At 59.8% G+C, this 54,549-nt stretch carries 49 protein-coding genes, 1 tRNA gene and 1 pseudogene; 34 read left to right on the top strand and 17 right to left on the bottom strand.

Annotation, left to right across the window (positions count from 1 at the left end; translation table 11 throughout):
* Positions 1-270: 270 nt before the first annotated feature.
* Positions 271-462, top strand: coding sequence for a DUF4223 family protein (locus ACO6VD_RS03845; protein ID WP_422417152.1), 192 nt, complete (start codon positions 271-273; stop codon positions 460-462).
* Between the two features lie 96 nt (positions 463-558).
* Here the strand turns inward: ACO6VD_RS03845 and ACO6VD_RS03850 are convergent, their stop codons facing one another.
* From ACO6VD_RS03850 to ACO6VD_RS03890, 9 genes and pseudogenes are all read right to left on the bottom strand, one after another.
* Positions 559-3,000, bottom strand: a complete 2,442-nt coding sequence (locus ACO6VD_RS03850; RefSeq protein ID WP_422417154.1) for a TonB-dependent siderophore receptor — start codon at positions 2,998-3,000, stop codon at positions 559-561.
* Positions 3,001-3,107: 107 nt separating this feature from the next.
* Complete coding sequence (locus ACO6VD_RS03855) at positions 3,108-4,070, bottom strand: FecR family protein (RefSeq protein ID WP_422417156.1); 963 nt, start codon at positions 4,068-4,070, stop codon at positions 3,108-3,110.
* Positions 4,063-4,590, bottom strand: coding sequence for an RNA polymerase sigma factor (locus tag ACO6VD_RS03860; protein ID WP_422417157.1), 528 nt, complete (start codon positions 4,588-4,590; stop codon positions 4,063-4,065). The genes ACO6VD_RS03855 and ACO6VD_RS03860 overlap by 8 nt, the downstream gene beginning before the upstream one ends.
* Before the next feature lie 180 nt (positions 4,591-4,770).
* The gene (locus tag ACO6VD_RS03865) at positions 4,771-7,209 is read right to left on the bottom strand and encodes a TonB-dependent siderophore receptor (protein ID WP_422417158.1); all 2,439 of its coding nucleotides are present in this window, start codon (positions 7,207-7,209) and stop codon (positions 4,771-4,773) included.
* A 100-nt stretch (positions 7,210-7,309) separates the two neighbouring features.
* Positions 7,310-8,149 (bottom strand): FecR family protein, encoded by an 840-nt coding sequence (locus ACO6VD_RS03870; RefSeq protein ID WP_422417159.1) that lies wholly within the window; start codon positions 8,147-8,149, stop codon positions 7,310-7,312.
* Positions 8,146-8,691: an RNA polymerase sigma factor gene (locus ACO6VD_RS03875; RefSeq protein WP_422417161.1), complete on the bottom strand. Its 546-nt coding sequence runs from the start codon at positions 8,689-8,691 to the stop codon at positions 8,146-8,148. The genes ACO6VD_RS03870 and ACO6VD_RS03875 overlap by 4 nt, the downstream gene beginning before the upstream one ends.
* A gap of 76 nt (positions 8,692-8,767) precedes the next feature.
* Positions 8,768-8,965, bottom strand: a pseudogene (locus ACO6VD_RS03880) (helix-turn-helix domain-containing protein); the annotation flags it as partial.
* Positions 8,966-9,107: 142 nt separating this feature from the next.
* Positions 9,108-10,148, bottom strand: a complete 1,041-nt coding sequence (locus tag ACO6VD_RS03885; protein WP_422417163.1) for a hypothetical protein — start codon at positions 10,146-10,148, stop codon at positions 9,108-9,110.
* 304 nt (positions 10,149-10,452) lie between these two features.
* Positions 10,453-10,537: transfer RNA gene (locus tag ACO6VD_RS03890), tRNA-Leu, on the bottom strand.
* Positions 10,538-10,645: 108 nt separating this feature from the next.
* On the opposite strand from ACO6VD_RS03890, the gene queA reads away from it, so the two are divergent.
* The 6 genes from queA (at position 10,646) to ACO6VD_RS03920 (ending at position 16,726) form a co-directional block, all read left to right on the top strand.
* The gene (gene queA / locus ACO6VD_RS03895) at positions 10,646-11,695 is read left to right on the top strand and encodes a tRNA preQ1(34) S-adenosylmethionine ribosyltransferase-isomerase QueA (RefSeq protein ID WP_422417164.1); all 1,050 of its coding nucleotides are present in this window, start codon (positions 10,646-10,648) and stop codon (positions 11,693-11,695) included.
* A 14-nt stretch (positions 11,696-11,709) separates the two neighbouring features.
* On the top strand, positions 11,710-12,825 hold the full coding sequence (tgt, locus tag ACO6VD_RS03900; protein ID WP_422417204.1) for a tRNA guanosine(34) transglycosylase Tgt: 1,116 nt from the start codon (positions 11,710-11,712) through the stop codon (positions 12,823-12,825).
* A 46-nt stretch (positions 12,826-12,871) separates the two neighbouring features.
* Complete coding sequence (gene yajC, locus ACO6VD_RS03905; protein ID WP_010223473.1) at positions 12,872-13,207, top strand: preprotein translocase subunit YajC; 336 nt, start codon at positions 12,872-12,874, stop codon at positions 13,205-13,207.
* A 63-nt stretch (positions 13,208-13,270) separates the two neighbouring features.
* Positions 13,271-15,136: a protein translocase subunit SecD gene (gene secD / locus ACO6VD_RS03910; RefSeq protein WP_422417165.1), complete on the top strand. Its 1,866-nt coding sequence runs from the start codon at positions 13,271-13,273 to the stop codon at positions 15,134-15,136.
* 9 nt (positions 15,137-15,145) lie between these two features.
* Complete coding sequence (secF, locus tag ACO6VD_RS03915; protein ID WP_422417166.1) at positions 15,146-16,057, top strand: protein translocase subunit SecF; 912 nt, start codon at positions 15,146-15,148, stop codon at positions 16,055-16,057.
* A gap of 120 nt (positions 16,058-16,177) precedes the next feature.
* A complete protein-coding gene (locus tag ACO6VD_RS03920; RefSeq protein WP_400170911.1) occupies positions 16,178-16,726 on the top strand; it encodes a glycine zipper 2TM domain-containing protein in 549 nt (182 codons plus the stop codon).
* Positions 16,727-16,782: 56 nt separating this feature from the next.
* Here ACO6VD_RS03920 and suhB read toward each other — a convergent pair whose 3' ends face one another.
* Complete coding sequence (suhB, locus tag ACO6VD_RS03925; protein WP_107023630.1) at positions 16,783-17,601, bottom strand: inositol-phosphate phosphatase; 819 nt, start codon at positions 17,599-17,601, stop codon at positions 16,783-16,785.
* A gap of 145 nt (positions 17,602-17,746) precedes the next feature.
* Between suhB and trmJ the strand changes: the two genes are divergently transcribed.
* The 21 genes from trmJ (at position 17,747) to ACO6VD_RS04030 (ending at position 36,404) form a co-directional block, all read left to right on the top strand.
* The gene (gene trmJ / locus ACO6VD_RS03930; protein ID WP_422417167.1) at positions 17,747-18,520 is read left to right on the top strand and encodes a tRNA (cytosine(32)/uridine(32)-2'-O)-methyltransferase TrmJ; all 774 of its coding nucleotides are present in this window, start codon (positions 17,747-17,749) and stop codon (positions 18,518-18,520) included.
* Positions 18,521-19,303 carry a serine O-acetyltransferase gene (gene cysE / locus ACO6VD_RS03935; protein WP_400170908.1) on the top strand — a complete coding sequence of 261 codons (783 nt, stop codon included), beginning with the start codon at positions 18,521-18,523 and terminating at the stop codon, positions 19,301-19,303. It begins immediately after the preceding gene.
* A 153-nt stretch (positions 19,304-19,456) separates the two neighbouring features.
* Positions 19,457-19,948 carry a Fe-S cluster assembly transcriptional regulator IscR gene (gene iscR, locus ACO6VD_RS03940; RefSeq protein WP_038614519.1) on the top strand — a complete coding sequence of 164 codons (492 nt, stop codon included), beginning with the start codon at positions 19,457-19,459 and terminating at the stop codon, positions 19,946-19,948.
* A gap of 42 nt (positions 19,949-19,990) precedes the next feature.
* A complete protein-coding gene (locus ACO6VD_RS03945; RefSeq protein WP_422417168.1) occupies positions 19,991-21,205 on the top strand; it encodes an IscS subfamily cysteine desulfurase in 1,215 nt (404 codons plus the stop codon).
* Positions 21,206-21,251: 46 nt separating this feature from the next.
* Positions 21,252-21,638, top strand: a complete 387-nt coding sequence (gene iscU, locus ACO6VD_RS03950; protein ID WP_002552476.1) for a Fe-S cluster assembly scaffold IscU — start codon at positions 21,252-21,254, stop codon at positions 21,636-21,638.
* 28 nt (positions 21,639-21,666) lie between these two features.
* Entirely contained in the window at positions 21,667-21,990 is a 324-nt protein-coding gene (gene iscA / locus ACO6VD_RS03955; protein WP_010223463.1) for an iron-sulfur cluster assembly protein IscA, read from the top strand.
* Positions 21,991-21,998: 8 nt separating this feature from the next.
* Entirely contained in the window at positions 21,999-22,520 is a 522-nt protein-coding gene (hscB, locus tag ACO6VD_RS03960) for a co-chaperone HscB (protein ID WP_400170906.1), read from the top strand.
* Positions 22,521-22,562: 42 nt separating this feature from the next.
* A complete protein-coding gene (gene hscA, locus ACO6VD_RS03965) occupies positions 22,563-24,425 on the top strand; it encodes a Fe-S protein assembly chaperone HscA (RefSeq protein ID WP_422417169.1) in 1,863 nt (620 codons plus the stop codon).
* Positions 24,426-24,428: 3 nt separating this feature from the next.
* Complete coding sequence (gene fdx, locus ACO6VD_RS03970; RefSeq protein ID WP_422417170.1) at positions 24,429-24,770, top strand: ISC system 2Fe-2S type ferredoxin; 342 nt, start codon at positions 24,429-24,431, stop codon at positions 24,768-24,770.
* A gap of 12 nt (positions 24,771-24,782) precedes the next feature.
* On the top strand, positions 24,783-24,983 hold the full coding sequence (gene iscX, locus ACO6VD_RS03975) for a Fe-S cluster assembly protein IscX (RefSeq protein ID WP_028942766.1): 201 nt from the start codon (positions 24,783-24,785) through the stop codon (positions 24,981-24,983).
* A 91-nt stretch (positions 24,984-25,074) separates the two neighbouring features.
* A complete protein-coding gene (gene ndk / locus ACO6VD_RS03980) occupies positions 25,075-25,500 on the top strand; it encodes a nucleoside-diphosphate kinase (protein ID WP_128322646.1) in 426 nt (141 codons plus the stop codon).
* A gap of 28 nt (positions 25,501-25,528) precedes the next feature.
* Positions 25,529-26,674 carry a 23S rRNA (adenine(2503)-C(2))-methyltransferase RlmN gene (gene rlmN, locus ACO6VD_RS03985; RefSeq protein ID WP_400170902.1) on the top strand — a complete coding sequence of 382 codons (1,146 nt, stop codon included), beginning with the start codon at positions 25,529-25,531 and terminating at the stop codon, positions 26,672-26,674.
* A 14-nt stretch (positions 26,675-26,688) separates the two neighbouring features.
* Complete coding sequence (gene pilW / locus ACO6VD_RS03990) at positions 26,689-27,447, top strand: type IV pilus biogenesis/stability protein PilW (protein WP_400170901.1); 759 nt, start codon at positions 26,689-26,691, stop codon at positions 27,445-27,447.
* Positions 27,447-28,481 (top strand): RodZ domain-containing protein, encoded by a 1,035-nt coding sequence (locus ACO6VD_RS03995; protein WP_422417171.1) that lies wholly within the window; start codon positions 27,447-27,449, stop codon positions 28,479-28,481. The genes pilW and ACO6VD_RS03995 overlap by 1 nt, the downstream gene beginning before the upstream one ends.
* A 3-nt stretch (positions 28,482-28,484) precedes the next feature.
* Positions 28,485-29,594 carry a flavodoxin-dependent (E)-4-hydroxy-3-methylbut-2-enyl-diphosphate synthase gene (ispG, locus tag ACO6VD_RS04000; protein WP_400170897.1) on the top strand — a complete coding sequence of 370 codons (1,110 nt, stop codon included), beginning with the start codon at positions 28,485-28,487 and terminating at the stop codon, positions 29,592-29,594.
* A gap of 24 nt (positions 29,595-29,618) precedes the next feature.
* Positions 29,619-30,908 (top strand): histidine--tRNA ligase, encoded by a 1,290-nt coding sequence (hisS, locus tag ACO6VD_RS04005; RefSeq protein WP_157194055.1) that lies wholly within the window; start codon positions 29,619-29,621, stop codon positions 30,906-30,908.
* A 39-nt stretch (positions 30,909-30,947) separates the two neighbouring features.
* The gene (locus tag ACO6VD_RS04010; protein ID WP_422417174.1) at positions 30,948-31,589 is read left to right on the top strand and encodes a YfgM family protein; all 642 of its coding nucleotides are present in this window, start codon (positions 30,948-30,950) and stop codon (positions 31,587-31,589) included.
* Positions 31,582-32,733 carry an outer membrane protein assembly factor BamB gene (gene bamB, locus ACO6VD_RS04015; RefSeq protein WP_400170894.1) on the top strand — a complete coding sequence of 384 codons (1,152 nt, stop codon included), beginning with the start codon at positions 31,582-31,584 and terminating at the stop codon, positions 32,731-32,733. Before ACO6VD_RS04010 ends, bamB begins: the two co-directional genes overlap by 8 nt.
* 116 nt (positions 32,734-32,849) lie before the next feature.
* Positions 32,850-34,310 (top strand): ribosome biogenesis GTPase Der, encoded by a 1,461-nt coding sequence (gene der / locus ACO6VD_RS04020; RefSeq protein ID WP_422417176.1) that lies wholly within the window; start codon positions 32,850-32,852, stop codon positions 34,308-34,310.
* A 166-nt stretch (positions 34,311-34,476) separates the two neighbouring features.
* Positions 34,477-35,625 (top strand): pyridoxal phosphate-dependent aminotransferase, encoded by a 1,149-nt coding sequence (locus ACO6VD_RS04025; protein ID WP_422417178.1) that lies wholly within the window; start codon positions 34,477-34,479, stop codon positions 35,623-35,625.
* Entirely contained in the window at positions 35,613-36,404 is a 792-nt protein-coding gene (locus ACO6VD_RS04030) for an amidohydrolase (protein ID WP_422417180.1), read from the top strand. Before ACO6VD_RS04025 ends, ACO6VD_RS04030 begins: the two co-directional genes overlap by 13 nt.
* Before the next feature lie 91 nt (positions 36,405-36,495).
* Here ACO6VD_RS04030 and ACO6VD_RS04035 read toward each other — a convergent pair whose 3' ends face one another.
* Complete coding sequence (locus ACO6VD_RS04035; protein ID WP_422417182.1) at positions 36,496-39,048, bottom strand: PepSY domain-containing protein; 2,553 nt, start codon at positions 39,046-39,048, stop codon at positions 36,496-36,498.
* A gap of 104 nt (positions 39,049-39,152) precedes the next feature.
* A complete protein-coding gene (locus tag ACO6VD_RS04040; protein ID WP_422417184.1) occupies positions 39,153-41,444 on the bottom strand; it encodes a TonB-dependent receptor in 2,292 nt (763 codons plus the stop codon).
* A gap of 218 nt (positions 41,445-41,662) precedes the next feature.
* Here ACO6VD_RS04040 and ACO6VD_RS04045 point away from each other — a divergent pair, with 218 nt between their 5' ends.
* Both ACO6VD_RS04045 and ACO6VD_RS04050 read left to right on the top strand, forming a co-directional pair.
* Positions 41,663-42,343, top strand: a complete 681-nt coding sequence (locus ACO6VD_RS04045; protein WP_422417185.1) for a Fe2+-dependent dioxygenase — start codon at positions 41,663-41,665, stop codon at positions 42,341-42,343.
* Between the two features lie 3 nt (positions 42,344-42,346).
* Entirely contained in the window at positions 42,347-43,105 is a 759-nt protein-coding gene (locus ACO6VD_RS04050; RefSeq protein WP_422417187.1) for a tetratricopeptide repeat protein, read from the top strand.
* 72 nt (positions 43,106-43,177) lie between these two features.
* Here the strand turns inward: ACO6VD_RS04050 and ACO6VD_RS04055 are convergent, their stop codons facing one another.
* A complete protein-coding gene (locus ACO6VD_RS04055) occupies positions 43,178-44,341 on the bottom strand; it encodes a type III PLP-dependent enzyme (RefSeq protein ID WP_197875780.1) in 1,164 nt (387 codons plus the stop codon).
* Positions 44,342-44,997: 656 nt separating this feature from the next.
* Between ACO6VD_RS04055 and ACO6VD_RS04060 the strand changes: the two genes are divergently transcribed.
* From ACO6VD_RS04060 to ACO6VD_RS04070, 3 genes are all read left to right on the top strand, one after another.
* Entirely contained in the window at positions 44,998-45,486 is a 489-nt protein-coding gene (locus ACO6VD_RS04060; RefSeq protein WP_422417189.1) for an RNA polymerase sigma factor, read from the top strand.
* A gap of 17 nt (positions 45,487-45,503) precedes the next feature.
* Positions 45,504-46,478: a FecR family protein gene (locus ACO6VD_RS04065; RefSeq protein WP_422417191.1), complete on the top strand. Its 975-nt coding sequence runs from the start codon at positions 45,504-45,506 to the stop codon at positions 46,476-46,478.
* 109 nt (positions 46,479-46,587) lie between these two features.
* The gene (locus ACO6VD_RS04070; RefSeq protein ID WP_422417193.1) at positions 46,588-49,041 is read left to right on the top strand and encodes a TonB-dependent siderophore receptor; all 2,454 of its coding nucleotides are present in this window, start codon (positions 46,588-46,590) and stop codon (positions 49,039-49,041) included.
* A gap of 86 nt (positions 49,042-49,127) precedes the next feature.
* On the opposite strand, the gene ACO6VD_RS04075 is transcribed toward ACO6VD_RS04070, so the two are convergent.
* Genes ACO6VD_RS04075 through ACO6VD_RS04090 form a run of 4 tightly spaced genes read right to left on the bottom strand, consistent with a single transcriptional unit; the run spans position 49,128 to position 52,565 of the window.
* The gene (locus tag ACO6VD_RS04075) at positions 49,128-50,282 is read right to left on the bottom strand and encodes a betaine/proline/choline family ABC transporter ATP-binding protein (RefSeq protein ID WP_422417195.1); all 1,155 of its coding nucleotides are present in this window, start codon (positions 50,280-50,282) and stop codon (positions 49,128-49,130) included.
* On the bottom strand, positions 50,279-50,932 hold the full coding sequence (locus ACO6VD_RS04080; protein ID WP_422417197.1) for an ABC transporter permease: 654 nt from the start codon (positions 50,930-50,932) through the stop codon (positions 50,279-50,281). Before ACO6VD_RS04080 ends, ACO6VD_RS04075 begins: the two co-directional genes overlap by 4 nt.
* Positions 50,929-51,837, bottom strand: a complete 909-nt coding sequence (locus tag ACO6VD_RS04085) for a glycine betaine ABC transporter substrate-binding protein (RefSeq protein WP_422417199.1) — start codon at positions 51,835-51,837, stop codon at positions 50,929-50,931. The genes ACO6VD_RS04080 and ACO6VD_RS04085 overlap by 4 nt, the downstream gene beginning before the upstream one ends.
* A 14-nt stretch (positions 51,838-51,851) precedes the next feature.
* Complete coding sequence (locus ACO6VD_RS04090) at positions 51,852-52,565, bottom strand: ABC transporter permease (protein WP_422417201.1); 714 nt, start codon at positions 52,563-52,565, stop codon at positions 51,852-51,854.
* Between the two features lie 333 nt (positions 52,566-52,898).
* On the opposite strand from ACO6VD_RS04090, the gene ACO6VD_RS04095 reads away from it, so the two are divergent.
* Entirely contained in the window at positions 52,899-54,482 is a 1,584-nt protein-coding gene (locus ACO6VD_RS04095) for a peptide chain release factor 3 (RefSeq protein WP_422417202.1), read from the top strand.
* Positions 54,483-54,549: the final 67 nt, after the last annotated feature.

Below are 54,549 nucleotides of genomic sequence, written 5' to 3' on the forward strand. Positions count from 1 at the left end.
CATAGCTGAAACGCGCAAGTTGCTCTAGTCGATCAGTCGTCACGACGGACGCACGGTTGAAAAAGCCACGCCACATTACCCATGGGTAGCGCCGGGCGTGTTTGTCGATTGCGCCGTGATTGAGTCCGATTGCGACATTGGCTGTCAGCTTTTTTTGAGCTGAAGATGCGCGGTGAGCGCGTCGAGAAGCTGACTGGAGAGTTCTAGTTGTTTTCCGTATAATCGCGCTTCCGCCATTAAGGCGGTGTTTCATAAATTAAAGGACTTTGTATGAAAAAGCTGTTGAAAGCTTCTGTTGCTGTTGCTGTAGTTACCGGCGTGGCACTGCTCTCGGGTTGCACTGGTCAAGTCTACAACCAGCCAAAAAACTGCTCGTACGACTACCTGTTCCACCCTTCGGTTTCCGTTTCTAAAATTATTGGCGGTTGCGGCCCAATCGATAAACTGCCACAACAGCAGTAATTTTAGCGCTGCACTGATTGGCCCGCTCCAGGGTTAATCCAAAGCCCCCTGTTACTGACGTAGCAGGGGGTTTTTGTTTTCTGCCAGGTGCCGGGCTCAGAAGTCCCAGCGGGTGCTCAGCATGAAATTGCGTGGTTCACCGTAGGCCGCCGAATTATAGAAACCGACGTTGGTGTAGTAGTACTTGTCGAACAGGTTGTTGATGTTCAGTGTGGCCGAGAGGTGTTCACTGAACTGGTAGCGAGTCATCAAATCGACCAGCCAGTAAGATTCCTGAGAGATGTCTTCATAGTGCCCCAGAGGAGCGTTGTAGATTGATTGCCAGCCGACACTTTGCCAGCGTGCTCCGGCGCCGACAGTCAGGTTTTGCAGACGGCCCTGAAGTTTGTAGCTGGTATACAGGCTGAGCTGGTCTTCAGGTTCGAAAGTCGAGATTTTTACGTCGTTGTCATCGCGCACAATCTTGTGGGTATAACCGGCCTGTACCTGCCAGCCCGGGCTGAGTTCTCCGGAAACCTCCAGCTCATAGCCTTTGGTCACCGCCTGGGTGCCTTTGAAGGCATAGTTGGGCGGTGTGGGTTGCAAGTTGTTGTAGTCGTCATCGGGCACGGAGCGGTTGTCTTCATGTACTTCGAAGTAGGCCAGGCTGCTGTTCAGGCGGCCTTCGAAAAAATCTGCCTTCAGGCCCAGCTCATAGTTCTGGCCTTCGTCCGGTTCGAGCAGTTTGCTGTCGCGGTCTTTGTTCCAGCTTTCCTGGGGCATGAATATGTCGGTGTAGCTGGCGTATACCGAGTAGGTGTCATTGAGGTCGTAGACTGCGCCAACGTAAGGCACGAAGCGCCCTGACTCCTTGTAGGACGGGTTCAGACCGGTCAGGTGATAGTTCACAACGCGCCCACCCAGAAAGACTTTCAGGTCATCGCTGACATTCAAGCGTGTGGTCATGTAGGCGCCGGTCTGGCGCACCACGTCATCGCTGCGCTGCGACACCGGGCCCCAGTCAGGCTCGGGGAAGTTGCCGTTCCAATTATAGAAGTCCACCACGTTTGGACCCTGATGGGTCACATTCCAGTAACCCTTGCCTTTCCAGTGCGAGGTGCCGATCGAGCCACCGAGCACCAGCTCATGCTCGCGTCCGAGTAGCGTGAAGGGACCAGTGACATAGAGGTCGGCCGAGTCGCTGGTGGTTTCCCCGGTGTACTTCTGCGCGTTGATGCTGGCGGTGCCATCGGGCTGAGGCTGGTCGAACTGAATTGAGCCGAGCGCGGCATGGTAGCCATTGATCTTGTGGTCCAGTTGCAGCTTGGTGATCCAGCCATCGCCCAGTTCATGTTCAAGGGTGGCGAAAACCGTGCGGGTGTATTGCTCCCAGCCGCTCCAGTCGGTGCCATTGTTGAATGAGCGCGGCACGCTGTTGTGACCGCCGACGGAGTTGATCAGCGGGAAGCTCCCCGACCAGCTGGAGCCTTTGGGATTGTTGTCCTGATAATCGCCACCGACGGTCAGCATCGTGTCGGGGGACAGATCGAACTCGACAATGCCGTAGTACACCGAGCTTTTGCGCGAGTAGTGGTCCATGAACGAGTTCTTGTCCTGGTAGGCGGCCACGGCGCGGCCGCGGACATTACCGGTTTCGGTCAGGGGGCCGCTCAGGTCCAGTTCAGTGCGGTAGTTGTCCCAGGAGCCCATCCCCACGCTGGCGTGGCCTTGAAAATCGGCGGTGGGTTTCTTGCGCACCAGGTTGATCGTAGCGCCCAGGGAGCCGGCGCCGGTCAGCAAGCCGGTGGCCCCTTTGAGCACCTCGATGCGGTCGTAGATGGCCATGTCGCTGAGGGTGTTGCCCGCCGAATAGGCGACGTTGCGTACCGTGGAGGGTATGCCGTCGTACTGGAAGTTATTGATGGAAAAACCACGGGCGTAGTAGTTGGTGCGGTCGCTGTCGAAGGCCGACACGGTGATGCCGGGTGTATGGCGCATCACGTCGTCAACGTTGTTGAGGCCAAAGTCGTCCATGTGCTGGCGGGTGATGACGGTGATCGACTGCGGGGTTTGCCGGGGCGTGAGGACCAGGCGGGTTGCCGTGGCGATAGTGCCGGGCGTGTAGGACCCGGTGCCTTCGGTAACCGTACCCAACTGGTTGCTGATAATGCTGGTGGCGCCCAGTTCCAGTGCCGCTCCCGGGGCGGGACGACGGACCAGCATCACCGCATTCGCACCATTGGGCTCGAAGCCCAGTTGTGTGCCTGCCAGCAGTTGCGCCAATGCTTGCTGGGTACTCATCTGGCCGCTGACGCCAGGCGACTGAACACCTTGGGCCAGTTCTGCCGAATAAGCGATCTGCAGCCCGCTCTGCTCACTCAATTGGTCGAGGGCGTTGGCCAGCGGTTGCGCGGCGATCGCGAAATCGTGGGTGCTCGACACCTGATTTCCGATCGGTGTGCCGACCGGCTCGGCGGCTGTGGCATTGCTACAGGCCAGACAGATGGCCAAGGCCAGGATGCTGTGGGCGTGGGTTGGGTTAAGTGCTGGGAGGTGCATGCGAGCCCCGTACTGAATAGGAATTGTTTGCAAGCGCAAACACCTTGACGGGTTGAAACCGCGAAAGCCGTAAAACTTTTTTCACCGCTGTAATTGGCGCGTACCGCTCAGCGAACTATCAAGGCTCCACCGGGTAAACGGGTGACTTGAGTGGCGGTGACTTTGCTCAGCGCCTGGACCACTGCTTGCGGTTCATCCAGCTGGTAATTACCGCTGACGCGTTGCGCGGCGGCGGTGTCGTTGAACAGCAGGATCGGGGCCGGGTAGTAGCGGCGCAACTCATTGAGCACTTCGGCCAGTGGCGCGTCCTGGAAGGACAGGCGGCCATTGATCCAGGCCATCTGCCGTTCGCCGCCGTCCTGGTGCATGGGTTGCAAGTGGTTGTCCTGCAGCTGTTGCCAGTTACCGGCTTGCAGCAGGTTGTCTTCGCCGGTGTTGTTGGCGAAGCGTACCCGGCCTTCACGTACGGCGACGGTGGTGTGGTTTTCGCGTTTACTGACGCTGAATCGGGTGCCGACCACCGTCACCCTGGCTTCACCCGTGTCGATCACAAGCGGGCGCTCGGCATCATGAAAGGCCTCGATGTAGAGGTCACCACGGAGCAAGCGAATATGCCGGGATTTACCGTCGAATGCGGTGCTGATGGCGCTGTTGCTGCCCAGGACGATATGCGAGCCATCGGCCAGTTCCAGGCGTTCTACCTGGGCCATCGCTGTCAGGTGGTCGGCTTGCAGGCGCATCGGTACCTCGGCCATCCAGCCGATACCGAGCATTAGTAGCAGAGCGGCGGCAGTGGCGAAATATCGGCTCATGCTGCGGCGTCTGGAGCGCGAGGCAGGTACTGCCAGGTCAACATCCAGGCTTTGCAGGGCGAGCGCGAAGGCCTGGTTGTCCCACAACCTTTCCAGTTCCACATAGGCCGCAGCATGCTCCGGGTCGGCTTCACGCCACTGCTCGAAGCGATGGCGGGCGACAGGGTCGCTGCTGATCTGCTCACGACGAGTGAACCAGTAGCTGGCCTGTTCTCTGGCCGATTCGCCAGGACTCAGGTTGTGTGATGCTTCAGTCATGGGCGGTCTGCAAGTCGGTGGCTTTGATGCAGGCAGTGAGCGCACTACGAAGGTCTTTTTCCACCGTGCTCAAAGAAACCTGCAGGCGCTGGGCAATGTCGCCTTGGGTCAGGCCGTGCAGTTTATGCAATATCAGGATTTGTTGCTGGCGTTTGGGCAAGGTCGCCAGTACCCGCTGAAACTGTTGCAACTGCTGTTGGCCTTGGGCGTGGCTGTCCGGGCCCGGTGCTGTGGTCGCAACCTCCACCACCTGGTTTTCGTCAGCGTGCGGATCTTCGAAGCGGCGCTTGCTGCGTTGACTGCGCAAGTGATCGAACGCCAGGTACTGGGCGGTCTGGTAGAGGAATGGGTGCAAGTGTTCAATCGGGCGGCTGTGCAGGGCTTTGGACACCTTCAGGTAGGTTTCCTGGGCCAGGTCTTCGGCGAGACTGGCGCAGCCGACCACGCGCGACAGCATGCGGATCAGCGCACTGCGCTGCCCGATAAACAGCGTGCTGAGCTTCTGTTGGTTGGTCTCCATGGCCACAGCCCCCCGCTACCCCGATCTCGATCAACGCGAATTCGCGCATACTAATAAGAGTGAGTCTCATTTCCAAGGTATTTAATCGCGGTACTGAAATCCGGGTAACAAAAACCCAGCCAGTGCCGGGTTTTTGCATCGTCCAATAGCGAAGGCGTGTGCTGCTTGCCCAGGGAGCGCTTAAAGCGACCAGCGCACCGTCACCATCGCGTTGCGCGGCTCGCCGTACAAGCTGTTGCCGTAGTCGGTATTGGAACTGATGTCCTGGTAGTATGTCTTGTCGAAGACGTTGTTCAGGTTCAGGCGGACGTTGACGTTTTCCGACGCCTGATAGCTGGTCATCAGGTCGACCACGGTGTAGGCCTTTTGCTCGATACGGTAGTCGAACGTGGTCAGGTAATCGTTGGTGCCCTCGTTGTACACGGTGTTCTGCCGGTAAAGACCGCCGCCGATGGTCCAGCGGCTCAGCTCGCCGGGCAGCTGATAGGTAGTGAATGCCTTGAATATGTGACGAGGAATGTTGGTGCTGAACAGGCGCCCGACATTATCTTCGTTGCTGTCCTTGGTGTATTTGGCCGAGGAATAGGTATAGCCAGCCCCGAGCTCCCAACCGGGCGCCAGTGAGCCGTTGATTTCCAGTTCAACACCTTCGCTGCGTACTTCACCCGCAGCTTCATGACAGGTGGTCCCCACCGGGTTGCACTGGTTGGGGTTGAGTTCCTTGGCGCGGTTCTCTTGATCGATGCGGAATATCGCCGCGCTGGCATTCAGGTTGCCGTCAAAATACTCGCCCTTGATACCGATCTCGTAGTTTTTACCTTCGATGGGCTTCAGTGCATTGTTCTGGGTATCTAGTTCCGTTTGTGGGCGGAAGATGTCGGTGTAGCTGACATAGACCGAGTGGTTCTGGTCAAGGTCATAAATGGCCCCGGCATAACGCGTCAGGTGGCGCGTGACTTTGTTGGGCAGGCTGCTGGCCGAGGATTTGCCGTTCCAGCGGGTGTCGACATCGTACTCATACCAGTCCAGACGCCCACCGAGGATTATTTTCAGCTCGTCGGTGATGTTCAGGCGAGTGGTGAGATAAGTCCCTTCCTGTTGGCTGGTGCGGTGCTGGGTCCAGGGTGTGGCGCTCATGTCCGGCTTGGGAATGCCGGTGGGATTGTTCAGGTCGGTATGGGTCTCCAGGTCAATGGGCAAACCCTTGCCCTTGAACCTAAGGTCCCGCTTGCTGGCGCCGACCACCAGTTCATGGGTGCGGCCGAATAGCGAGAAGGGGCCGCTGACATAACCGTCGTAACTGCTTTGCTGATCTTCGTATTTATACCTGCCGATGTACTGGCCGTACTCATCGTAATTGGTGCCCATGCGCTCCGGTATCGAGCCGAGCATGCTCAGGTCCGACCAGCTCTTGCTGGCGGCCAGAAGCATTTTCCAGCTGTTGGCGAAGCGGTATTCCAGACGGGTGAAGGCGGTGATGTTGTCCTGGTCCCAGTATTCCCAATCGCTGCCCAAGTAAGTGGAGCGTTTTAGGTGCAGGTCGCTGCCGTCGGCAGCAACGGGCAAGCCGCCCCAGGCGCTATTGTTGTTGGCGTTCTGGTTGGAGGCGCCAACGGTGAAGGTGGTGTCTTCATTGAGGTCCGCCTCGGTGATGGCGTAGAACACCGAGCGTTCTGAACCGGTGAAGTCCTGGAAGCTGTCCTTGGTCTGATAGGCAGCGACCATCCGACCACGCAGGCTGCCACTGTCGTTGAGGGCATTGGAGGCGTCGAACTCGGTGCGATAGTTGTCCCAACTGCCGGCACTGCCGGTGATGGTCACGCGCGGTGTGACGGTCGGGCGTTTGCGGATCATGTTGACGGCCGCCGCCGGGTTGCCTGAGCCCTGCATCATGCCCGTGGCCCCACGGACTACTTCCACCCGGTCGAAAATCGCCATGTCGGGCGACGAATTCATGTCGCGGCTGAGGTAGTGGGAGAGGTCGTTGGGCAAGCCATCGGTCATCAGGTTTTCGACGGCAAACCCGCGAGAGTAGAAGGTCGCCCGCTGCGGACCGTCTTTGGTGACGGCGATGCCGGGGGTGCTTTTCAGCACATCTTCCAACGACTTCATGTTCTGGTCGTCCATGCGCTGGCGGGTGATGACCGTGACCGATTGCGGTGTTTCGCGGGCTGACAGGGCGAGCTTGCTCGCAGTCTGCATTGGCCCGGTGGTGTAGGAACCCGAGTCTTCGGTGGTAGCACCCAGGCCCCGTCCCTGAATGGTGGTTGCATCCAGGTTGAGTGCGCCATCGCTGGCAGGTGGGGCGATCAAGTAACTGTCGTTGTCGACTTTCTGTACCTGCAGACCGCTGCGTCCGATGAGGATTTCCAGGGCCTGTTGCACCGTCAACTGGTTATGCAGCGCCGGGGCTTGCCGGCCTTCGGCGATGTCGGTGGCGAACAACATACGGCTGCCGGTCTGTAGCGCCAGCGCGTTGAGGGATTTATCCAGCGCTTGCGCAGGGATGTCCAGGCGGTAGGTGTTCGATTGCGCATTGGCAGCTGCCGCCAGTGCCAGGCTCGAAGCCAGTAATGCCAAACCCTGCGTCATTCGTCGCGATAGCCCGTTGTTGCCCATTGTGTTCCCCGTTCGAACAGTGGTTGAAAGCGTTCTCTATGGGCAATGGCGTATGAGGCGGCGTTGACCTTGATGTCGTGTTGAAAATAATTCTCGTCTGTTAACGGGTCCTGCTCAGGACTACGCTGCCATCACTGGCGCGCAGAAGGCTGACCGGCAGGATTCTGGGCAGCATGTCGATCAGTGCTTCGACGCCTTCACTGTCGAATTCACCTGACAGGCGCAACTCGCCCGTGCGTCCATCTGCGACCTGGATGCTTGCCCGGCGATAGTGCTGCAGGTCCCTGACCACTTCGCTCAGCGGCCTGCCGTCAAAGCGCAACTTGCCGTGCTGCCAGGCGGTCAGCGCAGCAGCGTTTGTCGCTTCAACGCTGCCGACCCGTTCAGCAGTTGCGCGCAATTGTTTTCCCGCTTGCAACAGGCGGGGGGCGGTGTGCTTGTTGCTGACCTCAACGCTCCCCTCGATCACACCCACATCCACGCCGCGGGCATCGCTACGCAGGTTGAACACCGTGCCGATGTCCCGCACCCGCACGCCCTGGCTGCGCACGATAAAGGGCTTGTCAGCATGCACAACGGTGAACAGCGCTTCGCCGTCCAGCAGCTCCAGTTGCCGACTGCGCAGGCGCCACTCGATGCGTAGATGACTACCGGAATTGAGGGCTACCCGACTACCGTCCTGCAAACGAACCTCCTGGCGTTGGCCAATGGCGACCTGTATGTCTTCGCTGCGCCACGCCGGGTCCAGGTGCCATAAGCCGCCTGCCAGCGCCAGGGTCAGCAGCCCTGCGCAGCTGGCTTTCTGTTTGTTGCGCCGTTTTTTGCTCAGCGCCTTGGCCTCGGCCAACAACGCCTCTTTGGACGGTACGCGCTCACGCAACGCTTCGGCAAACGGCTGCAACGGGTCGTGTTTTGGATCATGGGATGTCGAAGGGTTCATGGCGAGTCCTGGTACTTGGACTGACAAGCCCGGCGCGCCGGCTCCCAATGTTGAGCGATGGTTTTCATCGCGCGGCTGAAGTGCTGGGTCACCATGTTCACGGAAATATCCAGCGCTTCGGCGATCTCTCGTTGGCGCATGTCATGCACACGATGCAGCAGAAACACCTGCCGTTGACGCGCGGGTAACGCCTGGATGATGTCTAGCAAGGCCGTCAATTGCTGCTCAAAATCCAGCGCCTGGGCTCCATCCCAATCATCGATATGCTGGTAGTCGGGCACATGCCCGTTCAAATGAGCCTGGCGGATACGCTCGGCACGAATGCGGTCGATGGCCCGGTTGAAGGCGGCTTTTCGCAGGAACGCCAAGGGCGTGGCGATGGGTTCACGCGGTGGTTTCTCCAGCATCTGCACGCACACGTCATGCATCAGGTCACGGGCGAAATCTCGACCATTGAAGCGACGTCTGATGTAGTCGACCAGGTCATCGTAATGAAGGGCCAGGGCGCTCATGAGCGGATGGTTTGGGGGAGTGTCGGGCATTGCAGCTACTGGAGTTTATGCGAATGAGTCGCATCATATGCTGCCGGGGGAGGGTTGGCGAGGACGCATTTGGGTATCAGATGCTGCTATTGCGGAAATTACCGGGTGTAATTCCCACTACTTTTTTAAAGGCGCGGGTCCTGTGGCTTTGATCGAAGAAACCGCAAGCGAATGAGGCTTCTGCGAGCCCAGACCCGGTACGCAGTAGTCTTTGCACCTGGGCAATTCTTTTCTGAATTTGATTGCTGTGGGGCGAGACGCCAACGCTTTTTTGAATGCCTTGATCAGTGGCCTGATCTTGAAGGTTCGGACTACTTGGGATTCTGTCAACGAATGACGTCTCAAGGTAAGTAAAGCGGTGGAAATTTTACGGTCTGAACCTCAAGAGAAGGCACCATTCTAGCGGTATCTATAAGTCAGCCGAGTTCAGCGCCAGCTACCCAGCCGCCCAGTTGTTTACTTACCCGTGGTGTGTTGGCAACTAGCGTAATGACGCTAAGCAGATTCATTCTTTTCATTTTTGTAATGGAAAGTTTTTTTAACGGCTGAATTGTTATTATCGCGCGCTCCATGGCGCTCATGAGCCTTGTGCTAGGTTCTCCATTTTGCAATTTGTAGAGATTGGAGAATCGTGGTTTTGGCAGTATCAGTAAGCTTGGAAGTATTACTGGGCTTAGTATTAAAAGCCACGCCACACTAAGCGTGACGCTGACCATCTTATGACTGTGCATTGCGAGGCGAAGGGTGCGCAAAAAACGTACCGGTTTGGGAGCGTTTTTTCTATCTTTTGTCGGGAACTTTCTATGTCGACTGATTGCGCGTCTTTTAAGCGGCTTTACATACCACGATGTCTTCGTGGGCTCAATTAGTTCTAGAATTTTCCAATTAATAAGCCATCGAAATATTTTTAGTCTTCTACTTTTTTTGGCTTCTTTGGGTGCGAGTAGCCAGCTTTCGACCAAAATTGGATGTTGAATTCTGCGTGTACGTATGAAGGCGATATGTGACAGCAGTGCTTTGGCGGTCGATGTGATAAATGCGTGAGATAGGTTATTGATTTTTCGTTGTATTAAATGAACTCGTAACTTGTTGCCTTTGTCCCAGCTTACTGCGAGTCGCTTATCCAGTGCTACCGTTAGCCCCTGATCTCCCATTGCTAGTGCGAGTACTGCAGATAGAGCAAGGGTGGTATACAAAGCCTCCCAGGAAATAATTAGGGCATAATCCGATATAAAATGGATTGCCGGTAAGGCGCCAAGTAGCGAGCAGAATATAGTAAGTGCCTTTACAGCAAAAAATCGATGCAAGACAAATAGTGATCGATAGTGTTTGTTTTTAAAAAATAGTGTCTGTGTCAAGGGTTGCTTAGGAGGGCGAATGCCAGCATTTACAATAGCTGCAAATGCCCAAAAAGCACAACCTGTAGAAAAAATGATGAATTGGATTTCGGCGTTCATGTAAGGCCTTAAAGCTGGAGTTTGGATGCATCGCTGCAATCCCGATCAGCAACTTAATCGGCAAGCATCACCGAATTTTTAGTCTGGCTCTGAAATGATTCATTAAAGGACTATGGTACCAGCCAGCTGAAAGCAGTACAGGGACTGTAGGGGCTGTTTTGCAACCCGTCGCAGGCTACTACCAGTTTGGTGTTGTTCTTAGGGCAGGGCCGGCGGTAGGGGTGCGGTAGGGCGGTCTCTTCACCGGCAAGTCCCAAATCCCAGGCGAAAAAAAACCGACCATAGGGTCGGTTTTCTTCAGATTTGGTGCCCCGAGGGAGACTCGAACTCCCACTCCTTTCGAAAACGGATTTTGAATCCGCCGCGTCTACCAATTCCGCCATCAGGGCTTGTGGCGGCGAAGTATAGAGACGTGCCTACCGTTGGTCAATCAGGTTTCATAGTCAATTTTCGTCTTTTCGGCTAAACTTTGCGGCCCTGTCAAACCGAACACCATCATGCGCGTCGCTGATTTTTCCTTTGAGCTCCCTGATTCCCTGATCGCTCGCCATCCGTTGGCGCAGCGCCACAGCAGCCGGCTATTGACCCTGGACGGGCCGAGCGGGGCGCTGGCTCATCGCCAGTTCACCGATCTGCTCGAGCACTTGCGCCCGGGCGATCTGATGGTGTTCAACAATACCCGGGTGATTCCGGCGCGTCTGTTTGGCCAGAAGGCCAGCGGCGGCAAGCTGGAAATCCTGATCGAGCGGGTGCTGGACAGCCATCGGGTACTGGCCCATGTGCGTTCCAGCAAGTCGCCCAAACCCGGTACGCAGATTCTTGTCGACGGTGGTGGCGAGGCCGAGATGGTCGCCCGTCACGACACCCTGTTCGAGCTGCGCTTTGCCGAAGAGGTGCTGCCGCTGCTCGACCGCGTCGGGCACATGCCTTTGCCTCCTTATATCGACCGTCCGGATGAAGGCGCCGACCGCGAGCGCTATCAGACGGTGTATGCCGAGCGCGCCGGTGCTGTCGCAGCACCGACGGCGGGGCTGCATTTCGATGAAGAGCTGATGGCCAGGATTGCTGCCATGGGCGTGGAAACAGCCTTTGTCACCCTGCACGTCGGCGCGGGTACCTTCCAGCCGGTGCGGGTCGAGCGCATCGAAGACCACCACATGCATAAAGAGTGGCTGGAGGTCGGCCAGGACGTGGTCGACGCCGTCGCCGCCTGTCGTGCCCGTGGCGGGCGGGTGATTGCTGTAGGTACCACCAGCGTGCGTTCGCTGGAAAGCGCCGCCCGCGATGGCGTGCTCAAGGCCTTCAGCGGTGACACCGACATCTTTATCTTCCCGGGCCGGCCGTTCCATGTCGTCGATGCCCTGGTCACCAACTTCCATTTGCCTGAATCCACGCTGCTGATGCTGGTTTCGGCCTTCGCCGGTTACCCCGAGACCATGGCTGCCTACGCGGCGGCGGTCGACAACGGGTACCGCTTCTTCAGTTACGGTGATGCCATGTTCATCACCCGCAATCCGGCGCCGCGCGGCCCCGAGGATCAAGCATGAGTCGCACCTGTCGTATGTCCTTCGAATTGCTGGCCACCGACGGCAAGGCCCGTCGCGGCCGCCTGACGTTCCCCCGTGGCGTGGTCGAAACCCCGGCGTTCATGCCGGTGGGTACCTATGGCACGGTCAAGGGCATGTTGCCGCGGGACATCGAGGCCATCGGTGCGCACATGATCCTCGGCAACACCTTCCACCTGTGGCTGCGCCCGGGTACCGAGGTGATCAAGGCCCACGGCGACCTGCACGACTTCATGAAGTGGCAGGGCCCGATCCTCACCGATTCTGGCGGCTTTCAGGTGTTCAGCCTGGGTGCCATGCGCAAGATCAAGGAAGAGGGCGTGACCTTCGCCTCGCCAGTCGACGGTTCCAAGGTGTTCATGGGGCCGGAAGAGTCGATGCAGGTTCAGCGTGACCTGGGCTCCGACGTGGTGATGATTTTCGACGAATGCACCCCGTACCCGGCCGATGAAGATGTGGCGCGCGTCTCCATGGAGCTGTCGCTGCGCTGGGCTCAGCGCTCGAAGAACGCCCACGGTGACAACACTGCGGCGCTGTTCGGTATCGTCCAGGGTGGCATGCACCAGGACCTGCGCATGCGCTCGCTCGAAGGCCTGGACAAGATCGGCTTCGACGGCCTGGCCATCGGCGGCCTGTCGGTGGGCGAGCCCAAGCACGAAATGATCAAGGTGCTGGATTACCTGCCAGCCCAGATGCCGGCTGACAAACCTCGTTACCTTATGGGGGTAGGCAAGCCGGAAGATCTCGTTGAGGGTGTGCGCCGCGGCGTCGACATGTTCGATTGCGTGATGCCCACGCGCAACGCGCGCAACGGTCATCTGTTTGTCGATACCGGCGTGATCAAAATCCGTAACGCGTTCCATCGCCATGATGATTCGCCTCTGGATCCGACCTGTGACTGCTACACCTGCCAGAACTTCTCCCGTGCATATCTGCATCACCTGGATAAGTGCGGCGAAATGTTGGGCAGTATGTTGAATACGATCCATAACTTGCGCCATTACCAGCGGTTGATGGCTGGTTTACGCGAGGCTATTCAACAAGGTACATTGGCCGCCTTTGTCGATGCCTTTTACGCCAAGCGCGGGCTTCCTGTGCCGCCCTTGGACTGATGTTCTGTCGATCCCTAACAAGTACTGATTGCAACTGGAGTGCTAAATGAGCTTTCTGATCCCCGCCGCTTACGCGGACGCTGCTGCCCCTGCCGCCGGTCCTGCCGGAACCGGTTTCGAGTGGATTTTCCTGGTTGGCTTCCTGGTCATCTTCTACCTGATGATCTGGCGTCCACAGGCCAAACGTGCCAAAGAGCAGAAGAACCTGCTGAGCAACCTGCAAAAAGGTGATGAAGTTGTCACCAACGGCGGTATCGCTGGCAAGATCGTTAAAGTTGCCGATGACTTCGTGGTACTGGAAGTGTCCGACAACGTTGAACTGAAGTTCCAGAAGGGCGCCGTTGCCGCGACCCTGCCAAAAGGTACGCTCAAAGCGATCTAAGTTTCAGTTTTTTACCAATCGACGGGGCGCGCAAGGCGCCCCGCGTCTTGAACGGGCGGCGTGATGCTGAACAAATACCCTCTGTGGAAATACGCACTGATCCTGGTGGTACTGGCGATCGGTTTTATTTATTCCGCTCCCAACCTCTACCCTGATGATCCGGCCGTCCAGGTCAGCGGTGCCAGCACGGCGCTGCAGGTTACTCAGGCGGATCTGGATCGCGTGAGCAAAGCGCTCGTCGAAGCCGGTATCCAGGTCAAGGCCGCGAGCCTGGGCGAGAAGGGCAAGGGCGCGCTGGTGCGTCTGACCAAGCAGGAAGATCAACTTCCAGCCAAGGATGTAGTGCGCAAGGCACTGGGCGACGACTATATAGTAGCTCTGAACCTGGCCCCGACTACCCCGCAATGGCTGCGCAATCTGGGTGCGAGCCCGATGAAGCTGGGTCTGGACCTTTCCGGTGGTGTGCACTTCCTGCTCGAAGTGGACATGGACAAGGCCATGGCGGCCCGCCTGAAAGTCTACGAAGGTGAAGTCAAAAGCCTGCTGCGCAAAGAGCGCGTGCGCTATCGCAGCCTGCCGCAACAAGATGGCGGCATTCAGCTGGGCTTCTCCGATGATGCCTCCCGCGAACAGGCCCGTAGCCTGATCCGCAAGAATTTCAACGATTTCGAGCTGACCACCACCGAGCGTAATGGCCTGTCGGTGCTGCGTCTGGCGATTACCCCGGCCAAGGTCGCGGAAATCCGTGAATACTCGATCAAGCAGAACCTGACCACGGTACGTAACCGGGTCAACGAGCTGGGCGTGGCCGAGCCGCTGGTACAGCGCCAGGGCGCCAACCGTATCGTGGTCGAGCTGCCAGGCGTGCAGGACACTGCCGAAGCCAAGCGTATTCTCGGCAAGACCGCCAACCTGGAATTCCGTCTGGGTGCCGAGCCGGGCGCATCGAAAGCGACCACTGAAACCTTCGAGTTCCGTGAGGGCGGTCGTTCGGCACCCGTCGAGCGTGGCCTGATCATCACCGGTGACCAGGTAACCGACGCACAAGCCAGCTTCGACGAACAAGGCCGTCCGCAAGTGAACATCCGCCTGGATGGTCACGGTGGCGAGCTGATGAGCCGCGCTACCCGTAGCAACGTTGGTCGCAGCATGGCGGTGATCTTCATCGAGCAGCGCCCAACCACGCGCTACGTCAAGCAGATGGTTGATGGCGTGGAAAAAGACGTCGCCGTCCAGACCTTCACCGAAGAGAAGAAAATCATCAGCCTGGCGACCATTCAGTCGCCACTGGGCAGCCAGTTCCGTATCACCGGCCTCAACGGTCAGGGCGAATCCTCGGAACTGGCCCTGCTGCTGCGTGCCGGTGGCCTGGCTGCGCCGATGTACTTTGCTGAAGAGCGCACCATCGGCCCGAGCCTGGGTGCCGACAACATCACCAAGGGTATCGACGCATCCCTGTGGGGCATGCTGTTCGTCTCGCTGTTCATCATGGCCATCTACCGCTTCTTCGGTCTGATCGCCACCATCGCCCTGGCCGGTAACATGGTCATGCTGCTGGCGCTGATGTCGCTGCTGGGTGCAACCCTGACCCTGCCGGGTATCGCCGGTATCGTGCTGACCATGGGTATGGCGGTCGACGCGAACGTGCTGATCTTCTCGCGGATTCGCGAAGAGCTGGCCAATGGCATGTCGGTACAGCGCGCCATCCACGAAGGCTTCAACCGTGCCTACACCGCGATTGTCGACGCCAACCTGACCACCTTGCTGGTCGGTGGCATCCTCTTCGCCATGGGTACCGGTCCGGTCAAGGGCTTCGCGGTTACCATGTCCCTCGGGATTTTCACCTCGATGTTCACGGCCGTAATGGTTACCCGTGCAATGGTCAACCTGACCTGCGGCGGGCGTGATATCAAGAAGCTGTGGGTTTAAGGGGCTGCCATGTTACGTACCATTAACTTCATGGGTGTGCGCAACGTTGCGTTCGGCATCACCCTGCTTCTTACCGTACTGGCGCTGTTCAGCTGGTTCTATAAAGGCCTCAACTTTGGCCTGGACTTCACCGGCGGTACGCTCATCGAGCTGACCTACGAGCGTCCGGCCAACCTCGGCGAAGTCCGTGAGGAGCTGGTCAAGGCCGGCTTCCAGGATGCCGTGGTGCAGAGCTTCGGTGCTACCACCGACCTGCTGGTGCGTATGCCTGGTGATGACCCGATGCTGGGTAATCGCGTCTCCGAGGCGCTGCAGAAGGTCAGTACCGACAACCCGGCGGTGGTCAAGCGCGTCGAGTTCGTCGGTCCGCAGGTCGGCGAAGAGCTGCGCGACCAGGGTGGCCTGGGTATGTTGCTGGCCCTGGGCGGCATCATGATCTACCTGGCGTTCCGCTTTCAGTGGAAGTTCGCCCTTGGTGCGATTCTGTCGCTGGTCCACGACGTGGTCGTGACCATGGGTATCCTGTCGTTCTTCCAGATCACCTTCGACCTGACGGTGCTGGCGGCGGTGCTGGCGATCATCGGTTACTCGCTCAACGACACCATCGTTGTATTCGACCGGGTGCGGGAGAACTTCCGGGTACTGCGCAAGGCCTCGCTGATCGAGAACATCAACATCTCGACCACCCAGACTTTGCTGCGGACCATCGCTACGTCGGTATCGACCTTGCTGGCCATTGCTGCGTTGCTGTTCTTCGGTGGCGACAACCTGTGGGGCTTCTCGCTGGCATTGTTCATCGGTGTCATGGCTGGTACCTACTCGTCGATCTACATCGCCAACGTGGTGCTGATCTGGCTGAACCTGAGCAGCGAAGACCTGATTCCTCCGGCCAAGGCCGAGGGTGTGGACGAGCTTCCATAAGGCTTTTTCCCACGCAGTTGGTCGTATAAGAAGGCGCGAGTATTGAACTCGCGCCTTTTTTTATGCTCCAAGGCAGGGAGAAGGCAGGCAATGTCCTGCAGGTACGATCAGGAGGTTCACGTGAACAAGTCAATGCTGGTGGGTGCGGTTCTGGGTGCGGTCGGTGTGACTGCCGGAGGTGCTGTAGCCACCTACAACCTGGTCAAGAGTGGGCCGGAATACGCTGAGGTGTTGGCGGTGCAGCCGGTCAAGCAGACCGTGAAAACGCCGCGAGAAGTCTGCAAGGACGTGACTGTTACGCGTCAGGCCCCGGTGAAGGACCAGCATCAGATTGCCGGTACTGTGGTTGGTGCGCTGGCGGGTGGCCTGCTGGGTAACCAGATTGGCGGTGGTACCGGTAAAAAGATTGCCACAGTGGCCGGCGCGGTCGGTGGCGGCTATGCCGGTAACAAGGTGCAGGAAGGCATGCAGGAACGCGATACCTACACGACCACCCAGACTCGCTGCAACACGGTCAATGACCTGAGCGAGAAGGTGGTTGGATATGACGTGAAGTATTCGATTGGCGACAAGGTCGGTCAGGTCCGCATGGACCGTGACCCGGGCGCGCAGATCCCGCTGGATAAAGAGGGCAAGCTGGTGCTGAGCCAGGCCCAACCGGGTCAGTAATCCACAGGTAATAAAAAAGCACCCCGAAGGGTGCTTTTTTTGTGCCTGATCGAAACTTAGCGTTTGATCGAAGCCGGCAGGTGCGGCTGGATAGCGGTCAGCACGGCTTTGAAGCACTTGATGTTGCCGGCAACGATATGACCTTTTTCAAGGAAGTCGTGACCACCGGTGAAGTCACTCACCAGGCCGCCAGCTTCCTGGATCAGCAGGGCGCCTGCAGCCATGTCGTATTCCGACAGGCCCGATTCCCAGAAAGCATCGAAGCGGCCAGCGGCGACGTAGGCCAGGTCCAGGCTGGCAGCACCAGCGCGACGGATGCCGGCAGTCTGGCCAACCAGGGCGCGGAACATGCCCAGGTAATTGTCCAGGTCAGCCATCTGGTTGTCGCGGAACGGGAAGCCGGTACCCAGCAGGGCGCCTTCCAGGCTGGTGCGGGAGCTGACGCGCAGGCGACGGCCGTTCAGTTGAGCGCCACGGCCACGGCTGGCGGTGAATTCTTCCTGGCGGACAGGGTCCAGGACCACGGCGTGCTCAAGGCGGCCACGGTATTTGCAGGCAATGCTGACAGCAAAGTGCGGGATGCCACGCAGGAAGTTGGTGGTACCGTCCAGTGGATCGATGATCCACAGGTAGTCCTTGCCTTCTTCGCCAGTGCCGGCGTGCAGGCCGGTTTCTTCGCCGTAGATGGAGTGGTTCGGATAGGCCTTGCGCAGGGCATCGATGATTTTCTGCTCTGCGGCGCGATCGACTTCCGAGACGTAATCCTTGGCGTCTTTTTCATCAACCTTGATGGTATCCAGGCGCTCGATGGAGCGGAAAATCAATTCACTGGCGCTGCGGGCGGCGCGCAGCGCGATATTCAGCATGGGCTGCATGGACGTTTCACCTGGGTCGTTAAAGAAAGCCGAACATTCTAGCAGAAAACTTTCTGCGTAGAAGGGTGGCATTTGCTTTCGTAGCGTAAAGTCGGTGCCTTCTGTAAGATTTACGGCTTCTTTCCCGTGTCTGTGAGCGCTCGCCTTGCTGCAAAATATTCGTGTTGTTCTGGTTAATACCAGCCACCCCGGCAATATCGGCGGCGCTGCGCGTGCCATGAAAAACATGGGCTTGTCGCGTCTGGTGCTGGTTGATCCGCAGGATTTCCCTTCCCATGAGGCCGATGCCCGGGCGTCGGGTGCTGACGATGTGCTCGGCGGCGCCCAGGTAGTTGCCACCCTTGAAGAGGCGCTGGTCGGCTGTAATCTGGTGTTCGGCACCAGTGCCCGCGAGCGTCGCATTCCCTGGCCGCTGGTCGATCCGCGCGAATGCGGCAGCAAGGCCATCGAACATGCCCTTGAGGGTGAGGAGATTGCCCTGGTGTTTGGTCGTGAGTACGCCGGCCTGACCAACGAAGAGCTGCAGCGCTGTCATTTTCATGTGCACATTCCCTCCAATCCTGACTTCAGCTCGCTGAACCTGGCGGCGGCAGTGCAGGTGCTGGCCTATGAGGTGCGCATGGCCTGGCTGGCTGCCGAAGGGCAGCCATCGAAAGTCGAGAAGTTCGAGGTGACGTCGGTGCGCAGCAGCGAGCTGGCGACCATGGATGAAATGGAGCTGTTTTACCAGCACCTGGAAAAAACCCTGGTCGACATCGGTTTTCTTGATCCGGAGAAACCCAAGCACCTGATGCCGCGCCTGCGTCGGCTGTATGGGCGCAGTTCGGTCAACCGTTCGGAAATGAGTATTTTGCGCGGCATCCTCACGGAAACCCAGAAAGTGGCCCGTGGTGAGCCGCATAAGCGCAAGGATCAATAAATGTTCGAGCGTCTGCGTGAAGATATCCAGAGCGTTTTCCACCGTGACCCGGCGGCGCGCAATGCCTTTGACGTGCTGACCTGCTACCCGGGCATGCACGCGATCTGGCTGCACCGGGCGGCCCATGCGCTGTGGAAGCGTGACTGGAAGTGGCTGGCCCGGCTGGTATCGAACTTCGGGCGCTGGATGACCGGTATCGAGATTCATCCGGGTGCCAAGGTGGGGCGGCGCTTCTTTATTGACCATGGCATGGGCATTGTTATCGGCGAAACGGCCGAGATCGGTGACGATGTCACCTTGTACCAGGGCGTAACTCTGGGCGGTACCAGCTGGAACAAGGGCAAGCGTCACCCGACCCTCGAAGACGGTGTGGTGGTAGGGGCCGGTGCCAAGGTGCTGGGGCCTTTTACCGTAGGTGCCGGGGCCAAGATCGGCTCCAACGCGGTGGTCACCAAGGCTGTGCCGGCGGGCGCCACTGCCGTTGGCATTCCCGGGCGGATCATCGTCAAGACGGATGCCGAGGTCGAGGCCAAGCGCAAGGCCATGGCCGAGAAGATCGGCTTCGATGCTTATGGCGTCAGTGAAGACATGCCGGACCCGGTGGCGCGTGCCATCGGTCAGTTGCTCGATCACCTGCAGGCAGTGGATGGGCGCCTGGAGGATATGTGCGGCGCACTGAAGAATCTGGGCAGTGACTACTGCGCCAAGGAACTGCCGGTACTGCGTGAAGAAGACTTCGCGCAGATCAAGGATGAAGCCCGCAGCGACGCCGCGACACATTGACAGAAGGGGCGTGCGCACACGCCCCTTAGTTTGCTATCATTCGGCCGCCCTCTTGCGGCAATCCCGACTAAAGCACTAGGTCTTATAGTTGACTTAAATGCTCGGGAATAGCATACTCGCTCCCATCCCGTAACCCCGTGGTACCTACTAGCCATGCGACTGACTACAAAAGGCCGATACGCCGTGACCGCCATGCTCGACCTGGCGTTGCACGCGCAGCATGGGCCGGTGTCTCTGGCCGACATTTCCGAACGCCAAGGCATCTCCCTATCTTATCTGGAGCAGCTGTTTGCAAAGCTGCGCCGCAGCAGTCTGGTTTCCAGCGTGCGCGGACCTGGCGGCGGCTATCAGCTGTCGCGAAGCATGGAGAGCATACAGGTAGCCCAGGTGATCGACGCGGTCAACGAGTCGGTCGACGCAACACGCTGCCAGGGCCTGGGTGATTGCCACGCCGGCGACACCTGCCTGACCCACCACTTGTGGTGCGACCTGAGCCAGCAGATTCACGAGTTTCTCAGCGGCATCAGCCTGGCTGACCTTGTTACCCGCCGTGAGGTGCAAGAAGTCGCCCAGCGTCAGGACCTGCGTCGTATTGCAGGCCGGGCACCGCAGCTGGACAAGATTGAGACGTCAGCCGTCGAATGACCGTTTCGACGCGCGGCGCGACCGCCTGATAGGAGATATTCAATGAAGTTGCCGATCTACCTCGATTACTCCGCGACCACACCGGTCGACCCACGCGTTGCCCAGAAGATGAGCGACTGCCTGCTGGTCGACGGAAACTTCGGTAACCCGGCGTCGCGCTCCCACGTCTTTGGCTGGAAAGCCGAAGAAGCGGTCGAGAACGCCCGCCGCCAGGTTGCTGACCTGGTCAATGCCGACCCGCGGGAAATTGTCTGGACCAGCGGTGCAACCGAGTCCGACAACCTGGCAATCAAGGGCGTCGCGCACTTCTACGGCACCAAGGGCAAGCACCTGATCACCTCCAAGATCGAGCACAAGGCTGTTCTGGACAGCACTCGTCAGCTGGAACGTGAAGGCTTCGAAGTGACCTACATCGAGCCAGGTGCCGATGGTCTGATCACTCCGGCCATGGTTGAAGCGGCCCTGCGTGACGACACCATCCTCGTGTCGATCATGCACGTGAACAACGAAATCGGCACCATCAACGACATCGCTGCCATCGGCGAACTGACCCGCGCACGTGGCGTCATGTTCCACGTTGACGCAGCTCAGTCGACCGGCAAGGTCGAAATCGACCTGCAAAAGCTGAAAGTCGACCTGATGTCGTTCTCCGCTCACAAAACTTACGGCCCAAAGGGTATCGGCGCGCTGTACGTCAGCCGCAAGCCTCGCGTACGCCTGGAAGCCACCATGCACGGCGGCGGTCACGAGCGCGGCATGCGTTCGGGCACCCTGGCTACCCACCAGATCGTCGGCATGGGTGAAGCATTCGCCATCGCCAAAGAGCTGATGGCCAGCGAGAACGTGCGCATCAAGGCACTGAGCGACCGCTTCTACCAGCAGGTCGAAGGTCTGGAAGAGCTGTACATCAACGGCAGCATGACCGCGCGCATCCCGCACAACCTGAACCTGAGCTTCAACTACGTCGAAGGCGAGTCGCTGATCATGGCGCTCAAGGACCTGGCCGTTTCGTCCGGCTCGGCCTGTACTTCGGCTTCGCTTGAGCCGTCCTACGTACTGCGCGCCCTGGGCCGCAACGACGAACTGGCTCACAGCTCGATCCGCTTCACCTTCGGTCGTTTCACCACCGAAGAAGAAATCGACTACGCCGCGCAGAAGGTGTGCGAGGCCGTGACCAAGCTGCGCGAACTGTCGCCGCTGTGGGATATGTTCAAAGACGGCGTCGACATCTCCAAGATTGAGTGGGCTGCGCACTAAGTAGTCGCCGGCAAGAGCGGCTCTCTGATGAGGAAGGAATTGCACCATGGCATACAGTGAAAAGGTCATCGACCACTACGAAAACCCGCGTAACGTCGGCAAGATGAATGCCGAGGACCCGGATGTTGGCACCGGCATGGTCGGCGCTCCGGCGTGCGGCGACGTGATGCGCCTGCAGATCAAGGTCAACGAGCAGGGCGTCATCGAAGACGCCAAGTTCAAGACCTACGGCTGTGGTTCGGCCATCGCCTCCAGCTCCCTGGCCACTGAGTGGATGAAGGGCAAGACCCTGGACGAAGCCGAAACCATCAAGAACACCCAGCTGGCCGAAGAACTGGCGTTGCCGCCGGTGAAAATTCACTGCTCGGTACTCGCCGAGGACGCCATCAAGGCGGCCGTGCGCGATTACAAGCAGAAGAAAGGTTTGCTCTAAGTTCGCCTGTTGCAGGTAAGGAGTCTCGATGGCTATCAGCATGACAGAAGCCGCCGCCAAACATGTGCGGCGCTCCCTCGATGGACGCGGCAAGGGTGAAGGTATTCGCCTTGGCGTGCGCACCACTGGCTGCTCGGGCCTGGCCTATGTGCTGGAGTTCGTCGATCAGCCGGACAGCGAAGACCTGGTCTTCGAAAGCCATGGCGAGAAGGTCATCATTGATCCGAAAAGCCTGACGTACCTCGACGGCACCGAGCTGGATTTCGTCAAGGAAGGGTTGAACGAAGGCTTCAAGTTCAACAACCCCAACGTTCGCGGTGAGTGTGGCTGCGGCGAAAGCTTCAACGTCTGAGGCTGCGCGTGGGTACTCCTTGTCATTTCGCCCTGTTTGACCTGCAACCTGGCTTCCGCCTGGACCTCGACAAGTTGGCCGTTCGCTACCGCGAGCTGGCCCGTGAGGTCCATCCGGATCGCTTCGCCGATGCTTCCGAACGTGAACAGCGCATTGCGCTAGAGCGTTCGGCTGCGCTGAACGAGGCGTACCAGACACTCAAGAGCGCGCCCCGGCGTGCCCGCTACCTGTTGGCCATCAGCGGCGCCGAAGTGCCGCAGGAAGTCACCGTCCACGATCCCGAGTTCCTGCTGCAGCAGATGCAATTGCGCGAAGAGCTCGAAGACCTGCAGGACAGTGCCGACCTCGATGGCGTTGCCACCTTCAAGCGCCGCTTGAAAGTCGCCCAGGAAGCGCTCAACGAGGACTTCGCTGCCTGCTGGAATGATCCTGCGCAGCGCGAACAGGCCGAACGCCTGATGCGCCGCATGCAGTTTCTGGACAAGCTCGCCTATGAAGTGCGCCAGCTGGAAGAGCGCCTCGACGATTAACCCGGCGCTGCCTTTGGCGGCGCCCCTGGTATTCAGATAAGCATGGCCCTACTGCAGATCGCCGAACCCGGTCAGAGCCCTCAACCGCACCAGCGCCGTCTGGCGGTGGGCATTGACCTTGGTACCACCAACTCCCTGGTTGCCGCCCTGCGCAGCGGCCGTAGTGAGCCCCTGCCTGACGCTCAAGGTCAGGTCATCCTGCCTTCGGCGGTGCGTTATCACGCTGACCACATCGATGTCGGTCATGTAGCGCGTGATGCCGCTGCCAGCGACCCGCTCAATACTGTGCTGTCGGTCAAGCGCCTGATGGGCCGTGGCCTGGCGGATGTGAAGCAATTGGGCGAGCAGCTGCCGTACCGCTTTGTCGGTGGTGAGTCGCACATGCCGTTCATCGACACCATTCAGGGCCCGAAAAGCCCGGTGGAAGTCTCGGCCGATATCCTCAAGGTCCTGCGCCAGCGCGCGGAAGAGACCCTGGGTGGGGAGTTGGTCGGTGCGGTCATCACGGTTCCCGCGTATTTCGACGATGCCCAGCGTCAGGCCACCAAGGACGCTGCGCGTCTGGCCGGTCTGAACGTATTGCGCCTGCTCAATGAGCCCACCGCGGCGGCCGTGGCCTATGGCCTGGACCAGAACGCCGAAGGCGTGGTGGCTATCTATGATCTGGGTGGCGGCACGTTCGACATCTCTATCCTGCGCCTGACCGGCGGTGTCTTTGAAGTGCTGGCCACCGGTGGCGACAGCGCCCTGGGTGGCGACGACTTCGATCACGCCATTGCCAGCTGGATTGTCGAGCAGGCCGGTTTGTCCTCGGACCTTGATCCGGGTGCCCAACGCCAGTTGCTGCAAACCGCCTGTGCGGCCAAGGAAGCCCTGACCAACGCTGATTCGGTTTCGGTTGCCTACGGCAGTTGGCAGGCCGAGCTGAGCCGCAGTGCCTTCGATGCGCTGATCGAGCCGATGATCGCCCGTAGCCTCAAGGCTTGCCGTCGCGCTGTGCGTGACAGTGGCGTTGAACTTGAAGAAGTCGGTGCCGTGGTCATGGTCGGTGGTTCGACCCGCGTACCGCGCGTACGTGAGGCCGTAGGTACACTGTTTGGTCGTACCCCATTGACCGAGATCGATCCCGATCAAGTGGTCGCCATCGGTGCCGCAATCCAGGCCGATACCTTGGCCGGTAACCGCCGCGATGGTGGCGAACTGCTGCTGCTTGATGTGATTCCTCTGTCCCTGGGGCTGGAAACCATGGGCGGGCTGATGGAAAAGGTGATTCCGCGCAACACCACCATTCCGGTCGCTCGTGCCCAGGAGTTCACCACCTACAAAGACGGCCAGTCGGCGATGATGATTCACGTGCTGCAAGGCGAGCGTGAACTGATCAGCGACTGCCGCTCCCTGGCGCGCTTCGAACTGCGCGGTATTCCAGCGATGGTTGCCGGTGCGGCGAAAATTCGCGTGACCTTCCAGGTTGATGCCGACGGCCTGCTCAGTGTTTCCGCGCGCGAGCTGGGCTCGGGCGTGGAGTCGAGCATCCAGGTCAAGCCGTCCTATGGTCTGACCGATGGCGAAATCGCCCGCATGCTCAAGGATTCCTTCGAACACGCCGGTTTCGACAAGGTTGCTCGCCAGTTGCGCGAGCACCAGGTTGACGCCGAGCGACTGCTCGAAGCGGTACAGGGCGCCCTGGACGCCGATGGCGAGCGCCTGCTGGACGCCGAAGAGCGTCTGGCCATCGAACAACAAATGCAAGACTTGCGTGATTTGATCAACGGCACCGATGGCGCAGCCATCGAGCAGCAGACCAAGCGTCTGTCGCAGGTGACCGATGCCTTTGCCGCCCGTCGCCTTGATTCGACGGTAAAAGCCGCTTTGGCCGGGCGCAACCTGAATGAGATCGAGGAGTAACAGATGCCGCAGGTGATTTTTCTGCCCCACGAGAAGTTCTGCCCGGAAGGCATGGTCGTAGAGGCCGAGACAGGTACGTCGATCCTCGAAGTGGCGCATGACAACCACATCGAAATCGAAAGCGCCTGCGGCGGCGTGTGCGCCTGCACCACGTGCCACTGCGTGATTCGCGAAGGCTTCAACTCGCTCAATGAAGCCGACGAGCTGGAAGAGGACTATCTTGATCGTGCCTGGGGCCTGGAGCCCACGTCGCGTCTGACCTGCCAGGCCAAGGTCGGCACCGAGGACATCACCGTCGAGATTCCCAAATACTCCCTCAACCACGCCGCCGAAGCGCCGCATTGATCTGGAGCTGACATGAGCCTGAAATGGGTTGATGTACTTGAAATTGCAATCCAGCTTGCCGAAAGCAAGCCGGAAGTCGATCCTCGTTATGTGAACTTCGTCGATCTGCACCAGTGGGTGCTGGCATTGCCGGAATTCAGTGACGATCCGCAGCGTGGCGGCGAGAAGGTTCTCGAAGCCATCCAGGCGGCCTGGATCGAAGAAGCCGACTGAGCGCGCTCGGCAGGTTAGGCAATCCCCCGGAACCCGCGTATAATTCGCGGGTTTAATTTTTCGCTTCACTCAACGTTTCTGGAGTTACACCATGGCTGTTCAACGTACTTTCTCGATCATCAAGCCTGACGCCGTTGCTAAAAACGTGATCGGCAAGATCACCACCCGTTTCGAAGACGCTGGCCTGAAAATCGTTGCTTCGAAAATCAAGCAACTGTCCAAAGCCGAAGCTGAAGGCTTCTACGCTGAGCACAGCGCCCGTGGTTTCTTCGGCGACCTGGTTGCTTTCATGACTTCCGGTCCAGTTGTTGTTCAGGTTCTGGAAGGCGAAAACGCTATCGCTCTGAACCGTGAGCTGATGGGCGCTACCAACCCTAAAGAAGCTGCTCCAGGCACCATCCGCGCTGACTTCGCTGAATCCATCGACGCCAACGCCGTTCACGGTTCGGACTCCGAAGCCGCTGCTGCTCGCGAAATCGCTTACTTCTTCGCAGCTACCGAGGTAACCACTCGCTAAGCGAAAGCTTACGGGTGAGGGTGAATCCATGACGACATCGACTGGCAAAACTAACCTGTTGGGGCTGACCCAGCCGGAAATGGAAAAATTCTTCGACTCTATCGGGGAGAAGCGTTTCCGTGCCGGTCAGGTAATGAAATGGATTCACCACTTTGGCGTCGATGATTTCGACGCCATGACGAATGTCGGCAAGGCCTTGCGCGAAAAGCTCAAGGCTGTTGCCGAGATTCGCGGTCCGGAAGTGGTCAGCGAGGACATCTCCAGCGATGGCACCCGTAAATGGGTGGTGCGCGTGGCGTCCGGCAGCTGCGTCGAGACCGTGTACATCCCCCAGGGCAAGCGTGGCACCTTGTGTGTCTCGTCTCAGGCCGGTTGCGCCCTGGACTGCAGTTTCTGCTCCACCGGCAAGCAAGGATTCAACAGCAACCTCACCGCCGCCGAAGTCATCGGCCAGGTGTGGATTGCCAACAAGTCGTTCGGCAGCGTTCCCGCCACCATCGACCGTGCCATCACCAACGTGGTGATGATGGGCATGGGTGAGCCACTGCTGAACTTCGACAACGTTGTCGCGGCCATGCACCTGATGATGGACGACCTCGGCTACGGTATTTCCAAGCGCCGGGTGACCCTGTCCACCTCCGGCGTGGTGCCGATGATCGAAGAGCTGGCCAAGCACATCGACGTCTCTCTGGCCCTGTCGCTGCACGCGCCGAACGATGCGCTGCGCAACGAACTGGTGCCGATCAACAAGAAGTACCCGCTCAAGGTCTTGCTCGAAGCGTGCATGAACTACATGTCGCAACTCGGCGAGAAGCGCGTACTGACCATTGAGTACACCCTGCTCAAGGACGTCAACGACAAGCTCGAACACGCCGTGGAAATGGCCGAGCTGCTCAAGAACGTACCGTGCAAGATCAACCTGATCCCGTTCAACCCGTTCCCGCATTCCGGTTACGAGCGGCCGAGCAACAACGCCATTCGTCGCTTCCAGGACCACTTGCACCATGCCGGCTACAACGTCACGGTGCGCACCACCCGTGGTGAAGATATCGATGCGGCCTGTGGCCAGCTGGTCGGCCAGGTAATGGACCGTACCCGCCGCAGCGAGCGTTATATCGCCGTGCGTCAGTTGAACGCCGACGGCGATATGCAAGAAAGCGCCGTTCGGAACTGATAGAGAGGAACTCCATGACTTTGCGCGTCGCGCTGTCGATCCTGTCGCTCGCCCTGCTTGCAGGTTGCGTGTCCAGCGGGAGTTCGGACACGCTGGCGACGCGTGAAGGACGTGCGCAGGCCGGGCAGGCCTACGTGCAGTTGGGGTTGGGTTATTTGCAACAAGGTTTGACTGAGCAGGCCAAGGGCCCGCTAAAAAAAGCGCTTGATCTCAATAGCCAGGATGCCGCTGCAAATGCTGCCCTGGCTTTGGTGTATCAGGCCGAAGACGAGCCTGGGCTGGCCCAGCGGCACTACCAACAAGCGTTGGCCAGTAGCCCGGCCGATACCCGGATTCGCAACAATTACGGCAGTTTTCTTTACGCTCAGGGACAATACACACAAGCCCGGCAGATGTTTATCCAAGCTGCGGCCGATACCCTGTATCCTGAGCGTTCACGCGTATTCGAGAGTCTCGGTCTGACCGCGTTGCGGCTGGGTCAGCGCGACCAGGCGCAGGAATACCTGGTAAAAGCTTTACGGCTCAACCAACAGCAGCCACGTGCATTGCTGGAAATGGCTGAGTTGTCTTACGAAGACAGGCATTATGTGCCGGCCCGTGACTACTACGATCGTTTCAGCCAACTGAGCGACCACAGTGCTCGCAGCTTGCTGCTCGGTAGTCGCCTGGCCAACGTCTTCGAAGAACGGAACAAGGCCGCCGATCTGGGCCTGCAATTACAACGACTTTATCCCGGTACGCCGGAATATCAGCAATACCTGTCGGAGCAATGATGAAAGCGGCGCATCCCGAAGTAGCAGCAGCGACTCGCGAGAATCCAGGTGAGACTCTGCGTCAGGCCCGTGAGAGCAGGGACTGGTCGCAGGCCGAAGTGGCTCACAAGCTGAACCTGACCGTGAGTTCCTTGAACAATCTTGAAACCGGCGCCTTCGACAAGCTGCCTGGACATACCTTTGCCCGTGGCTACATCCGAGCCTATGCCAAGTTGCTGGACATGGACCAGGCCGCGCTGGTGCAAGCTTTCGATCAGTGCACCGGTACCCACGCCCAAGGCAGTGAAGTGCATGCGCTCGGTCGCATCGAAGAGCCGGTGCGTCTTTCGCACAACATCCTGCGCGTCGTCAGCCTGTTGCTGCTGGTGGTGGTGATTGGCGGCGGTTTCTTCTGGTGGCAGGACCAGAGCAGCCAGCGCAGCAAAGACCTGGTGAACATGGCCCTTGAGCATGTCGAGGTCGAAAGCGCCGACGGCACTACCCAGATTCACCCGCTGGACGAGCCTGAAGACCAGGCTGTCAGCGCTGCCCAGCAGCCAGAAAGCACCCCGCTGAACCTTGAGCAGGCTCCGGTAACCAGCGAGCAGGTCGAGACCGCGCCTGCGCCGCAAGCTCCGGTCAGCAGCCCGGCTACCCCGGTCGTACCGGCCGCCAGCACTGTCGTTGCACCAGTCGCTCCGGTAGCTGCCACGGCTGCTCCTGCCACTTCGGCTGCTCCTGCAGCCCCTGTGGTGGTCGCGACCGCACCTGCCGCTACACCGGCACCTGCGGCCCCGACTCCGGCGGCTGCCGGTAGTGGCCAGCTGCACATGCAATTCACCGCCGATTGCTGGACTTCGGTCACCGACGGCAACGGCAAGGTGCTGTTCAGCGCCATCAAGCGCAAGGGCGACAGCCTGGACCTGACCGGTAAACCGCCGTTTGCGGTACGCCTGGGCTTTGCCCGCGGCGTGCAGGTCAGCTACAACGGTCAGCCTGTTGACGTTGCGCCGTTCACCAGTGGCGAGACTGCTCGCCTGAAGTTGGGACAATAAGTCATGCACGGCGAATCACCGATCAAACGTCGCGAATCGCGAAAAATCTGGGTAGGTAATGTACCTGTAGGCGGCGATGCACCCATCGCCGTGCAGAGCATGACCAATACCGACACTAATGATGTGGCCGCCACCGTAGCGCAGATCAACCGCCTGGTTGATGCCGGTGTCGACATCGTGCGGGTCTCGGTACCTGACATGGATGCGGCCGAAGCCTTTGGCCGGATCAAGCAACTGGTCAGCGTACCGCTGGTCGCCGATATCCACTTCGACTATCGCATCGCATTGCGTGTGGCTGAACTGGGTGTCGACTGCCTGCGGATCAACCCAGGCAACATCGGTCGTGAAGACCGCGTGCGCGCAGTGGTCGATGCTGCCCGTGACCGCGGTATTCCGATTCGCATCGGCGTCAACGCCGGCTCCCTGGAAAAAGACCTGCAGAAAAAGTACGGCGAGCCAACGCCAGCGGCGCTGGTCGAATCGGCCATGCGTCACGTCGAGCACCTTGATCGCCTGGATTTCCAGGACTTCAAGGTCAGCGTCAAGGCGTCCGACGTGTTCATGGCCGTCGAAGCCTATCGCCTGCTGGCCAAGCAGATCGTCCAGCCGCTGCACCTGGGTATCACCGAAGCCGGTGGCCTGCGTTCAGGCACGGTGAAATCCGCAGTTGGCCTCGGTATGCTGCTTGCCGAAGGAATTGGCGATACTATTCGCATCTCCCTGGCGGCAGACCCGGTCGAGGAAGTAAAAGTCGGTTACGACATCCTCAAATCCTTGCACCTGCGTTCGCGTGGCATCAACTTCATCGCCTGCCCGAGCTGTTCGCGGCAGAACTTCGATGTGGTGAAAACCATGAACGAGCTGGAAGGGCGCCTGGAAGACTTGCTGGTACCGATGGACGTGGCCGTGATCGGCTGCGTGGTCAATGGCCCGGGCGAAGCCAAGGAAGCCCATGTAGGGTTGACCGGCGGCACGCCGAACCTGATCTACATCGATGGCAAGCCTGCGCAGAAGCTGACCAATGACAACCTGGTCGATGAGCTGGAAAGACTCATCCGCCAGAAAGCGGCCGAAAAGGCCGAAGCCGACGCGGCCTTGATCGCCCGTGGCTGACACCCAGATTCGAAAGGATTTTCCGTGAGTAAATCGCTGCAAGCCATCCGTGGCATGAACGACATTCTGCCCGAGCAGACCCCGCTGTGGCGCTATTTCGAGAGCACCGTGGCCGGCCTGCTGGACACCTACGGCTATCGTCAGATCCGCACGCCGATCGTCGAGTTCACCGAGCTGTTCAAGCGCTCGATCGGTGAAGTGACCGATATCGTCGAAAAAGAGATGTACACCTTCGCCGACCGTAACGGTGACTCCCTGACCCTGCGTCCGGAAGGTACCGCGGCCTGCGTACGTGCGGTGCTCGAGCACGGCATCAGCGGCGGCGGCCAGGTACAGAAACTCTGGTACATCGGCCAGATGTTCCGCCACGAGCGCCCGCAAAAAGGCCGTTATCGCCAGTTCAACCAGATCGGTGTCGAAGTCTTCAACCTCGACGGTCCGGACATCGACGCCGAGCTGATCGTGCTTACCTGGCGTCTGTGGGGCCTGCTGGGCATCCGCGACGCGGTAAAGCTGGAACTCAACAGCCTGGGTACCAGCGAAGCCCGTGCCCGCTACCGTGATGCGCTGGTCGAGTTCCTCTCGGCGCGTCTGGAGCAACTGGACGAAGACAGCCAGCGTCGCCTGAAGACCAATCCGCTGCGCATCCTCGACAGCAAGGACGCCAACACCCAGGCGGTGCTGGTCGGTGCGCCGAAGCTCGAAGACTACCTGGACGAAGAGTCGCGGGTGCATTTCGATGGCCTCAAGGCTCGCCTGGATGCCGCCGGTATCCCGTTCGTGATCAATACCAAGCTGGTACGTGGCCTGGACTACTACAGCAAGACCGTGTTCGAGTGGGTCACCGACAAGCTCGGCTCCCAAGGCACTGTCTGCGCCGGTGGCCGCTACGACGGCCTGGTTGAGCAGATGGGCGGCAAGCCCACCCCGGGCGTCGGTTTCGCCATGGGCATCGAACGCTTGATCCTGCTGCTGGAAACCCTGGAGCAGGTACCCGAGTCGATCAACCGTCAGGTTGATGTCTACCTGTGCGCTTTCGGTGAGCAGGCAGAGCTGGCGGGCCTGGCCCTGAGCGAGCGTCTGCGTGATCGCCTGCCGAACCTGCGTCTGCAGGTCAATGCCGGTGCCGGCAGCTTCAAGAGCCAGTTCAAGAAGGCAGACAAGAGTAACGCCCTGTTCGCCTTGATCCTGGGGGACGACGAACTGGCGCAACAAGTGGTAGGTTTCAAACCCCTGCGTGGCCAGGGCGAACAACAAAACATTGCCTGGGATGCTCTGGCAGAGCACCTGGAAGCTTCCCTCGCGCAGGCGTGAAGCGGGTCAACAGCCGATTTGGTGAAAAGGAGTATTGGGGTGTCGAGTACCGATGATGAACAGCTGGCGGCATTCAAGGACTGGTGGCAGCGTAACGGCAAGCCACTGGTAACCGGCGGCCTGCTGGCACTGGTGATAGTGTTCGGCTGGCAAGCTTTCCAGAAGTACCAGGGTAACCAGTCGCAAGGCGCCTCGAACCTCTATCAGGCCCTGCTGGAAACCACCCTGACGCCAAGCGGTGAGCCGGATGCGGCTAAAGTCGCCGAGTTGTCTGGCAAGCTCAAGAACGAGTTCGGCGGTTCTGCCTATGCGCAGTACGGCAGCCTGTTCGTGGCCAAGGTCGCGGTCGAGGCCGGCAAGCTTGATGACGCTGCCGCTGAGCTCAAGTCGATCGTCGACAAGCCGGCAGATGCCACCCTGGGCGAGATCGCCCGTCAGCGTCTGGCCCGTGTTCTGGCCGCGCAAAGCAAGGTCGACGAGGCCCTGAAACTGCTGGAAGGCGATGCCGACAAGGCATTCCTGGCCAGCCGTGAAGAGCTCAAGGGCGACCTGCTGGTACAGCTGGGTCGTGCTGCCGATGCTCATAGCGCTTACGAAAAGGCCAAGGCCGCGCTGTCTGACGACGCCGCGATCGGTGGTTTGCAACTCAAGCTCGACGACCTGGCCAAAGGGGATGCGTGACGTGATCGGTTGGAAACATGCAGCAGTGCTGACCCTGGCCATTCTGGCCGCGGGTTGCAGCAGCAACAGCAAAAAGGAATTGCCGCCGGCCGAGCTGACCAAGTTCACCGAAGAGGTGGTCCTGAAGAAGCAGTGGAGTCGTTCGATCGGTGACGGTCAGGGTGAGTCCTTCAACATGCTGGTCCCGGCGATCGAGAACGATCGCATCTACGCTGCCGATGTAACTGGCGTGGTGATGGCCATGGACCGTAACAACGGTGACGTGGCCTGGAAAAAGGACCTCGAACTGCCTGTGTCCGGCGCCGTAGGCGTGGGTTACGGCATGGTCATGCTGGGTACCCTCAAGGGCGACGTGATCGCTCTGGATGCCAGCACCGGTGAAGAACGCTGGCGTTCGCGGGTGACCAGTGAAGTCCTGGCACCACCTGCTACCAACGGCGATGTGGTCGTGGTGCAGACCCAGGACGACCGTGTGATTGGCCTGGATGCCAGCACCGGTGACCGTCGCTGGATCTACGAAAGCACCCCGGCAGTACTGACCCTGCGTGGTACCGGTGCGCCAGTCGTGACCAACCAGCTGGCTGTCGCCGGTCTGTCGACCGGCAAGGTCGTGGCTCTGGATACCCGCAACGGTGTGCCGGTCTGGGAACAGCGCGTTGCCATCCCTCAAGGTCGCTCGGAGCTGGACCGCGTTGTCGATATCGACGGTGGCCTGTTGCTGTCTGGCGGTACCTTGTACGTGACCAGCTATCAGGGGCGGGTTGCCGGCCTGGATCTGGAAAGCGGCCGTGTGCTGTGGCAGCGTGATGCGTCCAGCTACACCGGTGTGGCTCAAGGTTTCGGTAACGTCTACGTGAGCCTGGCTTCGGGTACCGTGGAAGGTATCGACGAGCGCTCCTCGAGCGCCCTGTGGAGCAACGACTCGCTGGCCCGTCGCCAACTGTCGGCGCCGGAAGTGTTTTCCAGCTATGTAGCGGTAGGTGACCTGGAAGGCTACCTGCACCTGCTCAGCCAGGTCGATGGTCGCTTCGTCGGTCGTGAGCGTATCGACAGCGATGGCCTGCGCGCCCGTCCGCTGGTGGTGGGTGACACCATCTATGTGTACGGCAACAGCGGCAAGCTCGAGGCGCTGACCATCCGCTGAGGCTATGCTTGAGGCCATGCAGGCCTCGGGCTGCGGCACTTCGGGTGCCGCTCGAACTCCGGCCGCTGCAGTGCAGCGGCCTTTGTATTTTCCGAATTTATGAAGTGGAGAGCCGAATGGTTCCCGTAATTGCCCTGGTGGGCCGACCGAACGTCGGTAAATCCACCATGTTCAACCGCCTGACCAGGACCCGCGACGCTATCGTCGGCGACCTGTCCGGGCTGACCCGCGACCGCCAGTACGGTGAAGCAATCTGGCAAGGCCGTTCGTACATCCTGGTCGACACCGGCGGTATTTCCGGTGACGAGCACGGCATGGACGAAAAAATGGCCGAGCAGTCGCTGCTGGCCATCGAAGAAGCCGATGTGGTGCTGTTCCTGGTGGATGCCCGTGCCGGCCTGACCGCCGCCGACCAGATGATTTCCGAGCACCTGCGCAAGCGCAACAAGCGCTCGTTCCTGGTAGCGAACAAGATCGACAACATCGATCCGCAGATCGCTATCGCCGAGTTCTCGCCGTTGGGCATGGGTAACGCCATTGGCGTCGCCGGCGCTCAGGGCCGTGGCGTCAACAACCTGCTTGAAGCCGTGCTCAGCGACTTCCCGCGGGACAATGTTGAAGAGATCGATACCGACGTCGCCGAAGGCGAGGAAGCGGTGCGCATCCCTGGCCCGAGCGAGAAAGATGGCATCAAGATTGCCATCATCGGCCGTCCGAACGTCGGCAAGTCGACCCTGGTCAATCGCATGCTCGGTGAAGACCGGGTTATCGTCTACGACCAGCCAGGCACCACGCGCGACAGTATTTACATTCCCTTCGAGCGTAACGAAGAGAAGTACACCCTGATCGACACCGCAGGCGTGCGCAAGCGCGGCAAGATCCACGAGGAAGTTGAAAAGTTCTCGGTGGTCAAGACCCTGCAGGCGATCAAGGATGCCAACGTGGTCATCTTCGTCATGGATGCCCGCGAAGGCGTGGTGGACCATGATCTGAACCTGCTGGGCTTTGCCCTGGAAGCTGGTCGCGCCATCGTCATCGCCCTGAACAAGTGGGATGGCATGCAACCGGGTGAACGCGACTACGTGAAGACCGAGCTGGAACGCCGGCTGTTTTTCGTCGACTTCGCCGACATCCACTTCATTTCGGCGCTGCACGGCACTGGTGTGGGTAACCTGTACCAGTCGGTACAGAATTCCTTCAAGTCGGCGGTCACCCGCTGGCCGACCAGCCGCCTGACGCAGATCCTTGAAGACGCGATCAGCGATCACCAGCCGCCGATGGTCAACGGTCGCCGGATCAAGCTGCGCTACGCCCACCTGGGTGGCGCCAACCCGCCGATCATCGTGATCCACGGTAACCAGGTCGAGAAAGTACCCAAGTCCTACTCGCGCTACCTGGAAAACACCTATCGCCGTGTGCTCAAGCTGGTCGGTACGCCGATCCGCATCGAGTACAAGGGTGGTGAGAACCCATACGAAGGCAACAAGAACGCCTTGACCGACCGCCAGGTCAACAAGAAGCGCCGCTTGATGTCGCACCACAAAAAAGCCGAGAAGAAGCGTAAAGACAAACGCTGAATGCATCGCGGGGCAAGCCCGCTCCCAACGGTTTACTAAAACCTGTGGGAGGGGGCTTGTCCCGCGATTACCTGCGGACTGCGACTGTTTCAACCTTTTTCCTGCCCACTCAATCCGCTATGCTCGGTCTCTGACCGCCGGATTGTTCAGCAGGAAAGAGGGCTCCATGATCAGTAGCAAGTTGCCGAACGTCGGCACGACCATCTTTACCACCATGTCGCAACTCGCCGTGCAAACCGGCGCCTTGAACCTGTCCCAGGGTTTTCCCGATTTCAATGGCCCCCAGGCCCTGCTCGATGCAGCCGGTCGGCATATCGCTGCCGGTCATAATCAGTATTGCCCGATGACCGGTCTGCCTGCCTTGCGCCAGCAAGTGGCGACCAAGATTGCCCGAAGCTATGGCGTCAGTGTCGATGCCGAAACCGAGGTCACCATCACCCCGGGTGCCACCGAAGCAATCTTCTGCGCGATCCATGCGGTGATTCGAGCTGGTGACGAAGTCATTGTTTTCGACCCGTGCTACGACAGTTACGAGCCTTCGGTTGAACTCGCCGGTGGACGCTGCGTGCATGTTCAGCTCAGCGACGGACAATTTGCCATCGACTGGCAGAAGCTCACCGATGCCCTGAGCCCGCATACGCGGATGATCATTCTCAACTCGCCGCACAACCCAACGGGCGCGTTGTTCAGCCGTGATGATCTGGACAAACTGGCACTGTTGATTGCCGACCGCGATATCTACCTGATCAGCGATGAGGTCTATGAGCACCTGGTGTTTGACGGTGTGCAACACGCCAGTGTGCTGGCCGTCGAAGCGCTCTACCAGCGTGCCTTTGTCGTCAGCTCATTCGGCAAGACGTATCACGTCACCGGCTGGAAGACCGGTTATGTGGTTGCACCGCCAGCCCTGAGCGCCGAACTGCGCAAGGTCCATCAGTACGTCAACTTCTGCGGTGTGACCCCACTGCAATGGGCCCTGGCCGATTTCATGGCCGAGCATCCAGAGCACGTCGAAGAACTCCCGGCGTTCTACCAGGCCAAGCGCGATCTGTTCTGCGACCTGTTGGCGCCTTCGCGCTTCCAGTTCACCCGCACCGCCGGTACCTACTTCCAGCTGGTCGACTATTCCGCCATCCGCCCGGACCTGAACGACGTCGAGATGTCCCTGTGGTTGACCCGGGAACACGGGGTGGCGACCATTCCGGTGTCGGTGTTCTACCAGCAACCCATTCCCGAGCAGCGCCTGGTGCGCCTGTGTTTTGCCAAACGCGAGGAGACGCTGCGTCAGGCAGCGGAGAAGTTATGCGCGATCTGAGTGCTCTGCCGAACCTGAAAGTTGCCCTGGTCCAGACAACCCTGGCCTGGCAGGACCGCCTGGCCAACTACGAGCATTTTGAAGGCTTGTTGGAACAGGCTCGTGGCGCTGATCTGATTATCTTGCCGGAGATGTTCACCACCGGGTTTTCAATGGATTCCGAAAGCCTGGCCGAGCCGGAAAACGGCCCGACCTACAAGTGGCTCAAGAGCCAGGCGAAAAAACTCGATGCTGTGGTCACTGGCAGCGTGATTATCCAGGCGGCTGATGGCAGTCACCGTAACCGCTTGCTGTGGGCGCGTCCGGATGGCGAGATCCTGTTCTACGACAAACGCCACTTGTTCCGCATGGCCGGAGAACACAAGCACTACACCCCTGGCGAGCGCCAGGTGCAGTTCGAGGTCAAGGGCTGGCGGGTGCGTACGCTGATTTGCTACGACCTGCGTTTTCCGGTGTGGAGCCGCGATGCGCAGGATACCGATCTGCTGTTGTACACCGCCAACTGGCCTGCCGCACGGCGCCAGCACTGGAACCGCTTGTTGCCCGCACGGGGCATCGAAAACCTGTGTTATGTGGCGGCGGTGAACCGGGTCGGTACTGACGGCAAGGGCTTTGCCTACTCAGGCGACAGCCAGGTGCTGGACTTCCAGGGCGAGAGCCTGCTCAGTGCAGGGGAGGCCGATGGTGTGTTCACGGTGGTGTTGAGCGCGGCCGACCTGGCGACGTATCGCACGCGCTTCCCGGCCAATCTGGATGCTGATACGTTCGAACTGCACTGATCGCGATCGCGGGGCAAGTCGAATCGTCGCACCGCCGCTCCCACCCGGCTGGAGGTGATCTCCCGGTGGGAGCGGGCTTGCCCCGCGATAATCAATACACATCCCGCCGATAGCGCCCAAGCTCAATCAAGCGCTCAACCTCTACAGCCCCAAGCACCTCGTTCAACACCTTATCAACCCCGCTGGCCATCCCTTGCAGGCTGCCGCAGATATAGATCGACGCCCCTTCGTCCAACCAGCGGCGCAGCTCATCTGCCTGTTCACGCAGGCGATCCTGAACGTAGACCTTGTGCGCCTGGTCACGGGAGAAGGCCAGGTCCAGGCGCGCCAGATCACCGTTGCGCAACCATCCCTGCAGCTCGTCTGCACAGAGGAAGTCATGCGCCTGATTGCGCTCACCGAACAGCAGCCAGTTACGCTGTTCGCCCGCAGCAATTCGCGCTTTGAGCAAGCTGCGCAACCCGGCCAGACCTGTACCGTTGCCGATCAGGATCATCGGTGTCGCCGCTGCCGGTAAATGGAAACCGCTGTTGCTGCGCAAGCGCAAGCTGACACTGTTATTCACAGCCAGGTGCTCGGTCAGCCAGCCGGAGCCAAGCCCGAGGCTGCCATCTGGGTGGCGCTCCTGGCGGACAATCAGTTCCAGCACGCCATCGCTGGCAATCGAGGCGATCGAGTATTCCCGTGCGGCCAGCGGAATCAGTGCGTCGACCAAGGCCTGGGCGTGCAGGCCGACCAGGTGCTCGCGGCTCTTGGGCAACTGCCGGCTGGCCAGGGCCTGGAGCAGGCTCTCTTGCAAGCCGTCGAGCTGCACGCGGGATTCGCCATCAAGACCCAGGCCACGCAGGAATTGTTCAAGGTTGCCGGGACTGTTGCGTGGCAGGATCTCCACCAGGTCACCGGCCAGCCACTGTGCGGGCTGCTCTGGCGTGAGCCCGAGCAGATACACGGCTGAGCCCTGGCTGCCAGGGTTCATCAAGGTGCGTTGAACCAAGGTCCAGTTGCTGAACACCGGCGCCTGCCAGGCGGCTGGTGGCTTGCTGCCAGTCAGCTCAGCCAGTTGCTGTTGCCAACGCTGCAGGGCAGTCGGGTCGGCACTGTCGACTTCCACCGTGGCGAATGCACTGGTGGCGCCACGCTCGCCAAGCCAGGCCTGCAGGCGTCGGGCAAAGCCACAGAAATGCGGGTACTGCCGGTCACCAAGGGCGAGCAGGGCGTAGTTCAGGTTGTCCAGCGCCCAGGGTTGGCCAAGAACTTTACGTTCGAAACCGCGGGCACTGTCCGGTGCCTCGCCATCGCCGAAGGTACTGACCACGAACAGTGCGCGTTGAGCCTGGTTGAGATCGCTTTCGGTCAACTCGGCCAGTGGTCGCACCTGCACCGGCAAGCCGGCCGCCTGCAGTTGCCCGGCACTCTGCCAGGCCAGCTGCTCGGCGAAACCGCTCTGGCTGGCAAAACCCACCAGCCAGCTGTCACTCTGAGCGCTGGATGGCGCCAGGCTGCTGCGGGCAGCGCGGACCTGGCGCTTCTTGCGGCGACGATCAAGGTAGAGCAGCCAGCCGGTGACAAAGAACAGTGGCATGGTCAGGCTGGCGATCGTCACCAAAATTCGTCCGGTCAGGCCGAAGTAGCTGCCGACGTGCAGGGCGTAGACGCTGGCCAGCAGTTGCGCTTTGAACGACTTGTCGGCGTAGCGATCGTGTTTTTTCACCTGGCCATTGGCCGGGTCGATGGTCAGGGTATTGAGCGCGCGTTCGTGCTCGGCGCCTTCGAGCAGGTAGAAGAGGGTTGCCGGTTGTCCGCCAGCAGGGGGCAGGCGCAGGTTGTAACTGCTCATCGCCGGGCCGGCGGCAGCTTGCAGGCTGCTCCAGACGGCATCGTAGTCGACCACCAGCGGCTTGGCGTCTTTGCCCGGAGCGCCACCTGGGCGCCCGCGGCCTTCGCCACGTTTGTGCTGCTCGCCAGCGGCGGGGCCATCAGCAAGCAATTTGTTCAGGCCTTCGCGGTACCACTCATAAGACCAGAACAGGCCGGTGAGGGCGAACAGCAGATAGAACAGCAGGCACCAGGTGCCGAATACGGCATGCAGGTCCCAATTGAACGCACGGCCCTTCTTCGCCCAGTCCAGGGTCAACCAGACCCGCCAGTTCAGTGCCTGGCGCGGCCAACGCAAGTACAGGCCGGAGAGGCAGAAGAAAATCAGCATGAGCGTACAGGCGCCGGTGATCTGCCGACCGGTGTCGCCCATCGCCAGAAAACGGTGTAGCTGCAACATCAAGTCGAAGAAACCCTGGCCGGCGACGTCTCCCTGCAACTTGCCGGTGTACGGATCGGCGTAGCGCATCAGGCCCCGGCGTTCGCCGGGAGGCGGGGTGAAGAACACGCGTGCGGCCTTGTCGCTTTGGGGCTGGACCCACAGCATGGCCACCTTGTCGCCCTGTTCGGCCTCGATCCGTTTCACCAGTTCAGGCATTGGCAGTACACCTTCCTGGCGTACTTCGACGTTGAGCACGTCAGGGTTGAACAGCTGCAGCAGTTCATCCTGGAACGACCAGATCGCCCCGGTAATGCCCATCAAGGCCAGCACCAGGCCGGCTGTGATACCGAAGAACCAGTGCAGTTGGAACAGCGATTTCTTCAACACATCAATCACCTTGTCTTACCGCAAAAGCGAATGCGTCGCGCATTATGCCTTGATACACAAAAGCCCCGTTCACCGAAATGAACGGGGCTTGCCAGTCAGCGCACTCAGAAGTGCACGCTGGTGGTCAGCAGGGCCGTGCGCCCGGCTGCCTGGTTGGCGTAGTGAGCCGCGTAGGCTTTGTCGTAGTAGACCTCGTTGGTGAGGTTTTGCACGTTCAGCTGCAGGTCGACGTTCTTGGTCAGCTTGTAGCTGGCCATGGCGTCGTAGCGCCAGTAGGAGTCGACCATCACGCTGTTGGTGACGTTACCGAACACGTCGTCGACATAGAACGCACCGCCACCGACGGTGAGTTTCGGCGTGACATTGTAAGTGGTCCACAAGGTCAGGCTGTTGTTCGGCGTGTTGGGCATCTGGTTGCCGTCGTTGTAGCCGTCGATCAGTACTTTGTTCACCGTCTGGGCGCCGCCGTCGACCAGCTTGGCGTCCATGTAGGTGTAGCCCGCAAACACTTGCCAGTCGTTGGTCAGCTTGCCGGTAGCGGTCAGCTCCAGGCCGTCGACGCGGCTTTTGCCGGCGTTCTGGTAGGTATTGGCGTCGACCAGCACCCGGGCATTTTCTTTCTCGGTGCGGAAGATCGCTGCGGTCAGGCTCAGGCGCTGTTCCAACAGATCCCACTTGGTACCGATTTCATAATTGGTGGTTTCTTCGGGCTTCAGCTCGCTGGTAGTGGTGGCGGTCAGCAAGGGGTTGCCGTCGCTGCCTTCACCCAGCGATGCGCCGGCCGGCGTTGCCGACGTCGCATAGGAAACGTAGACGCTGCCATTGTCGGTAGGCTTCCAGGTCAGGCCCAATTGACCGGTGATGAACTCGCTGGTGTCTTCGGTCTTGAAGCTGGTAGCGCCGCCAGCCACATTGGTCTTGGCCTTGGTGTCGAAATGGTCGTAACGCAGGCCCATGGTCAGCAGCCAGGCCGGGTTCAGTTCCAGGGTGTCGGTCAGGTAAATGGCGCGGGTGTTGCTGGTAGTGTCGGCGCCTGCGTCGGTGCGGCTAACGGTTCCACCCCATGCTTCATTTGGGTCGGGGTTGGGGAACGAGGTGCACACGCCAGGAATCAGGCCTTCACCTTTGGAACAGTCACCCGATTTGAAGCCGGTAACATCGTAGCCTTCTTTGGTCGAGGCTTCGCGGCTCAGCTCGATACCGGTGGAGAAGGTGTTCTTGAATCCACCGATGTACACCTCGCCGAACAGGTCGGTCTGGTTGGTGGTGGTGCGGGTATTGGCGACCCGGTTGTTTGGGCGACGCCAGACTTCGCCTTTGAGGATGTTGCCCTTGCTGTCATCCGGCTGGCTGTAGATGTAGTCCTGCAGGGTGCTGCCGTGACGCAGGGTGTTCTTGATGGTCAGCGCGTCGCTCAGGTCATGCTCCAGGGCGATGGTGGCGATATCTGCGCGACTTTTATAGAAGTCGCGACCCACCAGGCCATAGAAGTTGTCGCTGTCGCCGCCGTCGGTGGGCTTGTCGGGGTTCGCCGAGGTGCGATTGCCGGAGCTGCCAGACTTGAGGCTGTAAGGGATGCCCGAGTCTGGCAGGTCATCGCTCTCCATGTGGTAGTAGTCCAGGCTCAGGCGGGTTTCTGTACCCAGGCCGAAGACCAGCGACGGTGCCACCCCCCAACGGTCATAGTTGACTTCATCGCGCCCGGCGACGTTGCTCTCGTGGCTCATCAGGTTCAGGCGGAATGCCGCGGTGTCGAGGAACTGATAGTTGCCATCGAAGGTGTAGCGCTGGGTCTGGTCCGAGCCCCAGGTAAAGGCGCCGTCGGTGGAGTTACCCAGGTGGGCGCGTTTGCTCACCAGATTGATGGTGCCACCTGCTGCCCCACGTCCACCGATAGCCGAGTTCGGGCCTTTGGCCACTTCTACCGACTCAATGGCAAAGATTTCGCGGGTTTGCGAACCGGTGTCACGGACACCGTCCAGGTACATCGAGCTCTGCGAGTCGAAGCCACGAATGAAGGGTCGATCGCCCGACGGGTTGCCCCCTTCACCCGCACCCATGGTGATGCCCGGCACAGTACGCAGCGCGTCCTGCAGGTTGAGGGCATTGGTATCCTTGATGACTTGCTGAGGAACCACGGTCACGCTGCGCGGAATGTCTACCAACGGCGCGGTGTACTTCTGTGAGGAAACACTTTCCACCTTGTAACCGGTGTTTGCCGCATCGGCCTGACCGGTGACGCTGGTTGCGTCCAGGGCAATCGCGCCGCTCTTGGCTGGCTCGGCATCTGCGGCATAAGCCAAATGCCCTGCAGAGGTAGCGGTAATCGCCACACCAATGGCGGAAGCGAGCAAGCGTGGTGAACTGACAGCGGTTGGCACGTAGTGACGCGGCATGGTGGTCCCCTTCCCCAGGTTTCAAGGCCGCGAAATATAATGTAAACAAATATGAGTAACAATTGAGAAAAATTGCTATTTGCTCGAAATTTACATTCTTTACAATTTGTAACTGCAGGTTTCAGTTGCTGAAACGTCGCACCCCTCAGAAAGGGCTTGAAGTATGCCAATGGGAATCAATACCATTGACGTCTTTTCTGCTTTCAGGTGCCTGCGCCATGCTGCTACACATTTCCGGGCTGTTCTCTAAAGAGGAGGTCACGCGTATCCGTGAGGAGCTGGAGCACACCGAGTGGGCCGACGGCAAGATCACGGCGGGTTATCAGTCGGCCAAGGCCAAGCACAACCTGCAACTCCCCGAAGGTCACCCTTTGGCCAAAGAGATCGGCACCGCGTTGATCGAACGTCTCTGGCAGCACCCGCGGTTCATGTCGGCAGCGCTGCCGCACAAGGTTTTTCCACCGCTGATCAATTGCTATCGCGAAGGCGGCAATTTCGGTTTTCATGTTGATAACGCCCTGCGCCAGCCCCGTGGCAGCCACGAGCGGGTGCGTACCGATCTTTCCTCGACCCTGTTCCTGAGCAACCCCGAGGACTATGACGGCGGTGAACTGGTGATCCAGGATACCTATGGCGTACAACAGGTGAAGCTGGCAGCAGGGGACCTGGTGCTCTACCCGGGCACCAGTCTGCACAAGGTCAACCCGGTTACCCGTGGTGCACGCTATGCCGCGTTCTTCTGGACCCAGAGCCTCGTACGCGAAGACAGCCAGCGCGCGTTGCTGTTCGAGATGGATAACGCCATTCAGGCACTGACGGCCGATATGCCCGATCACCCGGCGCTGATTCAGCTCACTGGCACTTATCACAACCTGCTACGCCGCTGGGTGGAGGTCTGAACCGTGGCGTTTGCATTGCGTAGTCGCCAGGAGCTGGACAGTGAACAGCTTGCCCAGATGCTTGAGCACAGCCCGGCCAGTGCCGCTCAGGCACTACTGGTCGCAGCAGGGGAGGAAATTATCGAGGCCCAGTTACTGCTCGGGCAGATTCTGCTCGATGGTCGGGGCATCGAGAAAGACCCAGCCTTGGCGCGTCGATGGTTTGCCATTGCCGCTGCGCGTGGAAGTGCCATGGCCGATAACATGCTCGGGCGTTGCCTGGAGCATGGTTGGGGCGGGGAGGTAGATCTTGCTCAGGCTGCTCGTCACTATGAGCGGGCGGCGCGAGCCGGGCTGGACTGGGGGATGTACAACCGCGCCAATATGCTCGCTACCGGACGGGGTGTTGCCCAGGACCACGTGACGGCGCTGGCCTGGTATCGGCAAGCAGCCGAACTCGGTCATGCCAAGTCGATGAACCTGCTGGGACGATATCTGGAGGAAGGTCTGCATTGCCCGCTCGATGTGTCAGGCGCACAGCGTTGGTACCAGCGTTCAGCTGAGACCGGAGATTTTCGCGGACAGTTCAGTCATGCCGGGGTGTTGGCGGCTCAGGGGCAAACACAAGAAGCCCTGACCTGGTTGCAGCGCGCGTTAGTCGCGGGCAACGAGAATTTCCTGAGGGTAGCCGGCCCAGCCTTGGAGCGCGCCGAGCAGTCCGAAATCCGTGGCCTGGCAATTGCCTACCGAGAGCGTTTGGCGCAACTCGAAGCCGGGCGCTGAATGCAACGCGGGGCCGTTGCTGATAGTCAGCAGCGGCCCCGCGATGGGCTGCTCAGCAGCCCGATACAGGCATTACAGGTAGTAGGCTTTCAGCGGCGGGAAGCCGTTGAATTCGACTGCGCTGTAGCTGGTGGTATAGGCACCGGTCGAGAGCCAGTACAGGCGGTCGCCGATGGCCAGGTTCAGCGGCAGGCCGTACTTGTAGTGCTCGTACATGATGTCGGCGCTGTCGCAGGTCGGGCCGGCAATCACCACTTCTTCCATCTCGCCTTTCTTCTCGGTCCAGATCGGGAACTTGATCGACTCGTCCATGGTTTCGATCAGGCCGGAGAATTTGCCCACGTCGGTGTACACCCAACGCTCGACGGCAGTGCGCGACTTGCGCGCCACCAGCACCACTTCACTGACCAGGATGCCAGCGTTGGCGATCAGCGAACGGCCTGGTTCGAGGATGATTTCCGGCAGGTCGTCACCGAAGTCTTCCTTGAGGAAACGGATGATTTCTTCAGCGTAGGTTTCCAGGCTGTTGGTGCGGGTGATGTAGTTGGCCGGGAAGCCGCCACCCATGTTGATCAGCTTGAGTTCGATGCCGTCTTCTTCTTTGAGACGCTCGAAGATCACTTTGACCTTGGCGATCGCCGCATCCCAGACGCTGATGTCGCGCTGTTGCGAGCCGACGTGGAAAGACACACCGTAGGGCACCAGGCCCAGGTCACGGGCAAGGATCAGCAGGTCCATGGCCATATCGGTCTGGCAGCCGAACTTGCGCGACAGCGGCCAGTCAGCGGTGGTCGAGCCTTCGGTGAGAATACGCACATAGACTTTCGAGCCCGGCGCGGCTTTGGCGATGTTGCGCAGGTCGGCCTCGGAGTCGGTGGCGTACAGACGCACGCCCTTCTCGTAGAAGTAGCGGATGTCCTTGGATTTCTTGATGGTGTTGCCATAGCTGATGCGATCAGCGCTGACGCCACGGCTCATGACCTTGTCCAGCTCATAGATCGAGGCGATGTCGAAGCTCGAGCCTTTTTCCTTGAGCAGGTCGATGATCTCAACGGCCGGGTTGGCCTTGACCGCGTAGTAGACCTTGGCGAATTCGAAACCGGCGCGCAGGTCGTCGTAAGCCTGACTGATCATCTGGGTGTCGATGAGTACGAACGGGGTTTCTTGCTTGTCGGCGAACGCCTTCATTTTCTGAAAGGTATCGCGCGCGAAGTAGTCTTCGACCTGAATCGACATGCTTAGGGACTCCATGGGCAAACTGAATAAAAAAGTGGCTGCAACTGAACGCCCTCCGTATCCCCACTTTGGTTCGCCTACTTCCCAAGGCATGTCGCCGAAAGCAAAAAGGTCACCGTGCGTGATAAAGCGAGCTACGGGTGACCTTGCTGTCTCGTCGTCAGTACTTGAGCCGGATGGATCGTTTCCAGCATGGACGTTCGGCGCGAACTTTAGGACCTGAGGGGCTCAAGATCAACAAAAAATGTCGCGATTTTGCACACGTCTGTCGCCCCGTCCTTCACAGCCACTTTCTAACCGACTCAGGTAAACAGTAGATGTTCAATTTGATGACAAAAGCGTTAAAAATACCGATAAGCCCTGAGATCTTTCAGCTATCCGGTTGAATGGCGTGTGCGCTGTGTGATCGACGAAATTAGCGACGAAAGTGCGAAAAATACCCCCGTTCGCAGCCTGTAAAAGGTGCGTTGGTTTTTGTGCGAAAAACCGCCAGCCGTTCAATTTTTTTTCCGTACTCAACAGCCAGATTTCACCTTGCCAACAGCACATTTTTTTCCTGACTCACGCTTCGTCGCCTGCCAAGATCTTCAATTGCCCCGCTTAATAAGAAACATTACTATTCGCGTGATTCCTCTCGCTTGGCGAAGACCCGTACCGTGTCGCGACACAAAGGCTTTCTCGACCACTACCAAGAGCTGATCGGCACCTGGACGCGCAAATTGCGCAATCGCCAGCAGGCTGAGGATCTTGCGCATGATGCCTTTGTCCGGGTCCTGGAAAATGACCAGGACGGAGTCGAGCAGCCGCGTGCCTACCTGCACCAGACGGCGCGCAATATCGCCGTGGATGGTTACCGCCGGGAAGACCGGCGCCAGGCGCTGGAGCAGGACATCTTCGATCCCGGAACCGACGCCAGTGGCGACCCGGAGGCTTACATGCATGCCATCGAGCTGGCGGATAGTGTCGAGCGCGCTTTGGCGCAGTTGCCGCTCAATTGTCGGCGAGTGTTCATCTGGCAGAAGCTCGAGGGACTGACCCAGGCGGAAATCGCTGAACGCATGGGCTTGACCAAGAACATGGTCGAAAAGTATATGATCCGCACGCTCCGGCATCTGCGTGAGCAGCTGGATGTGTCGACGAGATGAGTCAGGCGAATGTTTTCATGAATCAGGACGCGTGCCTTTGTGGCGCCGAGGCTGTGCGCGAGCAGGCGGCCCAATGGTTTGCCCGCACCCGTGACGGGGCGTTGGCTGCAGATACGCAGGCACAATTCGACGCCTGGCTGGCGCAGCACCCACAGCATCAGTACGAATACGATCTGCTCGCCCGGCTCTGGGGTGCAGCCGATGTGCTGCCGCGTGCGCGCCTTGAGGCCTTGTGCCAGGCCGATCCCGTACGGCAGTTGCCGCGTCGACGCTTTATCCAGCAAGCGCTGGCCGCAGGTGTTGGCGCCGCAGCGGTGGGGCTTGGCTGGTTTGGCTGGCAGCAACATCAACTCAACTACCAGGATCAGTTGCAAACGACCCTGGGCGAACGCCGTCAACTCGAGCTACCGGACGGTTCGCAGTTGGAGCTCAATGGCCGTACACAAGTCAAAATCGATTTCAGTGCCGGGCAACGGCGCATCGAATTGTCGGCGGGTGAAGTCATGTTCAGTGTTGCCCATGACACGGCGCGGCCTTTTGTCGTGAATACCGGCAATGGCACGGTCACGGTCACCGGTACCCGTTTCGATGTGCGCCTGGACCCAGCCCGCACCCGCGTCGCGGTGGAACAAGGCTCGGTCAAGGTGCAGGGCCGTGGTGACAGCCAGGTATTACTCAGTGCCGGGCTCGGCTCGCAGATCGATGCCCAGGGCAACGTCGCGCCAGCCTATGCCGTGGACGCTGCAGCACTCACCGCCTGGCGCAAGGGCAAGCTGGTGTTCAATGACGCACCGTTGAGCGAAGTGGTCGAGGAAGTCTCACGCTACCGAGCCCAACCCCTGCGCGTGACACCGGGCAAGGTGGCGGCGTTACGCCTGAGCAGCACCTTCAGCAGTGACGACACCGATGCGTTGTTGCGCGCGCTTCCGAGCATCCTGCCGGTGGCCATCAGGACCCACGCCGACGGCTCCAGCGAAATAATTTCAAAATAAATTCAGGTTTTTTTTCAGTTGTTCGTCTTCCTGGCCAACTGCAACTGCCAAGCATTTCCATTTGCATGCAGATGGCATTTTATCCGGCCTCTCAGGATGTCTCGACGACGTGAACAACAACAAGTTTTCCCCGCGTTCTGCCCCTCGCTTTCGCTCCCGTTTACTGCCGCTGGCGCTGGCGCTGGCTGTCAGTGGCGGTATCGCCAGCAGCTATGCCGACCAGGCTGCAACCAGTATCCAGATCCCGGCGCAATCGCTGGCATCGGCCTTGAGCCAACTGGGACAGCAGACATCGCTGCAGCTGTTCTTCAGCCCGGAGCTGGTGGCCGGCAAGCAAGCCCCGGAAGTGTCCGGCACCCTGGCGCCGGAACAGGCCCTGCAGACGCTGCTGCAAGGTAGCGGCCTGACCTACGAGATCTCCCAGGGCACCGTGGTGCTCAAGCCTGCGCAGAGCACTGGCACCCTGACGACCGGCAGCCTCGAACTGGCGCCGACCGACGTCAAAGTCGTCGGTGACTGGCTGGGAAACGCTGAGGAAACCGTGGTCCAGAACCATCCCGGTGCGCGCACGGTGGTCCGTCGCGAGGCGATGATCGAGCAGGGCGCGCTGAACGTACGCGATGTGCTGCGTGGTGTGCCCGGCGTGCAGGTGCAGGATTCGAACGGTACCGGTGGCAGTGACATTGCGCTAAACGTCGGGGTGCGCGGTCTGACTTCGCGTCTGTCGCCGCGCTCCACCGTGCTCATCGACGGTATCCCGGCAGCCTTCGCCCCTTACGGTCAGCCGCAGTTGTCGATGGCGCCGATCTCCTCTGGCAACCTCGACAGCATCGACGTGGTGCGTGGTGCCGGCTCCGTGCGCTATGGCCCGCAGAACGTCGGTGGGGTGATCAACTTCGTCACCCGGGCGATTCCCGAAAAAGCCACCGGTGAGCTGTCCACCACCATGGAAACTTCCCGCCATGGTGGCTGGAAGCATATCGAGTCGGCTTTTCTCGGCGGTACCGCCGACAACGGTCTGGGTGCGGCCTTGCTGTACTCCGGGGTCAATGGCAATGGCTATCGCAGCAGCAACAACGGCAACGACATCGATGACGTGCTGCTCAAGACCCATTGGGCGGTCACTGACAGTGACGAGTTGTGGCTGAACTTCCACTACTACGACGCCAAGGCTGATATGCCCGGCGGCCTGACCCAGGCACAGTTCGACGACGACCCGTACCAGTCCGATCGTGACTACGACAACTTCAGTGGACGCCGTAAAGATGTGTCGTTGAAGTACCTGCGCCAGATCGACGACGTCACCCAGTTCGAGATCCAGACCTACTACACCGACAGCTTCCGTGGCAGCAGCATCGCCGCCCGCGACCAGAAGACCCTGTCCTCGTACCCGCGCAGCTATCACACCTTTGCCATCGAGCCGCGTGTCTCGCGGATTTTCTTCGCCGGCCCGACCACCCAGGAGGTCAGCGTTGGCTATCGCTACCTCAAGGAAGCGATGCACGAACAGTCGACACGCCTGGGCCTGGTCGACAACGTACCGACCCCTATCCCGGGCTCTGACGGCCATGTGTTCCAGGACCGCACCGGTGGCACTGAAGCCAGTGCCTACTACATTGACGACAAGATCGATGTCGGCAACTGGACCATCACTCCGGGCATCCGCTTCGAGCACATCAATACCGATTGGCGTGATCGCCCGGTGATCGGTGCCAACGGCAAGCCGGTGCAGGAGAAAAACCGCAGCATCACCAGCAACGAACCGTTGCCAGCATTGAGCGTGATGTATCACCTGTCGGATGAGTGGAAGCTGTTCGCCAACTATGAAACCTCGTTTGGCAGCCTGCAGTACTTCCAGCTGGGGCAGGGCGGTAGCGGCGATCAGACCGCCAATGGCCTGGAGCCGGAGAAAGCCAAGACCTACGAGATTGGTACCCGTTACAACAACGGCACCTGGGGTGGGGAGCTGACGGCGTTCTACATCGACTTCGATGACGAACTGCAGTACATCAGCAACGATGTCGGCTGGACCAACCTCGGTGCGACCAAGCACCAGGGTATCGAGGCGTCGATGCACTACGACCTGTCGGGCCTTGATCCACGCCTGCAGGGCTTGAGCGCCAATGCCGGGTTCACCTACACCCGTGCGACTTACGAGGGTGAGATTCCTGGCTTCAAGGGCCGTGACCTGCCGTTCTATTCGCGGCAGATCGTCAATGCCGGGCTGCGTTACCAGATCAATCGCTGGACCTGGAACCTGGATGCCTACGCCCAATCGAAACAGCGTGCACCGGGTACCGGGATGAATGCCGATGGCAGCTTCAACGGCGACTACATCACCGAGCCGAGCGCCGACGGTCAGTACGGCGACATTCCTGGCTATGTCACCTGGGCGGCACGTGGCGGCTACGACTTCGGCCAGGAATTGTCGAACCTGAAGCTGGCGGCGGGGGTGAAGAACATCTTCGACAAGCAGTACTACACCCGTTCCAGCGACAACAACTCGGGGATCTACCTGGGTGAGCCGCGCACGTTTTATGTGCAGGCCAGTGTAGGGTTCTGATCCCTCGGTGGGAGCGGGCTTGCCCCGCGATGCGCTGTGCCTGACAAAACGCATCGCGGGGCAAGCCCGCTCCCACCTCCTGGCGGTCAGGCCAGTGCTTCAGCCGGCGAGACGATGCAGGTCTTGCCGCCACGCGAACGCCCCGAACTCAGGTAAGCGGCAATCGATTCCTGAGTCACCTCACCCAGAAACACCTGCTCGGCATCGAGCACCGGCAACCAAGAACGATTGAACTCGTACATCCGCGACAACAGGATGCGTAGGTGCTCGTCATGGGACGCCGTGGCGTTGAAGGTGCGCAGGAAATCGCTGCAACTGCCTTGCTGGCGATGCAGGTCACGCCGACGCACATAGCCCATGGCCTTGTTCTGCGCATCGGTGACCACCACGTAGCGACGGTCATGTTCGTCCATCAGCTCCACGGCATCGTTGGCTGGCGTTTCCGGGCTGACTGACGGCGCGTTGTCGGCAGCGTCTTCGGCGCGTACCAGCAGCAGGCGTTTGAGCGTGCTGTCCTGACCGACGAAGTTGCTGACAAAGTCATCGGCCGGGTGCGCCAGCAGCGTGTCGGGGTGGTCGATCTGGATCAGTTTGCCGGCACGGAAAATGGCAATCTTGTCACCCAGCTTGATCGCCTCGTCGATGTCATGGCTGACCATGATCACGGTCTTGTTCAGTGCCCGCTGCATCTCGAAAAATTCGTTCTGGATCATCTCGCGGTTGATCGGGTCGACCGCGCCGAAGGGTTCGTCCATCAACAGCAAAGGCGCTTCGGCGGCCAGGGCGCGGATCACCCCGATGCGCTGTTGCTGGCCTCCGGACAGCTCGCGCGGGTAGCGCTGCAGGTACTGCTTGGGTTCGAGTTTGATCATGCTCATCAGTTCGCGGGCACGCTCATGGCACTTTTGCTTGTCCCAACCGAGCAGGCGCGGGACCACCGTGATGTTTTCCTCGATGGTCATGTTGGGGAACAGACCGATCTGTTGGATCACATAACCGATGCGCCGGCGCAGGGTCACTTCATCAAGGCCGGTGGTGTCTTCGCCGTTGATCAGGACCTTGCCGGAGGTCGGCGTAATCAGGCGGTTGATCATTTTCAGCGTGGTGCTTTTGCCGCAACCGGACGGGCCGAGGAACACGCAGATTTCGCCTTCATTGACGGTCAGGCTGACAGCGTCGACGGCTTTGACGTCTTTGCCGTTGGCGTGAAAGGTCTTGCTCAGGTGCTGAAGTTCGATCATTTGCGCAGTCCTTCTGGAGTCAGGGCACGTTGCAGGGTTTGCAGCAGCAGGTCAGCGAAGATGGCCAGCAGGCTCACCAGCAGGGCGCCGACCAGCAGCATCGACATGTCGCTACGGCTGATGGAAGTCAGGATCAGTACACCCAGGCCACCGGCACCAATGGTGGCGGCGATGGTCATGACGCCAATGTTCATGACCACGGCGGTACGTACACCGGCGAGGATCACCGGCACGGCGATGGGCAGTTCGACCATGCGCAGGCGCTGGCCGAAGGTCATGCCGATACCGCGTGCGGCTTCACGGATGCCGGGCTCGACGTTGGTGAGTGCCAGGTAGGTGTTACGCAGGATCGGCAGAAGTGAATAAAGAAACACCGCAGTGATTGCCGGCAATGGCCCCAGGCCCTGGCCGAATTTGGAGTAGAACGGCAGCAGCAAACCGAACAGGGCAATCGAAGGGATGGTCAGCAGTACCGTGGCACAGGCTTGCAAGGGGCCGGCGAGGGCAGGGAAGCGGGTCATGAGGATGCCCAGCGGTACGCCGAACAGAATCGCCAGGCTGACGGCGATGCCGACCAGGGTGATGTGCTGCCAGGTCAGGTGCAGGACCTGGACCCAGTCCAGGTGAGCGAAGGTATCGAGCATGGTCATGGCTGCTCCTGTGCAGGTGGATGCTGGCGCAGGTACTCGGCGGCGACTTTGCCCGGACTCTGGTGCTCGACGTCGACCTTGGCGTTGAGTTCGCGCATGGTCTGGTCATCCAGTTGCTCGGCCAGCGGCTTGAGCAAGGTGGCCAGTTGCGGGTGGGCGTCGAGGACTTCCTTGCGCACCACGGGGGCGGCGGTGTAGTCGGGGAAGTAGTGTTTGTCGTCTTCAAGCAGCTTGAGGTCGAAGGCGCTCAGGCGTCCGTCGGTGGTGTAGACCAGGCCGCTGAACACCTGGCCGTTGCGCAGCGCGGTGTAGACCAGGCCAGCGTCCATCTGACGGATGTTGCGGCGGGTCAATTGCAGGTCGTAGGTTTCGGTGAGACCGACCAGACCATCGGGGCGGTTGGCAAACTCGGTGTCCAGGGCCACCACATGGCTGCGGTCTTTTTCCTCGCGCAGCACCTGGTTCAACTGGCTGATGCTGTTCACTTGCGGATACTGCTCGGCAATGTTGCGCGGCAGTGCCAGGGCATAGGTATTGCTGAACTTCGAAGGTGTCAGCCAGATCAGGTCCTTGCGCGCATCCAGTTCCTTGACCTTGGCATAGGTGGCGGCAGCGCTGGGCATGCGCTCCTCGATGTGGTTGTAGGACACCAGCGATACCCCGGTGTACTCCCAGACCATGTCCAGCTGGCCGGTTTCATGGGCGCTGCGCGCCAGATTGCTGCCCAGCCCACCGGTGATGCGCACATCGAAGCCGTTCTGATTGAGGTAGCGGGCGGTGATTTCCGCCAGCACGGTTTGTTCAGTGAAGACCCGCGCGCCGAGGCGAATCACAGGTTTTGTCGCGGCCTGGGCAAATCCCGAGAACAGCAGGGCCGCGCCCAGTAATAAGGCGATTCTTTTCATTGGAGTTCCTTCGCTTAGTGGGCCAGGCCGCGTTCAAGCCAACGCCGGCTGCCTTGGGCCACCAGGGCGTCGAGCAAGAGGGCGAGCAGAGCGGTGCAGGCAGCGCCGAGCAGCAGTTGCGGCTGATTGTTCAGGGCGATGCCAGGGAAAATCAGGCTGCCCAGACTGTTGGCGCCGATCAGGAACGACAGCGGTGCGGTGCCGACGTTGATCGCCAGGGCCACCCGCACGCCGCCGATGATGATCGGCACGGCATTGGGTAGCTCGACTTGCCAGAGGCGTTGCCGGGGTGTCATGCCGATACCGGTGGCAGCTTCCTTGAGCGAGGCGGGAACGTTTTTCAGGCCCTCGTAGGTGTTGCGCACGATAGGCAGGAGGGAGGCGAGGAACAAAGCGAAGATCGCGGGACCGGCGCCAATGCCGAGGGAACTCAGGGCAATGGCCAGAACGGCCAAGGGGGGGATGGTGTTGCCAATATTGAAAAACTGCATGAAGCGTTCGGCGCGGTCGACCCGGTGTGGTCGACTCAAGGCAATCCCAGCGGGTATGCCCACGGCTAACGCCGCCACCATCGACAGCAGCACCAGCATCAGGTGCGCTTGCAGGTAGAACCACAGATCGGCGCGGTAGTGCGCGATCGTATCAATGCCGATCCAGTGGATCAGCAGGGCCAGGATGACGAGCACAAAGGCACATCCCATCAGCCCCTTGCCATAGCTTTTAGCCACAGGCGGACTCCTTTTGTTGTCGGCGAACGCACTCCCGTGGCGGCCACCATTCCAGGTGGCAGGCAGTGCGATCGCGATAAGCAGCGTGCTGTCCGAAGCGGAGCGGAACACGCCATAAGCGAAGCCTCGTCAGGCTCGTGGTGCCGGTGAAACCAACCCTGACGAACGGTCACTACCGATTGCATATCAGGGGAGTGGACGCCTCCACAGCCGTAAAGGTTCCCATCTGAAGCAGCATTTGGCCAGCGTTAATCCACCCAACGGTTCAGTTCAGGGGTAAGTTTGGGCTATAATCCGCACCCTTTTTTTGAATCACCTGTCAGGCGATTTCCTATGACCAACCAGGCCGCCGAAGTCGCGAAACGCCGCACCTTCGCTATTATTTCCCACCCCGATGCGGGTAAAACCACCATCACCGAGAAGCTGTTGCTGATGGGTAAGGCAATTGCCGTTGCCGGTACGGTGAAATCGCGAAAGTCCGACCGCCATGCCACCTCCGACTGGATGGAAATGGAGAAGCAGCGTGGTATCTCCATCACCACCTCGGTGATGCAGTTCCCGTATCGCGAGCACATGATCAACCTGCTCGACACCCCGGGTCACGAAGACTTCTCCGAAGATACCTACCGCACCCTGACCGCGGTCGACTCGGCACTGATGGTGCTCGACGGCGGTAAAGGTGTAGAGCCACGGACCATCGCCCTGATGGACGTCTGCCGTCTGCGTGACACGCCGATTGTCAGCTTCATCAACAAGCTCGACCGGGATATCCGCGATCCGATCGAACTGCTCGACGAGATCGAGGCAGTACTGAAGATCAAGGCCGCGCCGATCACCTGGCCGATCGGTTGCTACCGCGACTTCAAAGGTGTGTACCACCTCGCCGGCGACTACATCATCGTCTACACCCCGGGCCACGGCCACGAGCGTACCGAGGTGAAAATCATCGAGAAACTCGACTCCGACGAAGCCCGGGCGCACCTGGGTGACGAGTACGAGCGTTTCCTCGAGCAGCTGGAACTGGTTCAAGGCGCGTGCCACGAATTCGACCAGGACGAGTTCATGCGCGGCGAATTGACCCCGGTGTTCTTCGGTACTGCACTGGGTAACTTCGGTGTTGACCATGTCCTCGATGCCGTCGTCGACTGGGCGCCACGTCCATTGCCACGCGTGGCCAATGAGCGCAGCGTCGAGCCGGTCGAAGAGAAGTTCAGCGGTTTCGTGTTCAAGATCCAGGCGAACATGGACCCCAAGCACCGCGACCGTATCGCCTTCATGCGCATCTGCTCGGGCAAGTACGAGAAGGGCATGAAGATGCGTCACGTGCGTACCGGCAAGGACGTGCGGATCGGCGACGCGCTGACCTTCTTCTCCTCCGAGCGTGAGCAACTGGAAGAAGCCTGGGCCGGCGACATCATCGGCTTGCACAACCATGGCACCATCCAGATCGGCGATACCTTCACCGAAGGCGAAGCCCTGGGCTTCACCGGTATCCCGCACTTCGCCCCGGAACTGTTCCGCCGCGTACGCCTGAAAGACCCGCTCAAGTCCAAGCAATTGCGCCAGGGCTTGCAGCAGTTGGCCGAAGAGGGTGCGACCCAGGTGTTCTTCCCTGAGCGCAGCAACGACATCATCCTCGGCGCCGTCGGTGTGCTGCAGTTCGATGTGGTCGCCAGCCGCCTGAAGGAAGAGTACAAGGTCGAATGCGCCTACGAGCCGATCACCGTGTGGTCTGCGCGCTGGATCACCTGTGACGACAAGAAGAAGCTTGAGGAATTCAAGAACAAGGCCGTGGAAAACCTGGCTATCGACGGTGGTGGTCACCTGACCTACCTGGCCCCGACCCGGGTCAACCTGGCGCTGATGGAAGAGCGCTGGCCGGATGTGAAATTCCGCGCTACTCGCGAGCACCACTAAAAGCATCGCGGGGCAAGCCCGCTCCCGCCGTCTGTGGGAGCGGGCTTTTCCCGTGAGTTTTCCCATT

This window comes from Pseudomonas sp. GZD-222 (assembly GCF_049310525.1).
Lineage (GTDB): Bacteria > Pseudomonadota > Gammaproteobacteria > Pseudomonadales > Pseudomonadaceae > Aquipseudomonas.

Bases quoted from the DNA above. Each gene is read 5' to 3' on its own strand.
- ACO6VD_RS03995 (WP_422417171.1), top strand. From the start codon at position 27,447: ATGAAAGCGGCGCATCCCGAAGTAGCAGCAGCGACTCGCGAGAATCCA.
- ACO6VD_RS04030 (WP_422417180.1), top strand. From the start codon at position 35,613: ATGCGCGATCTGAGTGCTCTGCCGAACCTGAAAGTTGCCCTGGTCCAG.
- ispG (WP_400170897.1), top strand. From the start codon at position 28,485: ATGCACGGCGAATCACCGATCAAACGTCGCGAATCGCGAAAAATCTGG.
- bamB (WP_400170894.1), top strand. From the start codon at position 31,582: ATGCGTGACGTGATCGGTTGGAAACATGCAGCAGTGCTGACCCTGGCC.
- ACO6VD_RS04025 (WP_422417178.1), top strand. From the start codon at position 34,477: ATGATCAGTAGCAAGTTGCCGAACGTCGGCACGACCATCTTTACCACC.
- der (WP_422417176.1), top strand. From the start codon at position 32,850: ATGGTTCCCGTAATTGCCCTGGTGGGCCGACCGAACGTCGGTAAATCC.
- ACO6VD_RS04075 (WP_422417195.1), bottom strand. From the start codon at position 50,282: ATGATCGAACTTCAGCACCTGAGCAAGACCTTTCACGCCAACGGCAAA.
- ACO6VD_RS04065 (WP_422417191.1), top strand. From the start codon at position 45,504: ATGAATCAGGACGCGTGCCTTTGTGGCGCCGAGGCTGTGCGCGAGCAG.
- iscA (WP_010223463.1), top strand. From the start codon at position 21,667: ATGGCTATCAGCATGACAGAAGCCGCCGCCAAACATGTGCGGCGCTCC.
- queA (WP_422417164.1), top strand. From the start codon at position 10,646: ATGCGCGTCGCTGATTTTTCCTTTGAGCTCCCTGATTCCCTGATCGCT.
- secD (WP_422417165.1), top strand. From the start codon at position 13,271: ATGCTGAACAAATACCCTCTGTGGAAATACGCACTGATCCTGGTGGTA.
- iscX (WP_028942766.1), top strand. From the start codon at position 24,783: ATGAGCCTGAAATGGGTTGATGTACTTGAAATTGCAATCCAGCTTGCC.
- ACO6VD_RS04080 (WP_422417197.1), bottom strand. From the start codon at position 50,932: ATGACCATGCTCGATACCTTCGCTCACCTGGACTGGGTCCAGGTCCTG.
- ACO6VD_RS03885 (WP_422417163.1), bottom strand. From the start codon at position 10,148: ATGAACGCCGAAATCCAATTCATCATTTTTTCTACAGGTTGTGCTTTT.
- ACO6VD_RS04085 (WP_422417199.1), bottom strand. From the start codon at position 51,837: ATGAAAAGAATCGCCTTATTACTGGGCGCGGCCCTGCTGTTCTCGGGA.
- iscR (WP_038614519.1), top strand. From the start codon at position 19,457: ATGCGACTGACTACAAAAGGCCGATACGCCGTGACCGCCATGCTCGAC.
- tgt (WP_422417204.1), top strand. From the start codon at position 11,710: ATGTCCTTCGAATTGCTGGCCACCGACGGCAAGGCCCGTCGCGGCCGC.
- yajC (WP_010223473.1), top strand. From the start codon at position 12,872: ATGAGCTTTCTGATCCCCGCCGCTTACGCGGACGCTGCTGCCCCTGCC.
- ACO6VD_RS04095 (WP_422417202.1), top strand. From the start codon at position 52,899: ATGACCAACCAGGCCGCCGAAGTCGCGAAACGCCGCACCTTCGCTATT.
- ndk (WP_128322646.1), top strand. From the start codon at position 25,075: ATGGCTGTTCAACGTACTTTCTCGATCATCAAGCCTGACGCCGTTGCT.
- secF (WP_422417166.1), top strand. From the start codon at position 15,146: ATGTTACGTACCATTAACTTCATGGGTGTGCGCAACGTTGCGTTCGGC.
- ACO6VD_RS03855 (WP_422417156.1), bottom strand. From the start codon at position 4,070: ATGACTGAAGCATCACACAACCTGAGTCCTGGCGAATCGGCCAGAGAA.
- suhB (WP_107023630.1), bottom strand. From the start codon at position 17,601: ATGCAGCCCATGCTGAATATCGCGCTGCGCGCCGCCCGCAGCGCCAGT.
- ACO6VD_RS03865 (WP_422417158.1), bottom strand. From the start codon at position 7,209: ATGGGCAACAACGGGCTATCGCGACGAATGACGCAGGGTTTGGCATTA.
- rlmN (WP_400170902.1), top strand. From the start codon at position 25,529: ATGACGACATCGACTGGCAAAACTAACCTGTTGGGGCTGACCCAGCCG.
- ACO6VD_RS03850 (WP_422417154.1), bottom strand. From the start codon at position 3,000: ATGCACCTCCCAGCACTTAACCCAACCCACGCCCACAGCATCCTGGCC.
- cysE (WP_400170908.1), top strand. From the start codon at position 18,521: ATGTTCGAGCGTCTGCGTGAAGATATCCAGAGCGTTTTCCACCGTGAC.
- hscA (WP_422417169.1), top strand. From the start codon at position 22,563: ATGGCCCTACTGCAGATCGCCGAACCCGGTCAGAGCCCTCAACCGCAC.
- ACO6VD_RS04045 (WP_422417185.1), top strand. From the start codon at position 41,663: ATGCTGCTACACATTTCCGGGCTGTTCTCTAAAGAGGAGGTCACGCGT.
- ACO6VD_RS03870 (WP_422417159.1), bottom strand. From the start codon at position 8,149: ATGAACCCTTCGACATCCCATGATCCAAAACACGACCCGTTGCAGCCG.
- pilW (WP_400170901.1), top strand. From the start codon at position 26,689: ATGACTTTGCGCGTCGCGCTGTCGATCCTGTCGCTCGCCCTGCTTGCA.
- ACO6VD_RS04055 (WP_197875780.1), bottom strand. From the start codon at position 44,341: ATGTCGATTCAGGTCGAAGACTACTTCGCGCGCGATACCTTTCAGAAA.
- fdx (WP_422417170.1), top strand. From the start codon at position 24,429: ATGCCGCAGGTGATTTTTCTGCCCCACGAGAAGTTCTGCCCGGAAGGC.
- ACO6VD_RS03860 (WP_422417157.1), bottom strand. From the start codon at position 4,590: ATGGAGACCAACCAACAGAAGCTCAGCACGCTGTTTATCGGGCAGCGC.
- ACO6VD_RS03875 (WP_422417161.1), bottom strand. From the start codon at position 8,691: ATGCCCGACACTCCCCCAAACCATCCGCTCATGAGCGCCCTGGCCCTT.
- ACO6VD_RS03945 (WP_422417168.1), top strand. From the start codon at position 19,991: ATGAAGTTGCCGATCTACCTCGATTACTCCGCGACCACACCGGTCGAC.
- ACO6VD_RS04040 (WP_422417184.1), bottom strand. From the start codon at position 41,444: ATGCCGCGTCACTACGTGCCAACCGCTGTCAGTTCACCACGCTTGCTC.
- ACO6VD_RS03845 (WP_422417152.1), top strand. From the start codon at position 271: ATGAAAAAGCTGTTGAAAGCTTCTGTTGCTGTTGCTGTAGTTACCGGC.
- iscU (WP_002552476.1), top strand. From the start codon at position 21,252: ATGGCATACAGTGAAAAGGTCATCGACCACTACGAAAACCCGCGTAAC.